This is a genomic window from Streptomyces sp. NPDC048718 (assembly GCF_043198875.1).
In the GTDB taxonomy this organism is placed as follows: Bacteria; Actinomycetota; Actinomycetes; order Streptomycetales; family Streptomycetaceae; genus Streptomyces.
Map to the genome: position 1 here is coordinate 306493 of NZ_JBICVG010000009.1, position 55656 is coordinate 362148.

Here is a 55656-nt window from a genome sequence, read left to right on the forward strand (position 1 = left end):
CTCTCCCATGGTCGCCGCCCTCCCGGCGGTACGCCACATCAGCGCGGGACCGCCGTCGGACCGGCACCGGACCGGCGCCGGGCAATGCGTCCCGCCGACCGCGACGGCCCCGGCGGCCTCTGCGACCTCACCGACCTCTACGACCTCTACGACCTCTACGACCGGGTGAGGATCGCGAAGCGCGCGCCCTGGTCGTCGTCGAGGACAGCGGTACGGCCGTGGGGGGTGTCGCGCGGCGCGAGGACGATGCGGCCGCCGAGGCGGGCGGCCGTATCGCAGGTCTCGTCGCAGTCGCGGGCGGCGAAGTGGACCAGGAGGTGTCCCGGGAACGCGGCGGGTACGGCGGCGGGCATCACCGCCCGGCCGCCGAAGGCGGTGGCCGTGTCGGGGCTGCGGGTGCCGGGCGGGGACCACAGCCGGTAGTCGGCCGCCGCCGGCCCGGGCTCGGTCTGGTGGTGGCCGAGCCAGCCGAAGACGGTGGCGTAGAAGGTGTCGACCGCGTCGGGTGCCCGGGTGTGGACCTCCACCCAGCAGAAGGAGCCGGGTTCGCCGGTGACGGCGAACCCGTTCTCGTCGCCCGCCTGCCGTACGCCGAAGACGGCGCCGCCGGGGTCGGCGGCGAGGGCGCGGACGCCGAACGGGCCGACGGGGTACGGCTCCATCACCATCCGCCCGCCGGCGTCCTTGATGCGGGCGGCCACGGTGCCGGCGTCGCTCGCGGCCAGGTAGAGGGTCCAGGTGGTGGGCATCCGGCCGTCCCGCTTCGGGATGATCCCGGCGACGCGCCGCCCGTCGAGCAGGGCCTCGTGGCGGTCGTCGTCGAAACTCCAGCCGAAGAGCCCGCCGTAGAAGCGTCTGCCGGCCTCCAGGTCGGGCAGCTGTGCCTCCACCCAGCTCGGGGTCCCCTGTGCGTGTACGCCCATGGCCTCAGAATGGATGCCCGCGCACAGGCTCCGCTCGCGCCCCCGGACACCGAAAACCGAACATACGCGCCCATAGTGAGTGCGGAGACCTTGTCCCCCTTGAGTTGTCCACCGAACTTGTCCACAGGCTGTTGATAAGACTATTGGGGTGGTGGGGGTGGTGCGCCGGTGACACGGGCGCGCGGCGACGCGCGAGAGCGCGACGCAACGGCGGCGAACCGGCGGCGAACCGCGGGGTGGCAGCCGCCCGGGAACGGTACCCGGGGCGGCTCGGCACACGGACAGGGGCGTGGCCGGGGGCGTGGCCAGGGGTGCGGGCGCGAGAAGCGGTGGTACGCGGGAGGCGGAGCGGCCCGGACCGGGCTCGGAAGGGGGCGCTGACCGGGCCTGGACAGGCCCTGACGGCGGCCCCGAGGGCAGGGGTGCCCCCATTTGCAGTCGGCCGAATCGCGCGCGGATCACCCGTCGGTAAGCTGACGGCATGACAGGACAAGTACGCACCGTCGACGGCCGCGTGGCCGGACGACGCGGTCAGGCTACGCGGCAGAAACTGCTCGACTGCCTCGGCGAGATGCTCAGCTCCTCGCCCTACCGGGACGTCAAGGTCATCGACGTGGCCCGCAAGGCGGGAACCTCACCCGCGACGTTCTATCAGTACTTCCCCGACGTCGAGGGCGCTGTCCTCGAAATCGCGGAAGAAATGGCCAAGGAAGGCGCAGGATTGACCGAACTGGTCTCCGGCCGCTCCTGGGTCGGCAAGGCCGGCTGGCAGACCGCCGAGGATCTCGTCGACGGGTTCCTGGACTTCTGGCGCAAGAACGACGCGATCCTGCGGGTGGTGGACCTCGGGGCCGCGGAGGGCGACAAGCGGTTCTACAAGATCCGCATGAAGATCCTGAACTCGGTCACCAACTCCCTCACGGACGCGGTGAAGGAGCTCCAGGCCAAGGGCAAGGTCGACAAGGACGTCAGCCCCGCGGCGATGGCGGGCTCGCTGGTGGCGATGCTGGCGGCGGTCGCCGGCCACCAGAAGGGCTTCACGTCCTGGGGCGTGAAGCAGGCCGAACTCAAGCCGAACCTGGCCCTGTTGGTGCACCTGGGAATCACGGGCAAGAAGCCGACGAGGTAACCCGCCCCCGCCCCGGGAGCGCCCCGCTCCCTTCACCCGTCCTGTCGCGCCGGCGGCGGTACGGCCCCCTGCCTTCCGCACGGGGCCGGACCGCCGCCGGCGTTCGTTATGCCCTGACGCCTTCTCCCCCGCGTCACGCCCCCGCCGGCGGGGGTGTCGATGCCTGTGCCGGCGAGGGCGCCTGTGCCGGTGCCGATGCCGATGCCTGCGTCGACGCCTGTGCCGGCGCCGGTGTCCGGGTCAGCCGGAACAGCCGGATCTCCCGCTCGATCCGGGCCTGGTACGTGGCGTACGGCGGCCAGAACACCAGCGCCGCCCGCCATGCCTCGGCCCGCTCCTCCCCCGTCAGCAGCCGCGCCCGTACGGTGACGTTCTCCCCGCGCCAGCTGACTTCGGCGTCCGGGTGCGCGAGGAGATTGCCCGTCCAGGCCGGATGACCCGGCCGGCCGAAGTTGGAGCCCACCAGGAGCCAGGTCCCGCCCGGTTCCGGTACGCAGGCGAGCGGGGTCACCCGCGGCAGCCCGCTCCTCGCGCCCCGGGCGGTCAGCACGACCCCCGGCAGCATCCGCGCGCTCAGCAGCACCTTTCCCCTGGTCAGCCGGTGTACGGCCCGGTCCAGGGCGGGTATGACGTGCGGCGCTGTCCGGGCGAAGACGCGGGTGGAGGAGACCTTCCGCATCACCCGCACACCGAACGGTGTCCCGCTCATCGCGCACCCCCGGCCAGTTGGTCCCGCTCGGCGGCGCGGGCGCGCAGCCGGGAGGCGGGGCCGAAGAGCAGTTCGTCGGCGGTGGCCCGCTTGAAGTAGAGGTGGGCGTCGTGCTCCCAGGTGACGCCGATCCCTCCGTGCAACTGGACCGTCTCGGCCGCCGCCGCGCGCTGCGCGTCCAGGGCCTGCGCGAGAGCGAGTCCGGCGGCCACGGCCCCCTCCGGCCCGCCGCCCCACGGCCCCGACCCGCCCCCGCCCTCACCCTTCCCGTCCGCCACCGCGACGGCGTATCCCGTCAGGGAGCGGGCCGACTCGATGGCGACGAGCGCGTCGGCGAGCCGGTGTTTGACCGCCTGGAAGGAGCCGATGGGGCGGCCGAACTGCTCGCGTGTGGTGACGTGTTCGACGGTACGGTCGAGCGCGCCGCGCGCGGCCCCCACCGCCTCGGCGGCCAAGGCGACGGCGACGGTACGCCCGACCGCGTCCAACACCCCCGGCACCCCGACCCCGTCGTCACGCTCACCCAGCAACTCGGCCGGAACTCCCCGCAATTGGACGGTGGCCTGGGTGCGGGTCAGGTCCAGGGTCGCCTCCCGCCGCCGGACAAGCCCCGGCGCTCCGGACGACGCCTCCTCCCCCTTTGGCCACACCAGGAAGAGAAGGGTGCGGCCGCGCGGGAAGCCGCCGGTGTGCGCGGCGACCAGGAGCAGCCCGGCGCTGTGCCCGTCAAGGACGTGCCCGGCCTCCCCGTACAGCGACCAGTGGGTGCCGTCCGGGCGGGTGGCCTGGATGCCGCCGGAGCGGCCGTCGCCCGACCAGGGCAGGGAGGTGTTGTCGCCGGTGAGCCCGAGGGCGAACGGCAGCGGACCACCGACCCCGAGCCCGCCCCCGGCCCCGGCTCCACCCCCGGGAAGTACGAGCGCGCAGGTCAGAGTTCCCGCGGCTATTCGGGGCAGCAGCTCGGCGCGCTGCCGCTCGCTGCCGAGGGCGGCGATCAGCGGGGCGGCGAGGACGGCCGTGGCGAGGAACGGCGAGGGGGTCAGGGTGCGGCCGATCTCCTCGCAGGCGAGGGCGAGTTCGGCGAGGCCGCAGCCGGCCCCGCCGTACCGCTCGGGCAGGGTGAGGCCGGGCAGTCCGAGGGTGCCGGCGAGGGCGGTCCACAGCCCGGCGTCGTACCCCTCGGCGGTGGCGACGGCCGCGCGGCTCCCGGCCGGCCCGGCGCGCCGGGCGAGCAGATCGCGCAGCGTGCGGCGCATCTCCCGCCGTTCTTCGGTAGCGGTCGCGCCGACCGCGATGGCATCGACCTCGACGGCATGCATGGGTCCGGCCTCCATGGGCTTCCCCTCCGCGGGCTTCCCCGGTATCTGACGGGCCGTCATGCTAGGTGCGTCCTCACGAGAAGCCCAGACCCGATACCTCTGGCGATCCAAGAAAACTGATGTACCGTCAGATTCATGTCTCCCCTCTCCCGCACGCGCGCTCACGGGGACCAGCACCGCCGCCGCGTCGCCGTCGTCGGCGTGGCCCTGGCCGACTGCGGCCGGGTCGACGGGCCCACTCCCTACGCCCTGCACGCCCAGGCCGCCCGCCGCGCCCTCGCGGACAGCGGGCTCGACCGGTCGGTGATCGACGGCCTCGCCTCCGCCGGGCTCGGCACCCTCGCCCCGGTCGAGGTCGCCGAATACCTGGGCCTGCGCCCACGCTGGACCGACTCCACCAGCGTCGGCGGCGCCACCTGGGAGGTCATGGCCGCGCACGCCGCCGACGCCATCGCCGCCGGTCACGCCGGCGCGGTTCTGCTCGTCTACGGTTCGACCGCCCGCGCCGACGTCCGGGCCCGCCGCCGCACCGGCAACCTCTCCTTCGGCGCGCGGGGCCCGCTCCAGTACGAAGTCCCTTACGGACACAGCCTGATCGCCAAGTACGCGATGGCCGCGCGCCGCCATATGCACGAGTACGGCACCACCCTCGCCCAGCTCGCCGAAGTCGCCGTCCAGGCGCGGGCGAACGCCGCCCGCAACCCGGAGGCGATGTACCGCACCCCGCTCACCACCGACGACGTGCTCGGCGGCCCGATGATCGCCGACCCCTTCACCAAGCTGCACTGCTGCGTCCGCGGCGACGGCGGCTGCGCGGTCCTGCTGGCCGCCGAGGAGTACGTGCCGGACACCGTGAAGGCGCCCGTGTGGATCCTCGGCACCGGCGCGTACGTCTCGCACGCCGCCATGTCGCAGTGGGAGGACTTCACCCTCTCCCCGGCCGCCGTCAGCGGCGCGCTCGCCTTCGAACGGGCCGGCGTCACCCCCGCCGACATCGAACTCGCCGAGATCTACGACGCGTTCACCTATATGACCCTGGTGACCCTGGAGGACCTCGGCTTCTGCGCGAAGGGCGAGGGCGGCGCGTACTTCGCCGACAAGGACCGGCTGCCGGTGAACACCGACGGCGGCGGACTGTCCGCCTGCCACCCCGGGATGCGCGGACTGTTCCTGCTCGTCGAGGCGGTCCGGCAGCTGCGCGGCGAGGCCCCCGGGCTCCAGGTACGGCGGCCCGACGGCTCGCTCCCCGAGCTTGCGGTGGCCTCCGGCACCGGGGGCTGGTTCTGTTCCTCGGGCACGGTGGTCCTCGGCCGCGGCTGACACCGTCAGGCACTACCCGTGCCCGGCCGGCCTATCCGCGACAGACGGCCCCCGGCGCGGCAAACCACGCGCACGCATGATGGAGCCCATGGACGCCAAGGACCCCAAGGCCAACGACAACGACACCGCCGAGAACAAGGGCAAGACCGGCAGCGGCAACAGCGACGGCGACGGCGGGAACACTGAGCGCCGCTTCCACGAGGCCCTGCGGACCCTGCGGGTCTGGGACACCCCGCTGCCCGGCTTCGATCCGGCCGAGGCGCCGGACGACCCGGTCGCGCTCTTCCACACCTGGTTCACCGGCGCGGTCGACGCCGGGGCCGTCGAACCGCACACCCTGTCCCTGGCCACCGTCGACCAGGACGGCCGCCCCGACGTCCGTACGGTGATGCTGCACGGCGCCGACGCCCGCGGCTGGCACTTCGCCTCGCACGCCGGCAGCGCCAAGGGCCGCCAGCTCGCCGACCGCCCCGAGGCCGCCCTCGGCTTCTACTGGCCGGCGCAGGGCCGCCAGGTGCGGGTCCGGGGGCCGGTGACGACCGGGACGCGCGAGGAGGCGTACGCCGACCTGCACGCCCGTACCCCCGGCGCCCTCGCCTCCGCCCTCGTCGGCCACCAGAGCGAGATCCTCGGCTCCCTCGACACCCTCGCCCGGGCGAGCGAAGCGGCCTGGGACCGCGCCCTGCGCGAGCCCGAGGCGCACGCGGAGAGCTGGACGCTGTACGTGGTCGAGCCGACCGAGGTGGAGTTCTTCCAGGGCGACGAGCGGCGCCGCCACATCCGTCTCCGCTACCGCCGCGGGGGCGGGGCCGGATCCGGGGGCGGCTGGGTCCGCGAACTCCTCTGGCCCTGAGGTCGTACGCGCGCCCCGACTCCGCACCGCACCCACCTACACGCACCGTGCCCCGGACCGATCGGATCGGTCCGGGGCACGGTGCGTGTCTGTGCGAGAGGCGTGCGCGCGGTGCGCGTCAGGCGGCGACCGCGACCTTCGGCTCGGCCTGCGGCGCGCTCACCGTCTCGTCGATCGGGGAGCCCGACGCCGTCGCGTACGCGGTGTGGTCCAGGATCTTCTCCCGGGCCGCGACGATCACCGGGATCAGCGCCTGACCGGCGACGTTCGTGGCGGTGCGCATCATGTCCAGGATCGGGTCGATCGCCATCAGCAGGCCGACGCCCTCCAGCGGCAGGCCCAGGGCGGACAGGGTCAGCGTCAGCATGACCGTGGCGCCGGTGAGGCCGGCGGTGGCCGCCGAGCCGATGACCGAGACGAACGCGATGAGCAGGTAGTCCCGGATGCCGAGCTGGACGTCGAAGATCTGCGCGATGAAGATCGCGGAGAGCGCCGGGTAGATCGCGGCGCAGCCGTCCATCTTCGTCGTGGCGCCGAACGGCACGGCGAAGGACGCGTACTCCTTCGGGACGCCGAGGCGCTCGGTGACCTTCTGGGTGACCGGCATGGTGCCGACGGAGGAGCGGGAGACGAAGGCCAGCTGGATGGCCGGCCAGGCGCCCTTGAAGAACTGCAGCGGGTTCAGCTTGGCGACGGTCGCGAGCAGCAGCGGGTAGACGCCGAAGAGGACGAGCGCGCAGCCGATGTAGATGTCGGCGGTGAAGGTGGCGTACTTGCCGATCAGGTCCCAGCCGTAGTTCACGATGGCGCGGCCGATGAGGCCGGCGGTGCCGATCGGGGCCAGCCGGATGACCCACCACAGGGCCTTCTGGAGCAGCTCCAGGACCGACTCGGAGAGGGAGAGCAGCGGCTGCGCCTTCGGGCCGATCTTGAGCGCGGCGATACCGGCGACGGCGGCCATGAAGACGATCTGCAGGACGTTCAGCTCGGTGAACGGCGTGATGACGTCCGTCGGGATGATGCCGGTGAGGAAGTCGATCCAGCTGCCCTGGTGCTCGGGCAGCTTGCCGTCCTTCGGCGTGAGGCCGGTACCCGAACCCGGGTTGGTGAGCAGGCCGATCGCGAGACCGATGCCGACGGCGATCAGCGAGGTGATCATGAACCAGATCAGGGTCTGGGCGGCCAGCCGGGCCGCGTTGTTGACCTTGCGCAGGTTGCTGATCGAGACCAGGATCGCGAAGAAGACGAGCGGGGCGACGGCCAGCTTCAGCAGCTGGACGAAGATGCCGCCGACCTGCGCCAGGGCCTCCTTGAGCCAGCCGATGTCCTGGCTGCGGGCGAGCCACCCGAGCAGGACACCGAGCGCGAGACCGGCGACGATCTGGGCCCAGAACGGGATCTTCGGTATGCGGGACTTCGCCACCGGCGCCGAAGAGGGCGCGGACGAGGACGCGGACACGGACACACTCCAGTGGTGCGTATCGGGGAAATACGAGGACGGGGGTGCGGCAGTCACACGCGCTCAGCGCGCGGGCCGCTGCATGATGACGCCGGGATCGAAGGACCGGGGACCGGTTCCGGGTCGGGGACCCGGGGGCCTGGTCGGCGGTCGAAGATCAGAGCACGCGGCAACAGACCGCGGACATACAGCGGCACAGGTCGACGTGCAGGCGCGCGACGAGCGGTTCGCTCGCGGCATCGGGGAGGCGCACTGCTGTCTTCATGCCCAGTACGTTAACACTTGAACTTTGAGATCCTCAAAGCCCTTCTTTGGGTACGGGTACACCCATCCACCCCTCGCGCGGGGCGCGGGGAGGGCTCGGAAGCGCGCACAGGCCACCGTCGACCCGACGAAAAAACCTGATAAAACGCATCAAAGCACCCGCAAGACTTGCGGGTAACGCAGAACACCCCGGACGGGAGCCCTTGAGGCCCCGTCCGGGGTGCAGCTACGAGTGTGAGGAAACTTACGCGCCTCTTACGCCGTATTCAGCAGGCGCGGCGCGCGCCCGGCGAGCGCTTCCTAGGCGGCGTCCTCGGCGGAACGGTTCGACTCCAGGCGGGACTTCGCCCGGTCGACCTTCCGCACGATCTCGGTGCTCATGGCGTCGCGCTGCTTGCGCAGCAGGACGAAGCTGAGCGGCGCGGAGACGACCACCGAGAGCACGAGGACCCACAGCAGGTTGGAATCGCCGAGGCCGCGCGGCAGCACACGGGCGTAGACCAGGCCCCACAGCACGGCGAAGCTGCCGGCGAAGATGCCGAGGCGCATCAGGGTGTAGCGGAGCATGCGAGTTCCTCCCATACCGGACGAGCGTCCTTCCAGTGAAACACGCGCGGGCGCGAAGCCCGGGAGCGGGGCCCTTGAGCGGCCGATCCGTAAGGGATACCTTCCCTCCATGACCCTTACTTTCACGCTCGATCCCGCCGTCGACCCCACGCTGCGCGATGGCATCCTCGCCCTCTGGGCGGACGTCTCCAACGCGGGCGGCGCCGTCGGCTTCGTCCCGCCCGTGACGCCGGAGGAGATCCGCCCGGCGCTGCTGCGGCAGATGCTGACGATGGAGGAGGGCCGCACCCGGCTGCTCGTGGGCCACGACGAGGACGGCCGGGTGGCCGCCACCGCCTTCCTCACCTTCAACACGGACGACCTTCAGGCGCACTGGATCTGGCTGTACACGGTGATGGTGCACCCCGGCCACCAGGGCAAGGGGTACGGGCGCGCGCTGATGGAGGCGGTCGAGCGGGCGGCCCGGACCGCCGAGGGCTTCGAACGCGTCGAGGCGATCCGGCTGAGCTGCCGCGGCGGCCTCGGCCTGGAGGACTTCTACGCGCGGGCCGGATACAAGGAGGTCGGCCGCGTCCCGGGCGCCGTCCGGGTGGCCCCGGGCGACGACCGCGACGACATCATGATGCTGCTGACGCTGGGCTGACCCGTACGGGGAAGACCGTACGGGGAGATCCGCACGGGGAGATCCGTACGGGGAAGTCCGCACAGGGAAGTCCGCACAGGGAAGTCCGCACGGGCGCGGGGCCGGCGCCGTACAGGAACCGGACCCGCACCGGACCCGCACCGGGTCGAGCCGGACCGCGCCGCTCACCGCGCGCCACGCACGCACGAGGGCGCCGCACCCGTGCCCCGTACGGATTCCCCCGTACGGGCACCGGCCCGGCGCCCTCGCGTCGTACCTCTTACCTCGCGCCTCTTACCTGGCGCCCCTCGGCTCGCACCTCTCGGTACGGCGACGGAGTCAGACCCGCATCGGCTGCGGCGACTCGCGGCGGCCCGCGTCCGGGCCCGGGTACTCGCGGATGATCTCGTAGCGCGTGTTCCGCTCCACCGGCCGGAAGCCGGCGTCCTGGATCAGCTCCAGGAGGTCGTCGCGGGTCAGCTTGTTCGGGGTGCCGTAGTTGTCGGCGTCGTGCGTGATCTTGTACTCGACGACCGAGCCGTCCATGTCGTCGGCGCCGTGCTGGAGTGCCAGCTGGGCGGTCTGGACGCCGTGCATCACCCAGAACACCTTGACGTGCGGGACGTTGTCGAACAGCAGCCGCGAGACAGCGAACGTCTTCAGGGCCTCGGCGCCGGTGGCCATGGTGGTGCGGGCCTGGAGCCGGTTGCGGATCTTGCCGTCCTTCATGTCCACGAAGTCGTGCTGGTAGCGCAGCGGGATGAAGACCTGGAAGCCGCCGGTCTCGTCCTGGAGCTCACGCAGCCGCAGCACGTGGTCGACGCGGTGGCGCGGCTCCTCGATGTGCCCGTAGAGCATCGTGGCCGGGGTCTTGAGCCCCTTCTCGTGCGCGAGCCGGTGGATCCGGGACCAGTCCTCCCAGTGGGTGGAGTGGTCCACGATGTGCTGCCGGACCTCCCAGTCGAAGATCTCGGCGCCGCCGCCGGTCAGCGACTCCAGGCCGGCCTCGATCAGCTCGTCGAGGATCTCCGAGGCCGACAGGCCGGAGATGGTCTCGAAGTGGTGGATCTCGGTGGCGGTGAACGCCTTGAGGGAGACGTTCGGGAGCGCCTTCTTCAGCTCGGAGAGCGAGCGCGGGTAGTAGCGCCAGGGCAGGTTGGGGTGCAGCCCGTTGACGATGTGCAGCTCGGTGAGGTTCTCGCCCTCCATCGCCTTCGCGAGGCGCACGGCCTCTTCGATGCGCATGGTGTAGGCGTCCTTCTCGCCGGGCTTGCGCTGGAAGGAGCAGTAGGCGCAGGAGGCGGTGCAGACGTTGGTCATGTTCAGATGCCGGTTGACATTGAAGTGCACCACGTCGCCGTTCTTGCGGGTCCGGACCTCGTGGGCCAGTCCGCCGAGCCAGGCGAGATCGTCCGACTCGTACAGGGCGATGCCGTCCTCACGGCTCAGCCGCTCTCCGGCGAGGACCTTCTGCTCCAGCTCACGCTTGAGCCCCGCGTCCATACGGCCGCCTCCCACTCTCTGCTACGTACTGCACGAACCCGCTCGTGCCACTGCCACTCGTATGACTGTCGACTATGACCGTCGACGACTGCCTACCAGTACCGCCCGCACGAGGGCGCCCGAAGGGCTCCCCCACGGTACTCCCACCCCGCCGGGCTCCCCGGCCCGGACCTCGTCGGTTCGGACGCCTTCGCCCCGGACCTCGTCGGCTCAGACCTCTTCGGGCAGCTCGCCGACGCGGTTCTCCCACTTGGTGGAGAGCACGATGGTCGTACGGGTGCGGGAGACGCCCTTCGTGCCGGACAGCCGGCGGATCGTCTTCTCCAGTCCGTCGACGTCACTGCCGCGAACCTTGAGCATGAAGGAGTCGTCGCCGGCGATGAACCAGCAGTCCTCGATCTCCGCCAGGTCCTTCAGCCGGCGGGCCACGTCCTCGTGGTCGGCGGCGTCGGACAGCGAGATGCCGATGAGCGCGGTGACGCCGAGGCCGAGGGAGGCCGCGTCGACGGTGGCGCGGTAGCCGGTGATGACACCGGCGGCTTCGAGACGGTTGATGCGGTCGGTGACGGAGGGGCCGGAGAGCCCGACGAGACGGCCCAGCTCGGCATACGAGGCCCGGCCGTTCTCACGCAAAGCCTGGATGAGCTGCCTGTCCACGGCGTCCATAGGAAAAAACCTTCCATTGTCCAGCGATACCGCGAGTATAGGTGTAGAATCTAAGGCATACAGGGGGGACGCCCTGTGAATTCATCAGTGGATCAACGACGAACTTTCAGGAATGGTGATCACCGTGTACACGATCGAGATGGCCTACGCCCGCATGCGCGAGCTGCAGGACCTGGCCAACCGCTCGCGTGCCCACCAGCCGTCCCAGCAGAAGCGCGGTCCGAAGACGAAGTCCGCCGCGAAGAAGCGCTGATCAGAGCGCTGCCGACGACGTTTCTTCCCCCGGCGTCGGCTCCCGCGCTCACCCAAGCGTCGACCGCGGTGCTCACCGAAGCACCGCCGGACGCGCTGACCGGCCCGGGGGCCGGCCCCCCACGACGGGCCGGCCACCGGGCCGCGGTGTAGGCCCCTACGGGATCGGCCCCCTCAGGGGCAGCCCCTCCGGATTCGATCCTTGGGGGTTCGATCCTTGGGGGTACGGCCCTTACGGGTTCAGCCCTCAGGGGTTCAGTCCTTACGGGAAGCGGCTCCACCCAGCTCTCCTTCCCACCGGCGGTACAGCGTGTGCGGCACCCCCGCCGCGTCGAGCACCCGCCCCGCGACGAAGTCCACCAGGTCCTGGATGTGCGTCGCCCCCGCGTAGAACGCCGGGGAGGCCGGCAGCACCACGGCGCCCGCCTCGTCCAGCGCCACCATGTGCTTCAGCGTCTGCCCGTTCAACGGGGTCTCCCGTACGGCGACGACCAGCGGCCGCCGCTCCTTGAGCGTCACGCTCGCGACCCGCTGGAGCAGATCCTTCGACAGTCCGAGCGCGACCCCCGCCACCGACGCGGTCGACGCCGGCACGATCAGCATCCCCTTCGCCGGGTACGACCCCGAGGACGGCCCGGCGGCCAGATCCCCGGCCGGCCAGTACCGCACATCGGCCATCGCCGCGCCGTCGGCGTCGATGCCGACATCGAAGGTGTGCGGCTTCCCGTCGGCGCCGCGCGCCAGCCACGCCGCCAGGTCCTCGCGCCAGTGCGCGTCCCGGAAGGCGATGCCCGTCTCGTCGAGCAGCGTCAGCCGCGACGCCCGCGACACCACCAGGTCGACGCTCTCTCCCGCCGCGAGCAGCCCTCGCAGTACGGCGGCGGCGTACGGCGTCCCGGACGCCCCCGACACCCCCACGACCCACGGACGACGCTGCTGTTTGTTCACCGGCTCCACGCCGACGAGCCTATCCGGCCCTGATCGGGGTCGACGCGTCAGGCTTTCGGGTCGACGGGGAGGGGGGCGGTGTCGATGAGGAGCTTGCCGAGCGAGGTCTCGACGCTCACCGTCCCGCCGTACCGGAAGGTGTCACGGCCGAGGTAGCCGTCCGGCCCCGGATGCCAGAAGGTGACGCAGTGCTCCTGGTACGGATCGAAAACCAGGTAGTCACGGATGCCGCGCCGGGCGTACGCCCGGTTCTTGACCTCGTAGTCGTTGCGGACACTGCTCGGCGAGACGACCTCGATCACCAGCTCGATCAGCTCCGGTGAGTAGGCGCTCAGATTCCGGTCCGCCTCCGCGGCCGGGATCACCGCCAGGTCGGGGCAGAACTCGTTGTCGCCGTCGAGGGGGACGGCGACGTCGCTGATGAAGCCCCAGTCCGCCGACAACTGGGCTTCCAGGGCCGCCCACAGCATCCAGACGGTGGTGTTGTCGTGCGGGCGAAGCGGGCACAGCACGAGGGATCCCTCGACCATCTCCGCCCTGTGCCCTGGGAACACGTCCTCGTACCGGGTCAGCCGCGCGTGCGGCTCGCCGGGCTCGACGTCCCTCATGCCGGCCTCCCGCCTCCGTGCTCCGCGGGCGCGAAGACGGACGGAGACGGGCCGACCGTAACTACACGCCCAGACCCCGCGCCACGAGATCGAGCAGCGCGCACACGAAGAGGGCAATGCCGATGAAGCCGTTGACCGTGAAGAACGCCCGGTTCAGCCGGGACAGGTCGTGCGGCCGTACGATCGCGTGCTCGTAGCAGAACGCGGCCGCCACGATCAGCAGACCGCCCCAGAAGAACGCGCCCGCGTCCGTGACCAGCGCGTACCAGACGAGCAGGGCCGTGGTGACGACGGCGGTGACCCGCGCGCCCCACAGCGCCGCCGGGATGCCGAAGCGGGCCGGGACGGACTTCACGCCGTGCGCGCGGTCCGCCTGGACGTCCTGGCAGGCGAAGATCAGGTCGAAGCCGCCGATCCAGACGCCGACCGCGACACCGAGGATCGCCGCGTCCCAGGACCACTCCCCCGTCACCGCGAGCCACGCGCCGACCGGGCCGATGGACTGGGCGAGGCCGAGGATGGCGTGCGGGAAGTTCGTGAACCGCTTGCCGTACGGATAGACCACCATCGGCACGACCGCGAGCGGCGCGAGCGCGAGGCACAGCGGGTTGAGCAGCGCCGCCGAGCCGAGGAACACGGCGAGGGCGACGCCGGCGCCGGTCCACGCCGAGCGCACGGACACCGCGCCGGTCACCAGCTCGCGGTTGGCGGTGCGCGGGTTACGCGCGTCGATCTCGCGGTCGATGATCCGGTTGCAGGCCATGGCGAAGGTCCGCAGGCCCACCATGCAGACGGTGACCAGGAGCAGCGTCCACCAGTGGACCGACTGGTCCAGCTGGTACATGGCGGTGAGCGAGGCGATGTACGCGAAGGGCAGCGCGAAGACCGAGTGCTCGATCATCACGAGGCGCAGGAAGGCCTTGGTACGTCCGGGCCGGGCGCCCGGGACGGCGGCGGTGGTCACAGCCCGTACTCCTTCCAGCGGCGGTCGACCAGGGCCGCCGTCGCCGGGTCGGACTTGACCATGTCGGGCCAGCCGCCATCGCGGGTGTAGCCCTCCTCGGGGAGCTTCTTCGTGGCGTCGATGCCCGCCTTGCCGCCCCAGAACTGCTGGTAGGAGGCGTGGTCGAGATGGTCGACCGGGCCTTCGACGACGGTGAGGTCGCGGGCGTAGTCGGTGTTGCCGAGGGCGCGCCAGGACACCTCGTGGAGGTCGTGGACGTCGCAGTCCTTGTCGACCACGATGATCAGCTTGGTCAGCGACATCATGTGCGCGCCCCAGATGGCGTGCATGACCTTCTGCGCGTGCTTCGGGTACTTCTTGTCGATCGAGACGATCGCGCAGTTGTGGAAGCCGCCCGACTCCGGCAGGTGGTAGTCGACGATGTCCGGCACGATGATCTTGAGGAGGGGCAGGAAGAAACGTTCCGTGGCCCGTCCCAGCGGTCCGTCCTCGGTCGGCGGGCGGCCGACGACGATCGACTGGAGCAGCGGACGCTTCCGCATCGTCACGCAGTCGATCTTCAGTGCGGGGAACGGTTCCTGCGGGGTGTAGAAGCCCGTGTGGTCGCCGAAGGGGCCCTCCGGCAGCATCTCGCCCGGCTCCAGCCAGCCCTCGATCACGACCTCGGCCTGCGCCGGGACCTGGAGCGGAACGGTCTTGCAGTCGACCATCTCGATCCGCTTGCCCTGCACGAAGCCGGCGAACAGGTACTCGTCGATGTCGCCGGGCAGCGGCGCGGTCGAGGCGTACGTGACGGCCGGCGGGCAGCCGAAGGCGATGGCGACCGGCAGCCGCTCGCCGCGCTCCGCCGCGACGGCGTAGTGGTTGCGGCTGTCCTTGTGAATCTGCCAGTGCATGCCGATGGTGCGCTTGTCGTGGCGCTGGAGACGGTAGAGGCCGAGGTTGCGCACGCCCGTCTCGGGGTGCTTGGTGTGGGTGAGGCCCAGGTTGAAGAAGGAGCCGCCGTCCTTGGGCCAGGTGAACAGCGCGGGCAGCTGGTCGAGGTCGACGTCGTCGCCGGTGAGGACGACCTCCTGCACGGGGGCGTTCTCCGCCTTCACCTTCTTCGGCGGCACGTGGACCATCGAGCCCAGCTTGCCGAAGGCCTCGCGGACGCCGACGAAACCGTGCGGCAGCTCCGGCTTCAGCAGGCCGCCGATCTTCTCGCTGATCTCCTCGTACGACTTCAGTCCGAGGGCCTTCAGGAGGCGGCGGTCGGTGCCGAAGACGTTCATCGCCAGGGGCATCGCCGAGCCCTTGACGTTCTCGAAGAGGAGGGCCGGGCCGCCCGCCTTGTTCACGCGGTCGACGATCTCCCCGACCTCCAGGTACGGGTCGACTTCGGCCTTGATGCGCTTGAGGTCGCCTTCGCGCTCGAGCGCTCTGAGCAGCGAGCGGAGATCGTCGTAAGCCATAGGGGCAAGTATCCGCCACCGGCTAGGCTGGGCCCTTCACCGGGGCCGCGAAGCGCGTCCCGCTCACCCTTCCCAGGCGCTTCCAAGGGGCTGTTCCACATGCTCAGGGCACTGATCTTCCTCCTGCCGCTGGCGCTGCTGATCTACGCCTTCATCGACTGCCTGAACACCCCCGAGGACGAGGTCCAGCACCTGCCCAAGGTGGTCTGGATCCTCATCATCCTGCTCTTCGCGATCGTGGGGCCGGTCGGCTGGATCGCCGCCGGCAAGAAGCGCCACGCCCGCGCGGGCGGGCCCCTGGGCGGTGGCGCGTGGAGCAACCGCGACCAGCGCCGGCAGGAGTGGGTCGCCCCCGACGACAACCCCGAGTTCCTGGCCTCGCTGCGCGAGGAGAACAACAAGAAGGACGAGTCGCTCCTGAAGGACTGGGAGGCCGACCTGCGGCGTCGTGAGGAGGAGCTGCGGCGGCGGGAGCAGCGGGATGGGCAGGGGGAGTCGGGCGGCGGCCGGGGCGAGCGGGATGGCCGGGGCGGCGCGGGCGAGTCGGGTGGCCGTGGCGAGCTGGGCGAGCAGCGGCGGCGGGACGAGGACGGCGAGAGGGCCTGAGGCGGGGGCGGGGGCGCTCGGCCTTCTGATCTCCCGCGCAATCAGGCGCAAACACGACGCCCGGCCTCACCCGATCTTGCATGCTGGAGTCCACGACGGCCCGGCACGGGAGGCTCCATGGCGCTCAGCATCTTCGACTCGCCCGACACCGCGGGAGAGATGGTCCCCTTCTCGGAGATCAGCTCCTTCTTCGCCGAGTTCGAGCACACCGCGTGGCGCCTGGAGACCCGCCGGGGCTATGCCACCGACCGCACCAGCCCGAAGTGGGGGCGCTGGAAGGCCGGCGCGGACATCGCCGCCGGTCCCTTCGCCGACTGGCACGAGAACGTCCGCGAGCAAGTTGCCGCAGGAAAGCGCTTCGAACGCGTGCGTCTGGTCGACGAACCGCTTACCGAGGGCCAGGCATTCTTGCTGGCCTCCGGCCTCGGCAACGTCGCGGCGGGCGAGGACATCCGCAACCTTCCCCGAGCTGAAGCCGAAGGGCTCGGGCTGCCCCACGTCGATTTCTGGCTCTTCGACTCGCGTGTCCTCGCCCGCTTCGTCTTCGACGAGGACGACACGACTCTGGGAGTCGTTCTCTCGGAGGATCCAGTCGAGCTCGCCACCGCCTGCCAGGCACGGGACGCCGCCTGGCACCACGCCGTGCCCACCGCCGAGTACGCGCGGCGGGTGAGTTCCGCGCGGTGATCCCGACCAGCCACCGACCCGCTTCCCTCTGCTGCCGACGTCTGGGCTCGTGACCGCCACGAGCAATCCGCCGCAATTCCGTCCCACGCGCAGGCACGCCCTTGCATCCTGTTGGACGACCAGTCGCCACAAGAGGGAGGCTAACGATGGCCCGCAGGCTTCGCATGCTCGGCACTACCAGCGATGAAGGCAAGTGCCCCACCCTGTACGAGGACCTCGACACCGGCGAAGTCCTCGTACAGGGATTCTTGGCGGACCAAGACGACATCGAGCAGATGGTGAATCCACTGTCCGGGGAGTCGATGGTGATCGTCCCGCGCGAGCTGCTGACCCGCTTCGCTCCCAAGGAGTAACGGATGCCGAAGTTCATCGATGACGCGACATTCGGTTCCTACTTCACCGAGTTCGCACACACCGCGTGGCGCTTGGAGACTCGTCGCGGATACGCGTCCGACCGTGAAAGTCCGAGGTACCGTCAGTTCAGGTCCACGGGGACCATCCCGAACGACGGCCACCGCCCGTGGTGCGCGAACGTGCGTACGCAGGTGCGCTTGGGCAAGCGCATCGAGCGTGTCCGGATCGTCGACCAGGCACCTACTCCCGAGCAGTTGTATCTGCTCGCCTCTGCGGCCGTGAACAACGCCGCAGGCGAGGACATCCGCAACCTGTGGCGGGCCGATGCCGACCATCTGATCTTGCCGCGTGAGGATTTCTGGCTCTTCGACTCTCGGCAAGCCTTGCTGCTGCACTTCGACGAGGCCGACAACTACCTCGGCGCCGAACTCGTGGAGGATGCCGAACGCGTGCTGCGTTACTGCCAGATCCGGGACGCCGCCTGGCATCACGCGATTCCTCGCACGGACTTCGCGGCGCAGGTAGCTTCGACTGTGTGAGTACGGATTTCCAGCATTCCAGGGAAGCCCTCGGTGCCAGGCTCCGCGACCTGCGCATCGAGGGCGGCCTGAACGGCAAGCAGTTCGCGGAACTGCTCGGTTGGCCCGCTTCCAAGGTGAGTCGTCTTGAGAACGGCAAGCAGACCGCTACTCCTGACGACCTGGCCGCATGGGCCCTGGCCGCCGGCGCACCTGAGTCCAGGAGTGAACTGCAAGGGCGCCTACGTGGGCTGGAGACCCATAACCGCTCGTGGCGCCGACAACTCGCCGCCGGTCAACGGGCTGTGCAAGAGGCCAATGCGGCGCAAGAGGCCAACGCCGAAGTCCTCCACATCTTCGAATCGAGCATCGTCCCGGGTATCTTCCAAACGCCCGAGTACGCGCGAGGCGTTCTCACTGATGTCGCGAACAGGCACGGAGCTCCAGGGGACATCGAGGCCGGTGTACGGGCCCGCATGAAGCGCCAAGATGCCCTGTATCAGCCGGGGCACCGCTTTCACACCCTCGTCTGGGAAGCCGCCTTGTACACGGTCCGCTGCGACCCCGCTGCCATGGCCGCCCAGCTCGACCGACTCGCCGGTGTCATCGGCCTGGAGACGGTCGCCCTCGGCGTCATCCCGCTCGGCACTCGGACACCGTTCTCGCCCAAGCACGGGTTCTGGATCATCGATGATCGATTGGTCATCGCGGACACGTGGAACGCGGAACTGTGGCTCGATGCGGCCGAAGACGTCGCTCTGTATCGCAAAATGTGGCATTTGATGAGTGAAGCGGCGGTATTCGATCGCCAGATTCACCGTCTTCTCGACCGCGCCCGGCGAGCTCTCGCCCCTTCCTGAACAACAGCCGGCAAAGGCCTCTCCCCTGCGTGCAATCCAGAGCAATCGGCTCGCACAGCTACATATGGGGCGCCTACCGTCCTGCTCATGGTCAGGGAGACGCATGAACTCGCGGCTGTCGAGCTGCCGCGCATCGGGACTTTGACACAACGACAGCAGCGCGGGCAGGACTGCGTCTGGTGCGGCGTGACCCTGTCCGCCGGTGCGGTGGTCGACCTCGGGCCGAGGCGGCTGCGGATCGGTGACTGGACGCCGCAGTGGTTCCCCCGGGCCTGCCTGAGGCACCCGGAGGGGCCGGCACGCGAGGGATGACCTCCCCACCTCTCCTGCCCAAAGGCTCGACCACCGGTCCGCCCAGGGCAGGGCATCGGGCTCCCTTCCGGAGTCCGCGCACGACGGCGGGCGGGTGGGCCGCGCGCCGGTGACGTGTTCAAGGAGATCGCATGACCGCGACCACCACACTCGACGTCCGTCACGGCCGGGATCTGGTCGAACCGCCGCTTTTCCAGCGGCTCGCCGCGTTCTGTGCCGCCGAGTACGGCATGGAACTCCCCCTGGCCGAGGCCGTCATGGACCAGGGACTCGCCTTCCTCTGGACGATGGGCAGCACCGGCAAGGGAGACGTGATGGCGCCCAGCCGTCAGGTGGACCCCGCCTGGCACACGTTCATGCTGCACAGCCAGGAGTACGCGCAGTGGTGCGAGAAGAACTTCGGCCGCTTCCTCCACCACGCCCCCAACAGCAAGATCCGCGGTATCGCCCTGATGCTCGACGTCACCGACCTGATCCGCCGGGCCGGCTTCGCCGTCGACAGGAAGCTGTGGGGCGTCGCCGCCGAGTGCAACGAGCCCGCCTGCTGCGGCGACGGCCCCTGCTGCTGACCTGCCTCAGCCCCCTACTCCGTCCCGGCCCGCGGTGGCCGGGACGGCCCCCTTCGAAGACCGAGACCACGACCGAGACCGAGGCCCCATGCCCGTCGTCGACAGCGAACGCGTCACCGTCTTCCACCTGTTCGGCGAACTGCTTGCCTACACCACCCGTTCCGAAGTACCCGCCGCCTACGGCGAGATCGGCATCGTCGCTGCCCTCGACCCCGAGGCCTCCCCCAGCCTTCCGTGGATCCTGGCCGCCCGCTTCTGCCGCGAACGCGACCAGACCGAACAGCACGCCCAGTGGATCACCAGCCAGGCCGCCCGCGCCCGTGTCTCCGGCGGCGGGCGTCTGGCAGAACTCCACGACACCAAATGGGAGTTCGAGAAGCACAAGGAACACCGCTTCACAGCCCTCTACTTCAACACGAGATCCTGCGCACCGGCACGATGCGCGTCATCGGCCTGGACCTCGTTCCCCTCAAGGCCCAGGCCCGGACGCGCCGGCGCTACTGACCGCCGTGGCAGGGACAGTCGCACACCAGGAAGCGGACTCCCGGCACGACGTCATCCGTGGCATCCACGTCGTCCGGCACCCCGTCCCGGCAGAGCGCGTGGCAACCGACCAGGCAGCGCGGCGACCGGTACTCCGGTTCCGGTCCGCCCGCCGCGCCACCTGCCGCACCGACCGTCTCCAGCCTCACCCACCAGGCGTCCCCCGCCCGGTCGCGGTGCGGGCCACCGTGCCCCGGATCGAGTACGCAGACCCAGCCCCCGAACACCGGACGCACCACCTCGACCACGGCGTTCACGGGCCGCCGCGCCCCGCAGCGGCTCACCAGGCACATCCGGCGTGGATGTTCCGGCGGTCGGCGTCGACACCCACCGTGGCGAGCCACAACGCCCGACGGCGGCTGCGCTGCACCGCCCGCGCGGCGGGGCCGTTGAGGTAGGGGCGTACGAGACACGAGCCGGTGCCATCGAGCATCGTCGACTGCTCCGCCGCATAAGGGGAGCGCCTTGTGCACGACGACCGGCTTCGACTCCGGGAACGGGAGGCGGGGGCCGCTGGGACCACCGGGCGCGGACGATGCCTGCCCGTAGGGGGCAAGGACAACGCCAACAGCCAGACAAGGGCGGGAATCAGGACCCCGCCCAGCACACGCGCGATAGGGTTTCGCACGTCATCAACTCCTAGATCAGTTGGTGGCCATGCCCCGGGGCCGTTCCAGCGGTCGCCGGGGTTTTCGGTGAGCTTCAACGTAGTGCGTGATGCACCGTGCTACATCACTCTCTAGCTAGAGTCATCCGAACGTGTATTAGTGCGACTATCTATCGTGGGCACATGAGCCTTGATCCCCAGTCAGGACGCCCGCTGTACATGCAGCTCGCCAATGTGATCGCCGCGAAGATCGAGAGCGGAGAGTTCGCGCCCGACCGGATGATCCCCACCCCCGGCCGCCTGTCCGAGGAGTACGGAATCGCCGTACTGACCGCACGGCGCGCCATGCGGGAGCTTCGTGAGCGTGGGCTGATCTTCACCGTGCCAGGCAAGGGCTCCTACGTCACCCCCGACCCCGGCGAACCCCTCCCCTGACGGCCCCACGGTTTCCCTACCGCGCCCGCGATTCCCTCGATAAAGCCCCGCCCCTTTCCAACTCGCCGTCTATATCCTGAACTTGCGATGTGACGAGACGCATCTGGTGGGATCCGGGGGATGGTGAATGGACAGGGACCTGTACGGCCGGGAGGCGGTGTTCCACCGCACCGGGCTCGCCGCGCGACTGGTCGGGCTCGACGGGGAACGGCTGTCCGGGGTGCGGTACGAGCACGGGGACGATCCGCCGGTCGTCGTCTTCACCGGCGGGCGCGGGATGGGCAAGACCGCGCTGCTCAAGCAGCTGCGCAACGCGTACAAAGGCGCCACCCCGCTCGCCCTGATCGACTGCGCGCGCATCGAGCCGCCCGCCGACCACGGCCGGGGATGGACGGAACTCACCGGTTCGCTCGCCGAGTTGGCGGTGCAGCTGGCGCCGAAGGTGACGGGGGCGAAGGCGGTGGAGTTCCCCCGGCTCTCGCTCGGGCTCGTCGCCGTCGCGTCGATCAGCTGGACACAGGAGGACGAGGAGCGCGCACAGCGTGATCTCCAGCGCCTTGGACCGGTGTTGTCGACGGTCGACGCGGCCAAGGGTGCCGCCACGAACTGGGTCGCCAAGGTGCTCACCAAGCTCGCCGCGACCTTCGCCGAGAGCGCCGTACCGCTCGCCGGGCTGCTCGCGGAAGCGACCGTGGAGACCGTCCTGGAAGAGGTGTTCGGGCGGGTCCAGAAGAAGTCGGACAGCTGGTACGGGAGTTACCGCAACGCGGGCGGACGCGGGAAGGCCGGTCTCCAGCAGCTCGCCATCGACTTCGACCAGGGCGGCCGGCGCCGCCAGGAGGCCGAGGACTTCCTCGTCGGCGCGCTGATCGAGGACCTGGGCCAGGCCTACCGGGGGTTCACCCGGGCCGGGACCCGGCGCGGCCGTCCCGTCCTGCTGCTCGACAACGCCCACGGCGAGCTCGGGCGCCGGCTGCTCGAACCGATCCTGCGGGCCCGCGACGACGGGCGCCGCGACAAGGTCGTCGTGTTCGCCACCTCCCGGGTCCACGAGCACGAGGGCATGCGGCACGCCCACCGGACACGGCTGCCCGAGACCGCGCACCGGGCGCCCGCCCCGCGCGGCGGCGACATCACCTCCGGCATCCTCGCGGTCGCCCTCACCCCGCTCTCCCCGGCCCAGGCGCAGGCCGCCTTCGACCGGCTCGACCCGTCCGGGCTCACCCCGCCCGACCTGGCCCGGGGCGTGCACCGGCTCACCGGCGGCCGGCCGCTGGGCGTGACCCTGCTCGGGCAGGCCGCCGCCGAGACGCCCCGCGCCGAGCGGGGCACGCTCACCCCGGGCGCCCTGCTGGACCTGAGCGTGGAGCTGCGCGAGGACGCGCCCCCGGTGCCGGTGGCCCCGGCGCTGCTCCGGGCGCTGCTGCCGCAGCCGCGCCTGGAGCCGTTCACCGTACTGGCCGCCGCGCACGACGAGGAGTCCGCGCGACTGCTCGCCCGTACCCGGCTGCACACCGAGTCCCGGGACGGGGACATGGCACTGCGGGTGCGGGACGAACTGCGCGCCGAGGACTGGCCGGAGGGCCCCGAGCACTTCGTCGCCGACCCGCTGCTGCGCGCGCTGCTCCTGCACCGGCTGCGTTTCGGCGACGGCGACCATCCCCGGCACTCCGCCTGGCGGGCCGTCCACGAGACCCTGCACCGGCACTACGACCGCGCCGAGCAGCGCCCGTACCGGCTGTTCCACGAACTGGCCCTCGGCCGGGTCGACGACGCGGTCACCCATCTGCGCGTCACGTTCCCCGAGCCCGATGTGATCGGCTGGCTCGGTCGGCTCCGGTTCATCGCCTCGGCCCCGTACCCGCACACCGCCGCCCGCCCGTCCGGCCCCGACCCGCGCCGGGCCGTCGCCCTCGGCCGCGAAGCGGCGGACGCCGCAGGCGCCGGAAGCTCCCGGGACGGCAGTGGCTCACGGGACGGCGGTGGCTCACGCGACGGACGGGACGGACGAGACGGACCCGACTCCCGGGACCCGCGGGACTCCCGGGACCCCCGGGACCCGGACACCACCCCGGATCCCTCGGCCGGCCCGCGGCTGCCCGCCGGGCTCGACGCCGAGGCGGTCTCCCTGCACCTGTCCCTGCGCCGGCTGCTGCACGCCGTGTGGCTGCTCACCGATCCCCTCGCCCTGCCCGACGGCGAGGTGACCGAGAAGATGGCCCACGAGCTGCGCCAGCTTTCCGGGCGTCATCTGACGGGCAACAGTCCGCTGTGGGACGCGGCCACGCACTGGCCGAGAGACATTCACGCCTGGCGCCGGCCGTCGCTGCCGCCGGGCCGCGAGGACGGAGTCTGAGGCGATGGCCAGCCGACTGCGCAACCGCTATCTCTTCACCACGCGGCAGAAACTCCTCGCCGCGCTGGTCGCCCTGGTCCTGGTCGGCGTACCGCTCGGCTGGGGCATCGACAAATGGACCACCCCGGAGGACCGCTCCTGCGCGCCGGGCGTCGAACGCCCGCAGGGGTCGGACGAATGCGTCGGCGTCAACGGCTCCGGCTTCGCCTTCGGCGTGCCCCAGCTCGCCGAGATCGCCGGGCTCATCGGCCACGAGAACGGCGTGCTCAAGGAGGGCAAGTACGTCACCGTGGCCATCCTGCTGCCGTTCACCTCCACCGACCCCGGCATGCGGGCCAAGGTCCTGCACGAACTCCAGGGCTCCTACGCCCGCCAGTACTGGGAGAACAACAAGGCCAACGGCCGCACCCCGAAGATCCGGCTGGTCCTCGCCAACACCGGCAACGAAAACGTCCACTGGGAGCGCGTCGTCCAGCAGCTGAAGGGCATGACGGGCGCCCCCGACCGGCTGCGCGCGGTCAGCGGTGTCGCCACCTCCTCCCCCGAGATCCGCAGCTCCGTCGCCGCCCTCACCAAGGCGAAGATCGCCGTCGTCGGCACCACCATCACCGCCGACGACATCGCCAACGGCCCGGACCACAACGACTTCCCCGGCCTCGCCCGGGTCTCCCCCACCAACAACGACGAGGCCAGGGCGCTGCCCCTCGGCAAGGTCGACGCCGGCCGGACGCTGATCGTCCAGGACACCCGTACCGACGACCACTACACCAACACCCTCAAGGCGGCCTTCGCCACCGCCCTGAAGGGCCGCACCCCCTACGAACCCGCGGTGTTCACCTCGCCCCCGGACTCCACCGCCGAGGGCACCACCTCCAACATCTTCAACAAGATCGCCTCCCGGGTCTGCGAGACGCAGTCCGAGACCGTCCTGTTCGCCGGCCGCCACACCCAGCTGCGCCAGTTCATCAACGAACTCGGTGAACGCGGCTGCGCCGCGCGTTCCTCCGTCACCGTCCTCACCGGCGACGAGGGCTCCTACCTGGGCTCGGACCCCAAGCTCGACCGCAAGGCCCTCACCGCCCGGCTCACCGTCCGCTACGCCGCGCTCGCGCACCCCGACGCCTGGCGGGCCGCGACCAACCCGACGCTGCCGAAGACGGGGGGCTCGGAGGCCGACTACGACACCTTCCTGGAGGCCGTCTCCCACGCCTCCCAGAAGCCGGTGCCGCTGGGCGACGGGCAGGCGATCATCGCGTACGACGCGGTGGCGACGGCCGTGCACGCCATCCGCGAGGCCGCCCAGGGCAAGCCGTACCCGGAGCCGTCCGACGTCGGCCAGCAGTGGCCGCAGGTCACCGGTGAGCTGCAGCGGGTGAACGGCGCGAGCGGCTGGATCTGTCTGGACAACTACGGCAACCCGTTCAACAAGGCGGTGCCGATCGTGTCGCTGACCCCCAAGGGCACCCAGCGGTTCGAGTCCATCGCCTGGCCGGAGGGCAAGGCGCCGACACCGAACTGTCTGAAGCCGAATCCGCAGTAGCTCGTAGCTACGGCTCTACGGCTGTCCGGCTCTACGGCTCCCATACGGGCCACAGGGCCTCGTCCCGGGCGTACGCCTCGCGCAGCTCGCGCCGGCGTACGCCCGGCTCACGTACCCCTGCTTCCCGTACCCCTGTTTCCCGTACGCCCGCCACACGAGCCCCGGCACCGCCTTCGGCAGCGTCGTCCAGCGCCTCGGCCAGCCGCTCCAGGTGGGCGTGCCAGTCGGCGAGCCGGTCGATCCGGTCCTCGGAGGTGCCGCGCACCTCCGCCGTGAAACGCAGCACGGCCGACCCGGCCGCGTCCGTCCGGCCCGGTTCCAGGTGGAACCGGATCCGGCCGTGCGGCGGATCGGCCGTGTCGGCGATGTCAGCGGCATGGGCGGTGGGACCGGCACGGGCCGCCCTGTCCGGGTGTGGCGGATCGAGCGTGTACTCGGCCACGTACTCCGGGTCCCAGGCGGTCACCCGGCCGTCCACGTACTCGGCCCCGTCCGGCCCGCACAGCGTGACGCGCCCGCCGAGCCGGGGCTCCAGCGCATCCGTCGCGCCGAGCCACCGGGCCAGGCCCTCGGGCGAGGCGACGGCGTGCCAGACGTGCCCCATCGGGTGCGGGAGGTCGACCACGTACCGCAGCAGATGGCGGTCGATGTCGTGGGTCTCGCTCCTGCCCCGGGGTATCTCGGTCATATCTCCAGCGTGGCCCCGGCGGGCGTGGTCCGCCCGCCCGGAGCCGCGCCGCCGGCGGTCGTGCCGGGTCAGACGCCCGCGTACGAGTGCAGGCTGTTGACGAAGATGTTCACACCGTAGAAGTTGAACAGGTAGCAGGCGAAGGCGACGAGCGCGATGTACGCCGCCTTGCGGCCCTTCCAGCCCGCCGTGGCGCGCGCGTGCAGGTACGCGGCGTAGGCGACCCAGGTGATGAAGGACCAGACCTCCTTGGCGTCCCAGCCCCAGTAGCGGCCCCACGCCTCGCCGGCCCAGATCGCGCCCGCGATGATCGTGAAGGTCCACAGCGGGAAGAACGCGGCGATGACCCGGTAGGCGAACTTGTCGAGCGTCGCGGCGGCCGGCAGCCGCTCCAGGACGGAGCGGGCGAAGCCGCTCGGGTCGCCGCCGTTGGCCAGCTTGTTCTCGTACGAGTCGCGGAACAGGTACAGCACGGTGGCGACGGCGCCGAGGTAGAAGACGGAGCCGCAGACGATCGCGGTGGAGACGTGGATCCACAGCCAGTACGAGTGCAGCGCCGGGACCAGCTGGTCGCTGTCGGTGTACAGCACGGTGGTGGCGAGGCCGAGGACCAGCAGGACCGTCGTGACCAGCGGCAGACCGATCCAGCGGACGTTCTTCTTCGCGGCGAGGAAGGCGAGGTACGCGACGACCGCCACCGTGGAGAGGGTGATCGAGAACTCGTACATGTTGCCCCAGGGGGCCCGCTGCACGGAGAGCGCGCGCGTGAGCACGCCGCCGGCCTCCAGGAGGGCGGCGAGGGCGGTCAGCGAGACCGCGATACGGCCGTACAGATCGCCCTTGACGGTGCCGCCGGCCGCGCCGGGGCCGTCCGGGACGTCACGGGAGCCGGCCGCGGAGCGGGTGACGACCTTCGGCCGGTCGAGCACGGCGGTGCCGCCGCCGGCCGTCTTGACCTGGACGGTCACGGCCGGGGCCGCGGCACCCTCGGCACCGGCGCCGGATCCGGCGCCGGTGAGCGCGGCGGCGGTACGGCCGACCTTGCTGCGACTGCCGAACACCCACTCGGCGATATGGGCCATGAAGGCCAGTGTGTAGACGGCCATCGAGGAGTAGACGAGATAGTTACTCGTCTGCGCCAGGCTCTCGTTGGTCGCGGCGGCGAGGATCACTTGTCGGCCTCTCCAGCTTGGGCAGGTTCTGCTGCGGCTTCGGCAGTGGTGGGTGAGGGGTCCGGGACGGCGGTCTCCGGCTCGGCGGAATCCGGAACAGCGGAATCCGGAACAGCGGTCTTCGGGACGGCGGTCTCCGGGACGGCGGTCTCCGAGGAGGTGTCGGAGGGAGCCTTTGGAGCGGCCGGTGCCTGCGCGTGGAGCGTCGCGGCCAGTTCGGCCAGCTCCTCGGGCAGCCGGGCCGACTCGCTGCGGCCGAGGCCGGCCATCTCGACGACGGTGACGCCGTCCGCGCCCCGTACGGCCCTGACCCAGATCCGGCGGCGCTGGATGAACAGCGATCCGGCGAGACCGGCGATCGCGGCGATCGCGCCCGTGAGGGCGAGACCGTTGCCCGGCTGCTCGGAGATCTGGAAGCTCGCCCACTCCCGGATCTCCTTCTCGAAGGTGACCGAGCCGGCGCCGTTCGGGAGCTTCATGGTCTCGCCCGGCAGCAGGCGCTGGGCCTTGCCGGTGCCGCCCGCGACCGAGAACTGCTTCATCTTGGACGTGTCCAGCTGGTACACGTTCTGCGGCAGCCCGGAGTCCACGCGCAGGTCGCCGTGGTAGCCGGTGAGCGCCATGACGGGGAAGTCCGCGGCGGGGAACTGGGACATCATCGTGCCCTTGCCGGCGCCTGCGAAGGTCGGCACGAAGAAGGCCTGGAAGCCCAGCTGCTCCCTCTTGCCGTTCTTGTCGCGGTAGCCGTCCATCACCTTGATCGCACCGGTCGAGGTGATGTTGTTGTCGATCGGCAGCAGCGGCACGGGCTCGCTCATGACGACCTTGCCGCGGCCGTCGCGGACGGTGACCACGGGCGCGTAGCCGTGGGAGATCAGATAGACCTTGGAGCCGGCGACCTTCAGCGGCTGGTTGACCCGGATGACACCCTGCTTGTCGGGGCTGCCGGGCTCGGAGTACGTGACGGCGGCCTCGAAGGTGCGCGGGGTGCCGCGCTGCGGGCCGCTCTTCTCGTACGTACCGGTGAACTTGTCCAGCTTGAAACTGAACGGCTGGAGGTCCTCCAGCCCGAACCCCGAACCCGACTTGAAGTCGTCGTACGAGGTGATCGTGTTGGAGAAGCCGTCGCCCTCGACGATCAGCCGGCCGCCCTCGGACTTGAACAGCTGGCCCCAGGCGAAGGCGACCAGCATGACGATGAGGGAGACGTGGAAGATCAGGTTGCCGGCCTCGCGCAGATAGCCCTTCTCGGCGGCGACGGCGTCGCCGGCGGTGTGGGCGCGGAAGCGGCGGCCCTTGAGGAGCTTCAGAGCGGCCTCGCGGACCTGCTCCGGCTCGGCCTCGCTGCGCCAGGTGGTGTACGCGGGCAGCCGGGTGAGGCGCTTGGGGGCGCCCGGCGGGCGGCCGCGCAGCTGCCCGACGAACTGCCAGGTGCGGGGCACGATGCAGCCGATGAGCGAGACGAACAGCAGGATGTAGATCGCGGAGAACCACACCGAGCTGTAGACGTCGAAGAGCTGGAGCTTCTCGTAGATCGGCGTCAGCGTCTCGTGGGCGTCCTTGAAGGCCTGCACCTTCATCTCGTTCGCGCTGTTCTGCGGGATGAGGGAGCCGGGGATGGCGCCCAGGGAGAGCAGGAACAGCAGGATCAGGGCGACCCGCATGGACGTCAGCTGCCGCCAGAACCAGCGGATCCAGCCGATGACGCCGAGGCGGGGGCCGCCGAGCAGGACCTCGGCGCTCTCCTCGCGGGGGGCGGTGGACAACTGGGCGCCGGCCGCGCCGAGGGCGTCGCCGTCCGGCTCGCCGGCGGGGTCCGTCGCGTTGGCGGGGTCCGTCGCGTTGGCGGGGTCGGCGGCGTCCGGCGTGCCGGTGGGGTCGGTGGTATCCGTCGTGTCGGTCGTACTCATCTCGGCTCTCAGATCCCCACCGTGAAACCAGTGGACCAGCTCTGCATCGTGGAGACCATGCTGTCCCACGCTCCTGTGAGGAGCAGGACACCGGTCACGATCATCATGCCGCCACCGATCCGCATCACCCACGCGTAGTGCTTCTTCACCCAGGTGAACGCGCCGAGCGCCTTGCGGAAGGCGACGGCGGTGAGGATGAAGGGGATGCCGAGACCGAGGCAGTACGCGAAGGTCAGGAGCGCTCCGCGGCCGGCGCTGGCCTGCTGGGCGGAGAGCAGTTGCACGGCGCCGAGCGTCGGGCCGATGCACGGGGTCCAGCCGATGCCGAAGAGCGCGCCCAGCACGGGCGCGCCGACGAGCCCGGTCGAGGGCCGCTTGTGGAAGCGGAACTCGCGCTGGGTGAGCCACGGCATGAGGCCCATGAAGAACACGCCCATGAGGATCATGAGCACGCCGAGGATGTTCGACAGGATCCCGCTGTACTTCTGGAGGGTCCAGCCGAAGAAGCCGAACAGCGCGCCGCCGGAGACGAACACGGCGGAGAAGCCGAGGACGAAGAGGGCGGCGCCCGTGGTCATCCGGCCGCGCCGGGCGTCGCCGAGGTCGGTGCCGGTGACCCCGGTCACGTAGCTCAGATAGCCGGGGACGAGCGGCAGGACGCACGGCGAGAAGAAGGAGATCAGTCCGCCGAGGACGGCGACCGGCAGCGCGAGCAGCAGCGCGCCGTTCAGGACCGTCTGATTGGGATCCACGTCGAATTCCCCGTCACTTCTCGGCGAGGAGCGGGTCGATCATGGAACGGAGCTTGGTCTCGTCGAGACCCATCAGCGAGCGCGCCGCGATCTTCCCCTCCTTGTCGAGGATGATCGTGGTGGGAATGCCCTGGGGATTCAGGGTGCCCTTCGGGAACCCTTCGAGAATGATCTTTCCGTAGGGGTCGAAGAGGCTCGGATACGGAATGCCGAACTCCTCCTCGAAGGCGAGGCCCTTGGAGGTGACACCGTCGCGGGTGTTGATCCCGACGAACTCGACGTCGGCGCCCTTGCTCTTCATCTCCTTCGCCGCCTTGGCGAAGTGCGGTGCCTCGCCCCGGCAGGGCGCGCACCACGAGCCCCAGACGTTGAGGACGACGACCTTGCCCTTGAGGTCGGCGACGTCGAGCCGCTTGCCTTCGAGGGTCTTGCCCGCGAGCGTGCCGGTCGGGGTGCGCTCGCCCTTGGCGACGGTGGAAATACCGCCCGAGCTGGTCACGAAGTTGGTACCACCGCCGCCTCCGGACTTCCCGTTGGAGTCGGAGCTGCACGCGGTCAGCGCCAGTGCGGCGGCCAGGAAAACGGCTGCCTGCAGGGCGCGACGAGGGGCACGGCTAAGGCTCATGTGAAAAGTTTCGCATGGGCGATTCGCGGATCTTGGGCGCCCCCCTACGTGCCCGTAAAGCCCCTTGTCAAGGCGGGCTAAGTCTGCTTCCCGGATTTTCGGGGTTCGCCGGGATTCCGCGGCGGCCGTCGGGGGCCGGCAGGGGGTGGCGGGGTCGCCGCCAGAGGACGTCGGAAGCGCCGGGCCGCGGAACCTCGGGGAGCGACCGGGGCTCCCCCGTGGATCCCCTCAGGGAACCCTCACGGGGTTCACAGGGGATCCACAGGAGTGGGCCAGAAGTCGCCCAGGGATCGGTCAGGGGTCGGTCAGGGGTCGCCCGGGGAAATCTCCAGTCCCCAGGAAGGTTTCTCCGGGAACGCCTCAGGAGGTGGTACCGGCCGCGCCGGCCCCGTCACCCGCACCCGTACCGCTGCCGCCCGTCGCCCCGGTCCCGGTTCCGGCACCGGTCTCGGGCCGGAGGAAGGTGTTCCATCCGCCGGCCGGGGACTGGCCGACGCCCAGGGTCCGCAGCTTGGCGAGGATCTTCGGGTCCTGGACGTCCAGCCAGTCCGTGAACTGCCGGAAGGAGACGAGCCGCACGTCCTTCTTCCCGGCCATGCCCTTCAGGGCCTCCTCGACGGCGTCCATGTAGATGCCGCCATTCCACTGCTCGAAGTGGTTGCCGATGAAGAAGGGGGCACGGTTCGACTCGTACGCGCGATGGAAACCGGCCAGGTACGCCTCGGCGGCCTGCTTGCGCCAGCCGGGGTAGTTCGCGGGCACGCCCTGGGTGGAGTTCTTGGACTGGTTGGCGAGCATGTTGTAGTCCATCGACAGGACCTCGAAGCTGTGGCCGGGGAAGGGCACGGCCTGGAGCGGGAGGTCCCAGACGCCGCCGCGCTTGACCGGCCACATCTGCTGGCCGCCGGGCGAGCTGGCGTCGTAGCGCCAGCCGAGCCGCTTGGCCGTGGGCAGCAGATTGTCCTGGCCGAGCAGGCAGGGGGTGCGGCCGCCGACGAGTTCCTTGGTGTAGTCGAAGGGCAGCGGGTCGAGGTCGTCCCAGCCGCTGTTGGTCTTCCACTTCGTGACGAAGCCGATGGCCTGGTCGATCTCGTTCTGCCACTGGGCCGGGGTCCAGTGGGCGACGGAGCCGGAGCCGCCGCAGAAGTGGCCGTTGAAGTGGGTGCCGATCTCGTGACCGTCGAGCCACGCCTGGCGGACGTACTTCAGCGTCTGCTTGATGTGGTCGTCGGTGAGGTAGCCGATGTCGGAGGCGCCGACGCCGTTGTTCGGCGGACGGTAGAGGTTCTTCTTCGACTCGGGCAGGAGGTAGAGCCCGGAGAGGAAGAAGGTCATCGCCGCGTCGTGCTGCTTGGCGAGTTCCAGGAAGCGGGGGAAGAGGCCGTTGCCGACCTCGCCGGCGCCGTCCCAGGAGAAGACCACGAACTGGGGCGGGGTCTGACCGGGTTCGAGCGGCACCGGGGCCCCCGGCTGATGCGGCTGCTTTCCAGTGTCGGCGGTGGAACCGTCGCCGATGGGACGGGCGTCCCTCTCCGTGGGCGAGGCGGGACCACCGGTCGCGTCGCCGCCCCGGCCCGGACCGGAGTTCCCCGCTCCGCCCTGGCTTCCCGCCCCGCATCCCGCGACACCGAGGGCGGCGGCCGCGCCGACTCCCGCTCCGAGGAGCCTCCGTCGACTGACCCCGTTGACTCCGCTGACCCCGCGCATGGCATCCCCATTCCCGTTGACGCCCGACGAAAATCCGAACGTCATACGAACCGACAATCAGTGAGATGCCGGAGGGAAGCGGGAGGTTCCGGGAATACGAACAGAAATTCCAAGGCGACCGGGAATCGACACATTCCCGGTCGCCTTTGTGATGGTTGAGGAGATCCCGTGAACCCCTCACCGCGTACGGACGAACCCGTACGAACTACGCCAAACGCATCACAGCACGCCTATGTCCGAGGGGCCGCGCGGGTGTCCCCGGACCAGGCCACGACAGCAGACGATGTACGGGCTTCGCCTACGCGCCGAACGCCTTCGCCTTGCCCGGCACCGGCTTGGCCCCGGCCCGCAGATGCTCCGGCACGAGGTCGAGCGCCGGCTCGCTGTAGCCCACCGAGACGATCTTGTCGCCCTGATAGGTGAAAGAGGTCAGCGAGGCGAGCGTGCACTGCCGGCGGCGCGGGTCGTGCCACAGCCGGCGCTTCTCCACGAAGCTGCGCACGATCCAGATCGGCAGCTGGTGGCTCACGCACACCGCCTCGTGCCCGCGCGCCGCGTCCTTCGCCGCGTCGAGCGCACCCATCATGCGCACGACCTGCTCGACGTACGGCTCGCCCCAGGACGGCCGGAACGGGTTGGTCAGGTGCTTCCAGTTGGCGGGCTTGCGCAGCGCGCCGTCGCCGACGCCGAAGGTCTTGCCCTCGAAGACGTTCGCCGCCTCGATCAGCCGCTCGTCGGTGGCCAGGTCCAGGCCGTGCGTCTTGGCGATCGGCGTCGCCGTCTCCTGCGCGCGCTCCAGCGGCGAGGCCACGACATGGGTGATGTCCCGGCCGGCCAGGTGCTCGGCGACCCGGTCGGCCATCTGGCGGCCCAGCTCGGAGAGGTGGTAGCCGGGGCGGCGGCCGTACAGCACGCCCTCCGGGTTGTGGACCTCGCCGTGCCGCATCAGATGGACGACGGTGATGTCGCCGTTCTTCGCGGGCTGAGTGTTCGTGGCGTCGCTCATGCCTGCGCCTCCGCGCCGTCGGTGGCCTCGGCGGCGGCACGGGCGGCGGCCGGCAGGGCGGCGGCGATCCGCTCGATGGCCCGCTCGTCGTGGGCGGTGGACACGAACCAGGACTCGAAGGCCGACGGCGGCAGGTAGACGCCGTCCGCGAGCATCGAGTGGAAGAACGCGTTGAAGCGGAACGCTTCCTGCTTCTTCGCGTCGTCGTAGTTCCGCACCTCGTCCGCGGTGAAGAACACCGAGAACATGTTGGACGCGGTCTGCACCCGGTGCGCCACGCCCTCCTTGGCGAGCGCGCCGGTGACCAGGCCGCGGATCTCCGCCGAGACGGCGTCGACCTTGGCGTACGCGGCGTCGTCGAGCAGCCGCAGCTGCGCGAGACCGGCGGCGGTCGCGATCGGGTTACCGGAGAGGGTGCCCGCCTGGTAGACCGGGCCCGCCGGGGCGAGGTGGCCCATGACGTCGGCACGGCCGCCGAAGGCCGCGGCCGGGAAGCCGCCGCCCATGACCTTGCCGAAGGTCATCAGGTCGGGACGGACGCCGTCGACGCCGTACCAGCCGGCCCGGCTCGTCCGGAAGCCGGTCATGACCTCGTCGGAGATGTACAGCGCGCCGTTCTCCCGGCACAGGTCCGCGAGCCCCTGGTTGAAGCCGGGCAGCGGCGGGACGACACCCATGTTGCCCGGCGACGCCTCGGTGATGACACAGGCGATCTCGCCCTGGTGCGCGGCGAACGCGGCCCGGACCGCCTCCAGGTCGTTGTACGGCAGCACGATCGTGTCGCCCGCCTGCGCGCCTGTCACACCGGGCGTGTCGGGCAGACCGAAGGTGGCCACACCGGAACCGGCGGCGGCGAGCAGCGCGTCCACGTGACCGTGGTAGCAGCCGGCGAACTTGACGACCTTGGCGCGGCCGGTGAACCCGCGGGCCAGCCGGATCGCCGACATGGTGGCCTCGGTGCCGGACGAGACCAGACGTACCTGCTCGACCGGCTCGACGCGGGCCACGATCTCCTCGGCGAGCGCGACCTCGCCCTCGCCCGGCGTACCGAAGGAGGTGCCGCGGGCCACGGCCGCCTGCACGTCCGCGAGCACCTCGGGGTGCGCGTGGCCGAGAATCATCGGGCCCCACGAGCAGACCAGGTCGACGTACTCGCGACCGTCCGCGTCGGTGAGGTACGGGCCGCTGCCGGACACCATGAACCGGGGCGTGCCGCCCACGGCCCGAAAGGCCCGCACCGGAGAGTTCACGCCGCCGGGCGTCACGAGGGAGGCGCGGTCGAAAAGCGTCTGTGAGACTGGGGCTTCGTATGAATACGGCACTAGAGTTCCTGACCTGCGATTCGAAAGGCGGGTACGGCGGGGGTGCGAGCGCCCTGTGAATGACGCCGGGGCGCGCGTCGTCCCCGTCTGCAAAACTGGGGCTTCAAAGGGATGGCTCACACAAACCATGGTGTCAGAGGCCACGGCGATCTTGCGGACAGGTGTTTCACCGCAGGAGCGCGGGGGAGGTCAGTCACTGACACGATGATCGGGCCGCGCCGCGGAAACGTGCGGCCTGGAACAGCAGTCGGGTGGAGATATGCATCGCGGTGGCGGACCGGGCGAGGGGACTGACGACCTGGGTCCCGATCCTGTCCGGCGGGGGAGGCACCGGCGCCGGCGGACGGAAGAACCGAGGGCGAACGAGCCGAGGACGGGTGACTCACGGTCCGGCGACTCGTGGTCCGGCGATCCACGAAACGGTGATTCCCGGGCCGGCGACGCGCGGTCGGGGGACTCACGGACGGGTGATACGCGGCCTGGCGACAGCCGGGCGGGCGACGCCCGGGCGAACGAGCCCCGGTCCACTGGTCCTTGGATGAGCGACCCATGGACCGGTAACTCCGTCACCTCCGGGGAGACCTCGCGGAGCGGCGGCGGCAGCGGCGCCGGTACGTCGTCGCCCGGGTCGACGGGCTCGACGGGATCTGCCGGGGAGAAGGGATCGGATTCGGCCATTCCCGACGACTCCCGGCTCAGCCGCGCCCGCGCCCGCCGCGCCCGAGCGGCCCGTGAGGCACGGGAGGCACGCGAGGCCCGGGACGCGCAGCGGGCACACGACATCCACGAGACCCATGAGGCGCACGAGACGCGCCGGACGTACGAGCTGCCCGAGCCGTACGGCATGCACGAGCCGGGCCCGCTCGGCGGGCCGCTGGCCGGAACCGGCAGAAGCGGGCTGGGCGTGACCTACAAGTACTTCGGCGCGCCCGACGGCGCGACCGCCGCCCGCGTCCCGATCTCGATGCGCCCCGAGGAACTGGGCGGCGACGAGCTCGGCATGGGCGGCATGTTCACCCGGATCAAGCCGGAGACGATAGCGGCGATGGTCCTCACCGGCATCCAGGGCATGCCCCTGCACAAGGTGCCGCCCCTGGAACTCGTCGTGCTGCACCCGGACTACGCGGTGGTGAAGCTCCCGATGACGGCCGTCGACCCGCTGCGCGACATCGGCGAGGAATCGGTCGGCGCCGCCGCCTTCATCTGGTCCACCGTCCCCGACCGCGGCGGCCCGCAGGACGCCTTCAACGTCTACCGGCTCCTGCACGAATGGCAGGACTTCTCCCACCGCCTGCACGAGGCGGGGCACCAGCCGTACTGCCTGGTCTGGCCGTAGGCGTTCGGGTTCGGGCGGGTCCGGCGGCGGGCAGCGGAGTCAGCCCCTCTCCGGCCCTCCCGGCCCTCCTGGTCTCCCCGGCCCCCGCTCGCGTTCCTCCCCCGCCGCCTTCGCCCGCTCCGCGGCCAGTTCGCGCGCCGAGGCGAGGTGGTACGGGACGTCGATGACGACGACGTTCTTCATGAACAGCAGATGGGCCTTGAGCCGGAGCGCGGTCTGGTTGTGCAGCGGCTGTTCCCACCAGTGGCCGACCACGTACTCGGGGATCACGATCGTGACCACCGAGTCCGCGCCGCGCTCCGGCGCGTCGCGGATGTGCCGCAGCACCGGCTGGACGATCGAGCGGTACGGGGTGCTCAGGACCCGTAGCGGTACGTCGACGCCGTGCGCCTCCCAGCCGGCCCGCAGCAGTTCCGCCTCGGCCGGGTCCTCGGCGACGGTGACGGCGGTGAGGGACGCGGGCTTGAGCGTTTTGGCATAGGACAGGGCGCGCAGGCTCGGCGCGTTGACGAACGACACCAGGACCAGGACGTGGTTCTCGGCGAAGGGGCGCGGGTGGGCTCCGGGCTCGACGGCCACCTCGGCGGCGACGGTGTCGTAGTGCCGGCGCACGCTCTTCATGCCGGCGAAGAGCAGCGGCATGGCGATGACGACGATCCACGCGCCGTGCGTGAACTTGCTGATGAGGACGATCACCAGGACGACCGAGGTGAGGCAGGCGCCGAAGCCGTTGATGACGAGCCGGCGCTTGATACGGAGGCGTTCGCGCGGGGTGGGGCGGGCGACCGGGTTCGCGAGGACGCGCCGCCAGTGCGTGACCATGCCGGACTGGGACAGCGTGAAGGAGACGAAGACGCCGATGATGTAGAGCTGGATCAGCCGGGTGAGGTTGGCGTTGAAGGCGACGATGAGCGCGATGGCCGTCAGGGCCAGCAACAGAACGCCGTTGGAGTGGACGAGCCGGTCGCCCCGGTGGACGAGCTGGCGGGGCGCGAAGCCGTCGCGGGCCAGAACGGAGGCGAGCATCGGGAAGCCGTTGAAGGCGGTGTTGGCCGCCAGGACGAGGACGCTCGCGGTGACGGCCTGGAGCGCGTAGAAGAGGATGTGCCAGTCGCCGAAGGTGGCGCGGCCGATCTGGGCGAGGGCGGTCGCGGTCGGCGTGCCGGGCGGGAGCCCCAGCCGGGTGGGGTCCTCGGCGATGTGCACCTCGTAGATCATGGCGAGCGTCGTGATGCCGAAGAACATGGTCGCGGAGAAGAAGCCCATGATCGCGAGGGTCGTGGCGGCGTTGCGGCTCTTGGGTTTTTGGAAGGCGGGCACGCCGTTGCTGATCGCCTCGACACCGGTGAGCGCGGTGCAGCCGGACGCGAAGGCGCGCAGACCGAGCAGGACGAGCGCGAGACCGGAGTACACCGACACCTGCTCGACCGGCAGCCCGGCGGACTCGGCGCGCAGGGTGGCGCCGGTCGCCATCCGGACCGCCGCGACGGCGAACATCAGGTAGATCACGCCGACGAAGGCGTACGTGGGGACCGCGAACCAGCGGCCCGACTCACGCACCCCGCGCAGATTCATCCAGGCCAGCAGGGCGACAGCGGCCACGGACAGGAGAGTCGCGTGATGGCTCAGCGCGGGCGCGGCGGAGGTGAGGGCGGCGACCCCGGAGACGACGGAGACCGACACGGTCATCACATAGTCGATGAGCAGGGCGCTGGCGGCGGTGAGGGCCGCCGTGGTGCCGAGGTTCTCGGACGAGACGATGTAGGCACCGCCGCCGCCCGGGTACGCGTAGCAGGTCTGCCGGTACGAGGCGACGACCACGACCAGCAGCACGACGATGCCGACCGCCGCCCACCAGGCCAGATGCAGCACCGCCAGGCCGCCGAGGGCGAGGATCAGCAGGATCTCCTCGGTGGCGTAGGCGACGGAGGAGAGCGGGTCGCTGCAGAAGATCGGCAGGGCGAGCCGTTTGGGCAGCAGGGTCTCGGCCAGCCGCGCGCTGTCCAACGGACGCCCTACCAGCAGGCGTTTCGCCACGTTTCCAGCTCTCATAAGTGCTGAAGTTAGGACGAATCGGATGTGATGCGTGGCCGCCGCGCCCGCCGGCGCCCCCGCACGAGTCCGCATGAGTCCGCACGAGGAGCACGCGGGGCACGAGGGCCGCGCCCGCGCCGGTCGCACCGGAGCGGCGGCCGGCACCCCGGCCCCGGACGAGGAAGGACGCGATGTGGTGACGACTGCGAGCACGAACAGCACGAGCAGCGGCAGTGGCAAGGGTGGCAGCGGTGGTACGAGTGGCAAGGGTGGCCCCGGCAGCGCCGGTGGCATCGGCGGTGCCGGCGGCGGCTCCGCGCGCCCGGCCGGGCCGGGCGGCACGGGACGGCCGTTGCAGATCGGCGAGGTCGCGACGCTGGCGGAACTGCCCCTGCGGACCATCCGCCAGTACGAGGACTGCGGCCTCGTCGTCCCGTCCACGGCCTCCGAGGGCGGCTTCCCGCTCTACACGGACGCCGATGTCGCCCGGCTGATGGTGATCCGCAGGATGAAACCGCTCGGCTTCACCCTCGACGAGACCCGCGACCTGCTCGGCGCCGTGGACCGGCTGGCCGCCGACGTCCCCGACACCCCGGGCGAACTCGACCCGCCCACGCGCGGGGCGCTCGTCGCCCTGGTCCGCGGCTACGAGCAGGCCGCCACCGAGCGCGTCGCGGAGCTGCACACCCAGCTCGCCCGCGCGGAGGAGTTCGCGGCCTCGCTGCGGGCCCGCCTGCCGTAAGGGCGGGGCCATGGCCGGCCCGGTTCGGGCGCCCCCCGGTTCGGTCGACCCCGGCTTGATCGAACGCGGCTTGATCGAACCCGCCGGCTCGCCAAGCATGGGGCGCATGAACGCCCCCGTTCCACGCCGCGACACCCGGGGCATCGTGGACGCCGCCGCGCTCTTCGCCCGCGTCCGGTTCCGCCGCCACGCCCCGGCGCCCGCGCTCCGCCCGTATCTGGACCACTACTGGCTGATCGACTGGGATCTGACGGAGCCGTACGTGTCCCGGGTCGTCCCGCACCCGTCCGTCAACGTCGTCTTCGAGCGGCAGGGGGACACTGGCGCCTTCGGGGTGGTCTCGGGCGTCGCGGACGCCCTGTACACGCGCGAACTCGCCGGTACGGGGCGGGTCTGCGGCGTGAAGTTCCGGCCGGGCGGCTTCCGCCCGTTCACGCCCGGCCGCCCGGTCTCGCACTGGACGGGGCGCCTCGCGCCGCTCGCCGAGGCGTTTTCCGGCACCCACGCGCGCGAGGCGGCCGGAATCCTGGCGCCGGACGACGACCACGCGCGCGTGGCGGCGCTCGACGCCTTCCTGCTGGCCCGTGGCCCGGCCCCCGACCCGGCGGCCGACCAGGCGAGGGACCTGGTGGAGCTGGTCCGGACTGACCGTACGATCCGGCGGGTGTCCGCCCTCGCCCGGACCGCCGGACTGTCCCCGCGCTCACTCCAGCGGCTGTTCGCGTCCACGGTGGGCGTCGGCCCGAAGTGGGTGATCCTGCGCTACCGCGTCCACGAGGCCCTGGAACACGCCGAGCCCGGCGGCCCCGGCGGCCCGGCCGGCGCTCCCCCGGACTGGGCCCGGCTGGCGGCCGATCTGGGCTACAGCGACCAGTCCCATCTCGTACGGGACTTCACGGCGACGGTCGGGGTGCCGCCGACCGCGTACCCCGGCTGAGCCCCGAGAGAGGCCCGGGTGAGGTCCTGGCGAGGTCGAGCTGAGGCCCACGCGAAGACCCCGGAGGAATGTCGGACCCCTGTTCTAGGGTGCGGCCCATGTCCATGACCCCCACCGCCCTCAGGCTCACCCCCTGGTCGGACGACGACGCCGGCCTGCTCGCGCTGATGAACACACCGGAACTGACCGCTCACTTGGGCGGCCCGGAGAGCGAACAGCGGCTCGCGGCTCGCCAAGAGCGCTATGTGAAGCTGAGCGCCGACGCCACGCGGCCGGGCGCCATGTTCCGGATCACCCTGCTGCCGGAGGAGATCACGGCCGGCGCCATCGGGTTCTGGGAGACCTCGGTGGACGGCGAGCCCGCGTACGAGACGGGCTGGACGGTGCTGGACGGCTTCCAGGGCCGGGGCGTCGCGACGGCGGCCACGCGCGCGTTGGTGGAACAGGCCCGGGCCGAGGGCCGGTTCCGCCGTCTGCACGCCTTCCCCTCCACCGGAAACGCGCCGTCGAACGCGGTCTGCCGCAAGGCCGGCTTCACCCTGCGTGGCGAGACGGACTTCGAGTACCCGCCGGGCCGTCACATGCGCTGCAACGACTGGGGCCTCGACCTCTGACCCGTCCGCCGACCGGTCCGCCGACCTGCTCGCCGGCCACTCACCCGACGTGTCACCGGCTCCGGATCCGGCCCCGGCCCTCGCGCCGCCGCGCCGCCGCGCCGTCGCGCCGCCGGCGGAGTTACTGCCCCAGCGGCTTGAGCGCGCGGCTGAAGTGGAACGCGACGATGTCGAGCCGCTCGCGGAGGTAGAAGCGGTGGGCGCCGGTGCGGTGCGTACCGGAGTCCAGGTCGAGTTCGTGGCAGCCGGCCTCGCGGGCACGGGTCTCCAGGTACGCGATCAACGCGTGGCCGACACCGGTGGAGCGGGAGGTCTCCCGGGTCACCAGGTCGTCGACGTACAGCTTCTTCAGCGAGGCGGTGTTGGCGATGATCCGCCAGCCGGCGACGCCCGCGCACGTCCCGTCCTCGCCGTACACGGCGGTGAAGCGCAGCCCCTGGGGGTGCCCCTCGGCGTAGACGTCGTACAGCAGCCCGGCCGTGAGATGCGGCCGCAGCTCGCACAGCACCGGCAGGACTTCGCTCTCCAGACGCGGGTCGCCGGGCTCGATGTCGATGATCTTCATGCGGGGACCGTACCGCTCGGGGACGGGACGGCGGCAGGGGTACGGGGACGGAAGTACGGGGGTACTGGGGGGGACGGGGCAGGCACAGGGGCGGGGCGAGCCCGGGGCCCGTACGCCCCAGCCAGGGCCGCCACCAGGCCCCCACCAGGTCCGATGCCCGGTCCGCCGCCCGAATTCCCTGGCCGCGCGGGGGTGCGCGGTGCCATCCTGTCCCCGTGAACGGACCGGAGATCCAGATCGACTTCGCCCCCGCCCTGCGCCTGTTCCTCCCGGCGGACCGCCGCGTGGGACGCACCGCCGTGGCCACCGACGGCGTCTCGTCGCTCGGGCACGTGGTGGAGTCCCTCGGTGTGCCCCTCACCGAGGCCGGACGGCTGCTCGTGGACGGCAGGCCGGTGGACCGTTCTCACGTCCCGGCGGCCGGCGAGACGGTCGACGTGGAGGGTGTCGAGCGCCCGCAGCGGGTGCCCGGCGCCCCGCTGCGCTTCCTGCTGGACGTCCACCTCGGCACGCTCGCCCGGCGGCTGCGGCTGCTCGGCGTCGACGCCGCGTACGAGAGCGAGGACATCGGCGACCCGGCCCTCGCCGCGCTCTCCGCGAAGGAGCGGCGCGTGATGCTGTCCCGGGACCGCGGGCTGCTGCGCCGCCGTGAGCTGTGGGCCGGCGCGTACATCTACAGCGACCAGCCGGACGACCAGCTGCGCGACGTCCTCGAACGCTTCGCGCCGCCGCTCGCACCCTGGACCCGCTGCACGGCGTGCAACGGGCCGCTGACCGAAGCCGACAAGGACACGGTGCGCGACCGGCTGGAGCACGGCACGGAGAAGACGTACGACGTGTTCGCGCGGTGCGTCGAGTGCGGCCGGGTGTACTGGCGCGGGGCGCACCACGCCCGGCTGGAGGCGATCGTCACGGACGCGGTCCGTGAGTTCGGCGGCGCGGGAGCGACGGGCGCGCGCTGAGCGGGTACGCCCCGCGGGGCCGTCTTTTCACCACCCCGAGCCTGTCACCACCCGGACCCCCTTCCGCCGGCCGAGGCCCCTCGCCGGACCGGGTTCCTCCATGCCCGCCTCGTGGGGCCCGCCTCGCAGGCCCCGCGGCACCCCGTAGGCCCTACGGCGCCTCGGCGGTCAGATAGCGCTGGATCGTCGGCCCCAGCCAGGCGACCAACTCCGCGCGGGACATCTCGGCGGCGGGCGCGAAGCCCAGCACGTAGCGGGCGAGCGCCATCCCGAGGATCTGCGAGGCGACGAGGGCGGCCCGGCGCGGCGCCTCGGCCGGGTCGGGGCAGGTCTCACGGGCTATCGCGACGAGCTGCTCGGCGAAGATCTCGCGCATGCGCTCATTGCCGGCGGCGTTGGTGACGCCGGCCCGCAGCAGCCCGGTGAGCACCTCGTCGCGTTCCCAGCGGTCCAGGAAGTGCTCGACGAGCGCGGTGCCGACGTTGCTCGCGGGCAGTCCGACGAGCTTGGCGACCTCCAGCTCGATCGTGGTGGCCGCCGCGAAGAGCCCCGCCTTGTTGCCGTAATAGCGCATGACCATCGACGGGTCGATCCCCGCGTCGCGGGCGATGGCCCGGATGGTCGCGCGCTCGTAGCCGTCGGCGGCGAAGCGCTCACGGGCGGCCTCGACGATCGCGGAACGGGTGGCGTCGGAACGGCGTACGGAGGTCATGCCCACGACTGTAGGCCAACAAGCGTTGACAATCCAGCGAGGCCGGGCGTAGCGTTGCCAACAAGCGTTGACCCACAGCCGTTGGCCAACGAGCGTAGGCACCTTTGGAGGCAGTGATGAGCAGCACGAGCCCCACCGTCACCACCCAGACCGCCCAGGCCACCCACGCGACCGCCGCCGACGGCAGCGGATTCGACACCGATGTCCTCGTCGTCGGCGCGGGACCCACCGGACTGCTCCTCGCGGGCGACCTCGCCACCTCCGGCCTGCGAGTCACCCTCGTCGAGCGCCGCACCACGGGCATCAGCAACATGACCCGCGCCTTCGCCGTCCACGCCCGCTCCCTCGAACAGCTCGACGCCCGCGGCCTCGCCGACCGGCTCATCGCCACCGGCAGCCGGCTCGATCGCATGGAGATGTTCGGCAAGGTCTCCCTCGACCTCTCCCAGCTGCGCAGCCGCTTCCCGTTCGTGCTCGTCACTCCCCAGTACGAGGTCGAGCGCGCCCTCGAAGAGCGCGCCCGGTCCGCCGGCGTGGACATCCGGACCGGGACGGAACTGCGCGGCCTGCGCCAGGACGCCGACTCCGTCACCGCCGAACTCGCCGCCCACATCTCCACCGGCAGCGACACCGGCAGCACCGGCGGCACCGGCACCACCGCCCCGGCCGCCGAGCAGACCGGCACCGAACCCCCCACCGCCTCCCGGACCCACACCCTGCGCGCCCGCTACCTGGTCGGCACCGACGGCGTCCACAGCGCCGTACGACGGGCGATAGACATGCCCTTCCCGGGCACCTCGGTGCTCCGCTCCCTCGCCCTCGCGGACGTCCGCCTCGCCGACACACCCCCGCAGACGCTGCGCCTCGCCACCGACGGCGACGCCTTCGCCGTGGTCATGCCGTTCGGCGACGGCTGGTACCGGGTGATGGGCTGGGACCGCGCCCACCAGGTCCCCGACAGCGAACCGGTGGAACTCGACGAGCTCCGCTCGCTCGCCCGCCGCGCCTTCGGCACCGACTACGGCATGCACGACGCCCGCTGGCTCTCCCGCTTCCACAGCGACGAGCGCCAGGCCCCCTCCTACCGCGTCGGCCGCGTCTTCCTCGCCGGAGACGCCGCCCATGTCCACACCCCGGCCGGCGGCCAGGGCATGAACACCGGCCTCCAGGACGCCGCCAACCTCTCCTGGAAACTCGCCGCGGTCCTGCACGGCGAGGCACCCGACCCCGACGCCCTGCTCGACACCTACCAGGCCGAACGGCACCCGGTCGGCACCCAGGTCCTGCGCAGCAGCGGCGCCCTCATCCGGCTCGCCATCGCCCACACCCCGCTCCAGCGCGCCACCCGCGCCCTCACCACCCACGCGCTCGGCAGCCTCCGGCCCGTCGCCACCCGCACCATCGGCCAGGTCAGCGGCATCGGCATCGGCTACGACCGCGACACCCGCCGGGTCCCCGACCTGAAGCTCCGCGAAGGCCGGCTGTACGAGCTGCTGCGCGACGGCCGCTTCGTCCTGGTCGCCCCCGAGGGCACCACTCCCACCCCGCCGCCCTCGCTCCCCGCCGCCCCCGGCCGGCTCATACGGGCCACCTGGTCCAACCCGGCCCGCCGCGACACCCTCCTGGTCCGCCCCGACGGCTACACCGCCCCGCTCCACTAGGACCAGCCCCGGTGGGTGAGGCGAGGGACGGAACGGGCCCACCCCGTCCCTCACCCACCGGGCAACACCCCACCGTCGCCGTCGCCCGCCCCCTCCCTTCCGATTACCGCCCCGCCCCGTGCCCCATGGCACCCTTCACCCCATGCTGATCGCCCGCTCCGCCCTGCTCTTCGTCCTCGCCGCCCTCTTCGAAATCGGCGGCGCCTGGCTCGTCTGGCAGGGCGTACGGGAACACCGCGGCTGGATCTGGATCGGCGCCGGCGTCCTTGCCCTCGGCGTCTACGGCTTCGTCGCCACCCTCCAGCCCGACGCCGAGTTCGGCCGCATCCTCGCCGCCTACGGCGGCGTCTTCGTCGCCGGCTCGATCGCCTGGGGGATGGTCGCCGACGGCTACCGCCCCGACCGCTGGGACATCGCCGGCGCGCTCATCTGCCTCGCCGGCATGGCGGTCATCATGTACGCCCCCCGCGGCAACTGACCCACCCCGCCCTATCCTGGCCCGGCCGCCAACCGAGGCCACCGACCACCCGCGCCAGGAGCACGCCATGACCGCCGCCGCCAAGCCCATCGCCGTCGTCACCGGAGCCAGCAGCGGCATCGGGGCGGCCACCGCCCGACAGCTCGCCGCCGCCGGTTACCGCGTCGTCCTCACCGCCCGCCGCAAGGACCGCATCGAAGCCCTCGCGGCCGAGATCAACGACGCCGGCCACCAGGCCACCGCCTACCCCCTCGACGTCACGGACCGCGCCGCCGTCGACGAGTTCGCCACGGCCTTCCGCACCCTCGCCGTCCTCGTCAACAACGCCGGCGGCGCCCTCGGCGCCGACCCCGTCGCCACCGGCGACCCCGCCGACTGGCGCCGCATGTACGAGGTCAACGTCCTCGGCACCCTCCACATGACGCAGGCACTGCTCCCCGCCCTCACCGCGAGCGGCGACGGCACGATCGTGGTCGTCTCCTCCACCGCCGGCCACGGCACCTACGAGGGCGGCGGCGGCTACGTCGCCGCCAAGCACGGCTCCCACGTCCTCGCCGAGACCCTCCGTCTGGAGATCGTCGGCACCCCGGTCCGCGTCATAGAGATCGCCCCCGGCATGGTCAAGACCGAGGAGTTCGCCACCACCCGCTTCCGCGGCGACACCGACAAGGCCGCCAAGGTCTACGCGGGCGTGGCCGAGCCGCTCACCGCGGACGACGTCGCCGACACCGTCACCTGGGCCTGCACCCGCCCCCCGCACGTCAACATCGACCTGCTCGTCGTCCGCCCCCGCGCCCAGGCCTCCAACACCAAGGTCCACCGCGAGCTCTGACCCAACCGGGTGAACGACTCCCGAACACCCCGACGCTCGCCGATGCCCCATCCAGCGCCTCGTACAGCGCCCTACATGCCTTCGGCGAGACCTCGGGGACTGTAGATTCCGCGCCCTTGAGTACCGGCTCCTTCCGCTGGCCCTCGGGCGGGGCATCCTTCAGTCGCTGTGTCTGCGGGGCCGCACACGCAGCGCCGAAAAGCGCTATGAGCAGCCCCGCAGCAATCATCCGGGACTTCACGCAGTCCCCAGGTACTCCGCGAGATCCGGGTTCTCCCGGGCCGCGAATTCCCGCAACTCGGAAAATTCCACGCCCCCCGACGTCCCTGTCAGAACCCGCTCCAGGGACACTCCCAAGGGGAGCATCTCCGGAGACAGACTGGACAGAACGTTCTCCGGATCGCGCTCCGCGGCGATCAGCCGACAGGCGACGGCTGCGATGGCCAGATCTCTGCAAGTGCTGGAGGTCAGCCCTTCACGTTGACGACCTGCTTGAGCTTCGCGACCACCTCGACCAGGTCCCGCTGCTGCTCCATCACCTGCTCGATCGGCTTGTAGGCGCCGGGGATCTCGTCCAGGACGCCGGCGTCCTTGCGGCACTCCACGCCCCGGGTCTGCTCCTCCAGGTCCCGGGTGGTGAACCGACGCTTCGCCTCACTCCGGCTCATCCGGCGGCCCGCCCCGTGCGAGGCCGAGTTGAAGGCCGCCCCATTTCCGAGCCCCTTCACGATGTACGAGCCGGTACCCATGGAGCCCGGGATGATGCCGAACTCACCGGATCCCGCGCGGATCGCTCCCTTGCGGGTGACCAGCAGGTCCATGCCCTCGTACCGCTCCTCCGCCACGTAGTTGTGGTGGCAGGAGATCACCGGGTCGAAAGCGACCTTGGCCTTGCGGAATTCCCGGCGGACGACCTCCTGGAACAGCGCCATCATGACCGTGCGGTTGTGCTTCGCGTACTCCTGAGCCCAGAAAAGGTCATGCCGATAGGCCGCCATCTGCGGGGTGTCCGAAACGAACACCGCCAGGTCACGATCGACCAACCCCTGGTTGTGCGGCAGCTTCTGAGCCTCGCCGATGTGGTACTCGGCCAGTTCTTTGCCGATGTTCCGAGATCCAGAGTGAAGCAAGAGCCATACCGAATCGGACGTATCTATACAAACTTCCAGATAGTGATTTCCCCCACCTAGGGTCCCCATCTGCTTTTCCGCCCGCTCACGACGGTATTTGACCGAGTCGGCCACCCCGTCGAAGCGCGACCACAAGTCGTCCCACCCCGCCGTCGGGAACGCGTACAGCCGGGACGGGTCGATCATCTCGCGGCGCAGGCCGCGGCCGACCGGGATGGCCTGTTCGATCTTGGAGCGGAGGCGGGAGAGATCGCCGGGGAGGTCGTTCGCGGTCAGCGAGGTCCTGACGGCGGACATGCCGCAGCCGATGTCGACACCGACCGCCGCCGGGCAGACCGCGCCATGCATGGCGATCACCGAGCCGACCGTGGCGCCCTTGCCGTAGTGCACGTCCGGCATCACGGCCAGGCCCTTGATCCACGGCAGCGTCGCCGTGTTCTGGAGCTGGCGCATCGCGCCTTCCTCGACGGAGGCGGGATCGGTCCACATCCGTATGGGCACCTTCGCGCCCGGCACCTCGATATACGACATACTTCCCCACTTCCCCCGATAAGCCTCATTACGCAAAAACCGGCGCCAAAGCCCGTAACGGCGACCGCGGACCGGCATCAACGGCCATGCGTGCGATACACATTGTGTTCATCGCGCCCCACAGGGCGGCAAACAGTTTTCGGGGGATTCCTCCGGCAGAAGGGAGCCTGGGATCGTGCAGCGCAAGGCGTACGTACCCGGCCGGTCCGGGTCCGCGGCAGTCTCCGCGGCCACCCTCCTCGCCCTCGGCCTCGGGATCGCCCTGACCGGGTGTTCCTCCGGTTCCGCGGGGGGCGCCGACGCCGTCGACTCCAAGGCGGGCCCCGCCGCCTCCACCTCCGTCGCCCCGCCCGGCCGCTACCGCACACTCTTCGCCCCGTGCGGCGCGGTCCCGCCGGCCACCCTCAAGGATCTGCTGCCCGGCGCCGCCGCGCTGCCCGACGCCGAGCGCGACCGGGCCTACCGCGGCACGGCCGCCGCCACCTTCGACACCGACCGCCGTGTGGGGTGCAGCTGGAAGTCGACCGGCCCCGACGCCACGCACCGGCTGAGCCTGGACATCGAGCGGGTCGTCTCCTACGACACGACGGTCAGCGACGACGACCGGGCCCAGCAGGTGTACGAGCGCAAGCAGACCGCCGCCGGGATCGCCCCGCCGGCGAGCACCACCCCCACCGCACCGGTGTCCCCGTCGCCCGGCAAGCCCACGGACAAGCCCACCGGAAGGTCCACGGACAAGTCCGGTGACAAGTCCACCGGCAAGGCCTCCGAGACGGCCTCCCCCACCGCCGGCCATACCGCCACCCACACCGCCGCCGACGCGAAGGACGCCACGGCCGGCGGACAGAACCCGGTCCTGGCGCTCGCCGGCGGGCAGCCGGGCCTCGCGCCCTACGGACCCGAGGCCCCGACCCCGACCGCTGCCGCCTCCTCCGGGGGCGACAACGACGGCACGTCCGGGACGACGGAAGCCCCCGGTCTCGAACCCCGCACCCTCGACGGCCTCGGCGACGTGGCGTACCTCGACGACGCCCGGCTGACCGCCGGCCCGTCGGGCGAGCGGCGGCTGGTGAGCGTGGTCTTCCGCACATCGAACGTCATCGTGACCGTCGCGTACGAGGAGGAGACCGCCGCCTCCGGCAAGGCTCTGGACCGCAAGGAACTGCAGGACAAGGCCCGGAATCTGGCCGGACTCCTGGCCGAGCGCCTGGAGGAGTGACCGTCCGCGCCCGGTCCGCACCAGGCCCGTGACCGCCCGGGGGACCACGTAACGTGTCGGCGTACCGCGGCCGCCCGGCCGCCGGCCGCCCAAGCGACTGCCCAAGCGACTGAAGGAACCATGCACCGATCAGCTCCGCGCCTGTCCCGTGTCCTCGCCTGCGCCGCCGTCCCGGTGATGCTCGTCGCCGCCGGATGCTCCTCCGGCTCCGACTCCGACAAGGACAAGGCTCCCGGTTCGCCGGACAAGGCCGCGTCCTCGGCTCCCGCCGAGGCTCCGCCGGCGACGCCGACGAAGAAGGCGGTCGAGCCCGCGAAGTTCGCGAAGCTGCCGGAGGTCTGCAAGGCGGTCTCGTCGAAGACGATCGACGAGCTGGTCCCGAAGGCGAAGTCCAAGAAGGGCACGGCGGCGGCCTCCAGCGATCTGGACAGCCGCGGCGGCTGTTCCTGGAACGGTCTGGAGGACAAGGGCACCAAGGGGTCGAACTACCGCTGGCTCGATGTCTCCTTCTACCGCTACGAGTCGGACGCGACGCTCGGCAGCGGTCAGGAGCGCGCCGCGGCGAACTACACGAAGGAACTCGGCAAGGCCCAGCAGACGGAGGGCGCGAAGGGCGCGAAGACCTCCGAGGCGTCCGGTGTCGGCGAGAAGGCCGAGACGGTGACGTACCAGCTGCACAAGACGGACGAGGACTTCCAGTACGCGTCGGTCGTGGCGCGGACGGGCAATGTCGTGGTCCTGGTGACGTACAACGGCGCCGGGTACGCGGGGTCGAAGACGCCGTCGGAGAAGTGGATCGCGGAGGGCGCGGTGAAGACCGCGAAGGAAGCCGTGGCGGCGATCGAGGCGGCCAACAAGTAGGCCTTTATGCCTTTTCGTGCGGGGCCTGTCCCTCCCCCGAGGGCCGGGCCTCGTACATGTGTGCCAGTCTGTGGCGGCGAGTTGTCGATCGACGGGAGGGGATCGCGGGTGGCCGCGATGCAGCTGACACGCACACACCGGGTACTCATCGGCTTGGTGGTCGCGGGCGCGTTGATCATCGCCGGCATCGGTTTCGCCGGGTCGTACGCGGCGGTGCGCGAGCTCGCCATCGCCAAGGGGTTCGGCACCTTTTCGTACTTCTTCCCGATCGGCATCGACGCGGGCATCTGTGTGCTGCTCGCCCTGGATCTGCTGCTGACGTGGCTGCGGATCCCGTTCCCGCTGCTGCGGCAGACCGCCTGGGTGCTGACGGCGGCGACCATCGCGTTCAACGGCGCGGCTGCCTGGCCCGACCCGCTGGGCGTGGGCATGCACGCGGTCATCCCGGTGCTGTTCGTCGTCGCCGTCGAGGCGGCGCGGCACGCGGTGGGCCGGATCGCGGACATCACCGCCGACAAGCACATGGACGGCGTACGGCTGACGCGGTGGCTGCTGTCCCCGGTGCCGACGTTCCGGCTGTGGCGGCGGATGAAGCTGTGGGAGCTGCGTTCGTACGACGAGGTCATCAAGCTGGAGCAGGACCGGCTGGTCTACCAGGCGCGGTTGCAGGCCCGGTTCGGCCGGGCGTGGCGGCGGAAGGCGCCGGTGGAGGCGCTGATGCCGCTGCGGCTCGCGAAATACGGCGTTCCGCTGGCGGAGACGGCGGCGGCGGGTCTGGCGGCGGCCGGGATGGAGCCGGTGCTGATGCCGGCGGTTCCGATGGCGCAGGTGGCGCCGGAGGCGTCCGGGGCTCGTGAGCTGACCGCCGCCACGGCCCCGGCCCCGGCCCCGATGCCGGTCGCGGCCCCCGCACCGGCCGTTACTCCCGAGGCGCCGGTGGCCCCCGAGGCCGCCGGTCCTCCCGCGCATCCGGCGGCTCCCGTGACTGCCGCGGCGCCCACGGCTCCGGCGGCTCCCGCCCAGCCGGCACCCACGCCCCAGCCCACGCCCGTGCCGACGGCGGCGCAGGCTGCGGCAGCGGCCCCGGTGCGGCAGCAGGCCGACGCCGCCCCCGCGCCGGTTCAGATGCCGGTTCCGGTGGGGGTTCCCGTGGAGGCGGGCCCGGTGCCCGAGTCCTTCCAGGTCCAGGAGCAGATCCGGTTCCCGGAGCCGGTCCAGGGGCAGGTCCAGGCCCAGGGCCCGGGACCGGAGGGCAGCCCGTGGTTCCCGCACGGCATGATGCGGAAGCCGTACCAGGGCGGGTACGACCCCACGGCGGACGCCACTCAGGCGCAGGCCCAGGCTCAGGCCCCCGTCGCGCAGCAGGCACAGCAGCCGCAGCCGGGCTTCCCGGCGGACCAGCCGAACGAGGCCCCGCACGGCCCGCAGACTCCTCAGGCCCCGCAGGCCGCCGCCCCCGGCGCGCACGAGCTGGAGCCCGGGCCGGAGCAGCGGGCGGCCGAGCAGTTCAGTGAGGCGGTCTACAAGACCATGCGGCTGTACGCCGAGGAGAACAACGCGTTCCCGGGCGACGAGACGCTCGTCGAGCTCCTCACGGAGCGGTACGGCCCGCAGGACCCGCGCCGGCTCGCGCTGCTCGGCCGGATGACGCCTCGGCTGCGTGAGCGCATCGAGCGGGAGCTCGACGAGATGCACATCCCGTAGCCCCGTAACCGCCCGCCCCGTTCCCGACCCCACCCCGCTCGGGCCGCCGGGCGACCGAACACCGAGCACCGGCCGGCCCCGGCCGGCATATGCGTGAGGGCCGCCACCCCGGACGACGGGATGGCGGCCCTCAGGCGTTCACGGTCAAGCGTGCACGGTCAGGCGCCGAGCAGTGTGCGCACCCGGTCCGCGCCCACCGCGAGGAGCAGGGTGGGCAGACGGGGGCCGGTCTCGCGGCTGACGAGGAGCTTGTAGAGCAGCGCGAAGAACGAGCGCTGGGCGACCTTCAGCTCCGGGGTCGGCTTGGCCTCGGGGTCGAGGCCGGCCATCACCTTCGGAACGCCGTAGACCAGGGTGGTCAGGCCGTCGAGGGACCAGTGGGTGTCCAGGCCCTCAAGGAGCAGCCGCAGCGACTCGCGGCCCTCGTCGTCGAGGGAGCCGAGCAGCTCGGTGTCGGGCTCGTCGCGGACGATGGTGCGCTGGTCGGCCGGGACCTGGGTGGTGATCCAGTTCTCGGCGCGGTCGAGACGCGGGCGGACCTCGTCGAGGGAGACGACGGGGTTGGCCGGGTCGAGCTCGCCGAGGATCCGCAGGGTCTGCTCGTCGTGGCCGGCGGTGATGTCGGCGACCGAGGCGAGGGTGCGGTACGGCAGCGGACGCGGTGTGCGCGGCAGCTCGCGCTCGGCGGTGCGGGCCGCGCGCGCGTACGCGGCGGCGTCGGCCGGGAGCACGGTGCCGTCCTCGACCTTGGCGACGAGCTTGTCCCACTCGTCGTAGAGACGCTGGATCTCCTGATCGAAGGCGATCTTGAAGGACTGGTTGGGGCGGCGGCGGGCGTACAGCCAGCGCAGGAGCTGCGGCTCCATGATCTTCAGGGCGTCCTCGGGGGTGGGGACGCCGCCGCGCGAGGAGGACATCTTGGCCATGCCGCTGATGCCGACGAACGCGTACATGGGGCCGATCGGCTGGGTGCCGTCGAAGATGCGGACGATCTGGCCGCCGACCTGGAAGGAGGAGCCGGGCGAGGAGTGGTCGACGCCGGAGGGCTCGAAGATGACGCCCTCGTAGGCCCAGCGCATGGGCCAGTCGACCTTCCAGACCAGCTTGCCCCGGTTGAACTCGCTCAGCTTGACGGTCTCGGAGAAGCCGCAGGCGGAGCAGGTGTAGGCGAGCTCGGTGGTGTCGTCGTCGTAGGAAGTGACGGTGGTGAGGTCCTTCTCGCACTGGCCGCAGTAGGGCTTGTACGGGAAGTAGCCGGTGCCGGCGCCGGAACCGTCGTCCTCGCCGGCGGCGCCGGAGCCCTCGGCGGCCTCCAGCTCGGCCTCGTCGAGGGGCTTCTGCGACTGCTTCTTCGGGGCCTTCTTCGTCCGGTACTGGTCGAGGATGGCGTCGATGTCGCCGCGGTGCCGCATGGCGTGCAGGATCTGCTCGCGGTAGGTGCCGGCGGTGTACTGCTCGGTCTGGCTGATCGCGTCGTACTCGACGCCGAGCTCGGCGAGCGACTCGACCATGGCGGCCTTGAAGTGCTCGGCCCAGTTGGGGTGGGCCGACCCGGCGGGGGCCGGGACGGAGGTCAGCGGCTTGCCGATGTGCTCGGCCCAGGACGCGTCGACGCCCGCGACGCCGTTCGGCACCTTGCGGTAGCGGTCGTAGTCGTCCCAGGAGATGAGGTGGCGGACCTCGTACCCGCGGCGGCGGACCTCGTCGGCGACCAGGTGCGGGGTCATGACCTCGCGGAGGTTGCCGAGGTGGATCGGGCCGGACGGGGAGAGGCCGGAGGCGACGACGACGGGTTTGCCAGGCGCACGTCGCTCCGATTCGGCGATGACCTCGTCGGCGAAACGGGAGACCCAGTCGGTCTCGGTGCTGCTCTGAGCCACGGTCGGTTCGTCCTTCTTCCTTGGTTTCCCTCAGTGCCTCGCGGGCCCCTCGGGCCTCGCGGGCCTACCTGAGCCATTCTCCCAGACGGATCGGCGCGCCCGGAGGTTGTCCACAGGCCGGAAATGGCGAGGGGTCCTTTGCCCGTGGTTGTCCACAGGCGGGGAAAACACCTTGCCCACCCGTGGGACACTTGACAAGCGATATCGCCCCTCACCTCCGACACAGGAACGGAAGCTCATGGCCTCGGTCCCTTCCCTCGCTTCGACCGTGCAGCAGCGCCTCGCGGAAGGCCTTTCGGCAGCCCTGCCGGAGGCCGGGTCCGCCGACCCGCTGCTCCGACGAAGCGACCGGGCCGACTACCAGGCCAACGGCATCCTGGCGCTCGCCAAGCGGCTCAAGGGCAACCCGCGTGAGCTGGCGACCCAGGTCGTCGCCGCGATCCCGGAGAACGACGTCCTGAAGGAGATCGAGGTCTCCGGCCCCGGCTTCCTCAACATCACCGTCTCGGACTCCGCGATCATCGAGACGCTGGCGGCGCGTGCCGCGGACGACCGGCTCGGCGTGCCGTTCAACCCGTCGGCCGGTACGACGGTGATCGACTACGCGCAGCCGAACGTGGCCAAGGAGATGCACGTCGGCCACCTCCGCTCCGCCGTGATCGGCGCCGCGATGGTCGAGATCCTGGAGTTCACCGGCGAGAAGGTGGTCCGCCGCCACCACATCGGCGACTGGGGCACCCAGTTCGGCATGCTCATCCAGTACCTGATCGAGCACCCGCACGAGCTGGACCACAAGGCCGAGGGCGCGGACGCGGAGGTCTCCGGCGAGGAGGCCATGTCCAACCTCAACCGGCTGTACAAGGCGTCGCGCGCGCTGTTCGACTCCGACGAGGAGTTCAAGACGCGGGCCCGCGCCCGGGTCGTGGACCTCCAGGCGGGCGATGAGCAGACGCTGGCGCTCTGGCAGCGGTTCGTCGACGAGTCGAAGATCTACTTCTACTCGGTCTTCGAGAAGCTGGACATGGACATCCGCGACCCCGACATCGTCGGCGAGTCGGGCTACAACGACATGCTCCAGGAGACCTGCCGGATCCTGGAGGAGTCGGGTGTGGCGGTCCGTTCGGAGGGCGCGCTGTGCGTGTTCTTCGACGACGTCAAGGGCCCGGACGGCAACCCGGTCCCGCTGATCGTGCAGAAGTCCGACGGCGGCTTCGGCTACGCGGCGACGGACCTGTCCGCGATCCGCGACCGGGTGCAGGGCCTGAAGGCGTCGACGCTGCTCTACGTGGTGGACGCGCGTCAGTCGCTGCACTTCAAGATGGTCTTCGAGACCGCGCGCCGGGCGGGCTGGCTGAACGACGAGGTCAAGGCCTTCCAGCTGGCGTTCGGCACGGTCCTCGGCAAGGACGGCAAGCCGTTCAAGACCCGTGAGGGCGAGACGGTGCGTCTGGTGGACCTCCTCGACGAGGCGATCGACCGGGCGACGGCGGTCGTCGAGGAGAAGAAGGAGAAGGCCGGCCTGTCCGACGCGGAGGTCGCGGAGAACGGCCGTTACGTCGGTATCGGCGCGGTCAAGTACGCGGACCTGTCGACGTCGGCGGTGCGCGACTACAAGTTCGACCTCGACCAGATGGTGTCGCTGAACGGCGACACCTCGGTCTACCTCCAGTACGCGTACGCCCGGATCCGCTCCATCCTGCGCAAGGCGGGCGACGCCAAGCCGGTGGCGCACCCGGAGCTGGAGCTGGCTCCGGCCGAGCGGGCGATGGGTCTGCACCTGGACCAGTTCGGCGCGACGCTCGCCGAGACCGCCGAGGAGTACGCGCCGCACAAGCTGGCCGCGTACCTCTTCCAGCTGGCCACGCAGCTCACCTCCTTCTACGACCAGTGCCCGGTGCTGAAGGCCGACACGGAGGAGCGGAAGGAGAACCGCCTCTTCCTGATCGAGCTGACCGCCCGGACGCTCCACCAGGGCATGGCCCTGCTGGGCATCCGGACCCCCGAGCGCCTCTGACTCCCGGTCGCGGTAGCCGCGTGTGAGTGATGGCCATGCCCGCCCGGGCATGGCCATCGGCCGTTCTCGGCTGCTCTCGGGTCAGTTCTGTTTGAACCAGGTCCCGTTGTCGGCCCGGTAGCCGTAGGTCGGGCGGCCCTTCATGGCGCTGGTGCGAAACGGTTTCCCGCCGTCGTCGACGCGCATGGTCCCCTGCCGGGCGCCGTCGCTCCATGTGAGTTCCAGGTACCAGGTCACGTCGTGCCCCTCGGTGTGCACGTCCAGATTGAGGACCTGCGGGTCCCCGGTGGCGACCTGGTACGGGAAGTTCTTGGCGGGCACGACACGGTCCCCGTCGCGTCCGGCGACCGGTTTCGCATACGGGCGGGGCGCGTCGAGGTCGATATCGAAGGTCTGCGGGGTGAGGGCGCCGCCGCAGCCGTCGCCCATCGAGTACGCGGTCCGGTCCAGTGGCTCGCCGCGTTCCATGACCCGTACGTGCAGGGCGCTGAGGACGACGGCTTCCTGGGTGCCGCCGGTGACGGTGATCTGGAGCTGCATATGCCCGCCGTCGACCCCGTCGAGCGCCCGGGCCCAGCCGCGGGTGTCCTGCGGGGCGGGCGGCGGCGGGACGTGTTCGGGGTCCTGGTCGAGCAGGTAGTACTGGCCACAGGGCTCGGCCCAGTTGTACGAGCTGATGCCGGCGCTCAGCGGGGCGGGCGGCCCGGCGGGCGCGTCGTCGCCCGCGGCACCCAGGTCGGGGTCGGGGCTCGCCGGCGTCCGGACGAGGGGTACGGCCAGGGCGACGGCGATCACGGCCGCCGTGGCCCCGAGGACGGCCCGCCATCGCAGCCGCCGCCCGCCGGCCTCGCAGGACGCGGGAGCGGCCTCGGGGACCGGTGGCACGGCCACCTCGGGCGCGGCCGGCTCCGGCGCGACCGGCACCCCCGCCGGCTCCGCGACCACGACCACCTCGGCCCCGGCCACCGCCCCGGCGGCCTCTCCCCGCGCCTCCCGCTCGTCCCGGTCCCGCCGCGGCGCCCGATCCCCGTCCCGCTCCCGCTCCCGCTCCGGCACGGTGGCGGCGGCAACGGGCTGATTCGTCCGTCGCGCCTCGTCCGCGACGATCCAGGCGCGATGCAGCTCGACCAGTTCGTCACGGGAGGCGCCGCACAGCCGCCCGAGCCGTTCGACCGGAGCGAACCCGGTCGGCACGGCGTCCCCGTTGCAGTAGCGGTGCAGGGTCGACGTACTGACGTGCAGGCGCTTGGCCAGAACCCCGTAACTGAGCCCCGACCGTTCCTTCAGCTCCCGCATTCGCCCCGCGAATCCGTCC

Annotated in this window: 52 protein-coding genes and 2 pseudogenes (1 of these 54 only partly in view); 27 read left to right on the forward strand and 27 right to left on the reverse strand. The window is 71.2% G+C overall.

Annotated features, from left to right (window positions below):
• Positions 1-155: 155 nt before the first annotated feature.
• Complete coding sequence (locus tag ACGFRB_RS19635; RefSeq protein WP_393244518.1) at positions 156-923, reverse strand: VOC family protein; 768 nt, start codon at positions 921-923, stop codon at positions 156-158.
• A gap of 481 nt (positions 924-1404) precedes the next feature.
• Here ACGFRB_RS19635 and ACGFRB_RS19640 point away from each other — a divergent pair, with 481 nt between their 5' ends.
• Entirely contained in the window at positions 1405-2052 is a 648-nt protein-coding gene (locus tag ACGFRB_RS19640; RefSeq protein WP_361231124.1) for a TetR family transcriptional regulator, read from the forward strand.
• A 235-nt stretch (positions 2053-2287) separates the two neighbouring features.
• Here ACGFRB_RS19640 and ACGFRB_RS19645 read toward each other — a convergent pair.
• Both ACGFRB_RS19645 and ACGFRB_RS19650 read right to left on the reverse strand, forming a co-directional pair.
• Positions 2288-2761 (reverse strand): annotated as a pseudogene (locus ACGFRB_RS19645) (nitroreductase family deazaflavin-dependent oxidoreductase); the annotation flags it as partial.
• Positions 2758-4080: an acyl-CoA dehydrogenase family protein gene (locus tag ACGFRB_RS19650; protein ID WP_393244520.1), complete on the reverse strand. Its 1323-nt coding sequence runs from the start codon at positions 4078-4080 to the stop codon at positions 2758-2760. The pseudogene ACGFRB_RS19645 and the gene ACGFRB_RS19650, both read right to left, overlap by 4 nt.
• 135 nt (positions 4081-4215) lie before the next feature.
• On the opposite strand from ACGFRB_RS19650, the gene ACGFRB_RS19655 reads away from it, so the two are divergent.
• Together ACGFRB_RS19655 and ACGFRB_RS19660 are read left to right on the forward strand one after the other, a co-directional pair.
• Positions 4216-5400: an acetyl-CoA acetyltransferase gene (locus tag ACGFRB_RS19655; protein ID WP_393244522.1), complete on the forward strand. Its 1185-nt coding sequence runs from the start codon at positions 4216-4218 to the stop codon at positions 5398-5400.
• 88 nt (positions 5401-5488) lie between these two features.
• Positions 5489-6253 (forward strand): pyridoxal 5'-phosphate synthase, encoded by a 765-nt coding sequence (locus tag ACGFRB_RS19660; protein ID WP_393244523.1) that lies wholly within the window; start codon positions 5489-5491, stop codon positions 6251-6253.
• 118 nt (positions 6254-6371) lie between these two features.
• On the opposite strand, the gene ACGFRB_RS19665 is transcribed toward ACGFRB_RS19660, so the two are convergent.
• Both ACGFRB_RS19665 and ACGFRB_RS19670 read right to left on the reverse strand, forming a co-directional pair.
• Positions 6372-7712 carry a dicarboxylate/amino acid:cation symporter gene (locus ACGFRB_RS19665; protein WP_393244525.1) on the reverse strand — a complete coding sequence of 447 codons (1341 nt, stop codon included), beginning with the start codon at positions 7710-7712 and terminating at the stop codon, positions 6372-6374.
• A gap of 564 nt (positions 7713-8276) precedes the next feature.
• Positions 8277-8543 carry a DUF4229 domain-containing protein gene (locus ACGFRB_RS19670; protein WP_363002728.1) on the reverse strand — a complete coding sequence of 89 codons (267 nt, stop codon included), beginning with the start codon at positions 8541-8543 and terminating at the stop codon, positions 8277-8279.
• A gap of 109 nt (positions 8544-8652) precedes the next feature.
• On the opposite strand from ACGFRB_RS19670, the gene ACGFRB_RS19675 reads away from it, so the two are divergent.
• A complete protein-coding gene (locus tag ACGFRB_RS19675; RefSeq protein ID WP_393244527.1) occupies positions 8653-9186 on the forward strand; it encodes a GNAT family N-acetyltransferase in 534 nt (177 codons plus the stop codon).
• Between the two features lie 318 nt (positions 9187-9504).
• On the opposite strand, the gene mqnE is transcribed toward ACGFRB_RS19675, so the two are convergent.
• Both mqnE and ACGFRB_RS19685 read right to left on the reverse strand, forming a co-directional pair.
• Positions 9505-10668: an aminofutalosine synthase MqnE gene (mqnE, locus tag ACGFRB_RS19680; RefSeq protein WP_361231108.1), complete on the reverse strand. Its 1164-nt coding sequence runs from the start codon at positions 10666-10668 to the stop codon at positions 9505-9507.
• A gap of 210 nt (positions 10669-10878) precedes the next feature.
• Positions 10879-11334: an Lrp/AsnC family transcriptional regulator gene (locus ACGFRB_RS19685; protein WP_363002724.1), complete on the reverse strand. Its 456-nt coding sequence runs from the start codon at positions 11332-11334 to the stop codon at positions 10879-10881.
• A 112-nt stretch (positions 11335-11446) separates the two neighbouring features.
• Between ACGFRB_RS19685 and ACGFRB_RS19690 the strand changes: the two genes are divergently transcribed.
• On the forward strand, positions 11447-11587 hold the full coding sequence (locus ACGFRB_RS19690) for a hypothetical protein (protein ID WP_393244530.1): 141 nt from the start codon (positions 11447-11449) through the stop codon (positions 11585-11587).
• A 254-nt stretch (positions 11588-11841) separates the two neighbouring features.
• Here the strand turns inward: ACGFRB_RS19690 and ACGFRB_RS19695 are convergent, their stop codons facing one another.
• The 4 genes from ACGFRB_RS19695 to ACGFRB_RS19710 all read right to left on the reverse strand — a co-directional run bounded on the left by ACGFRB_RS19695 (position 11842) and on the right by ACGFRB_RS19710 (position 15560).
• On the reverse strand, positions 11842-12534 hold the full coding sequence (locus ACGFRB_RS19695; protein ID WP_363003244.1) for a UbiX family flavin prenyltransferase: 693 nt from the start codon (positions 12532-12534) through the stop codon (positions 11842-11844).
• A gap of 47 nt (positions 12535-12581) precedes the next feature.
• Positions 12582-13142, reverse strand: a complete 561-nt coding sequence (locus ACGFRB_RS19700) for a Uma2 family endonuclease (protein WP_393244531.1) — start codon at positions 13140-13142, stop codon at positions 12582-12584.
• A 61-nt stretch (positions 13143-13203) separates the two neighbouring features.
• A complete protein-coding gene (gene mqnP, locus ACGFRB_RS19705; protein ID WP_363002718.1) occupies positions 13204-14106 on the reverse strand; it encodes a menaquinone biosynthesis prenyltransferase MqnP in 903 nt (300 codons plus the stop codon).
• The gene (locus tag ACGFRB_RS19710; protein ID WP_393244534.1) at positions 14103-15560 is read right to left on the reverse strand and encodes a menaquinone biosynthesis decarboxylase; all 1458 of its coding nucleotides are present in this window, start codon (positions 15558-15560) and stop codon (positions 14103-14105) included. The genes mqnP and ACGFRB_RS19710 overlap by 4 nt, the downstream gene beginning before the upstream one ends.
• Positions 15561-15659: 99 nt before the next feature.
• Between ACGFRB_RS19710 and ACGFRB_RS19715 the strand changes: the two are divergent.
• From ACGFRB_RS19715 to ACGFRB_RS19745, 7 genes and pseudogenes are all read left to right on the forward strand, one after another.
• Positions 15660-16055, forward strand: a pseudogene (locus ACGFRB_RS19715) (PLD nuclease N-terminal domain-containing protein); the annotation flags it as partial.
• Positions 16056-16283: 228 nt separating this feature from the next.
• On the forward strand, positions 16284-16853 hold the full coding sequence (locus tag ACGFRB_RS19720; protein WP_393244536.1) for a DUF6879 family protein: 570 nt from the start codon (positions 16284-16286) through the stop codon (positions 16851-16853).
• A gap of 146 nt (positions 16854-16999) precedes the next feature.
• On the forward strand, positions 17000-17206 hold the full coding sequence (locus ACGFRB_RS19725; RefSeq protein WP_363002713.1) for a hypothetical protein: 207 nt from the start codon (positions 17000-17002) through the stop codon (positions 17204-17206).
• 3 nt (positions 17207-17209) lie between these two features.
• Complete coding sequence (locus ACGFRB_RS19730) at positions 17210-17746, forward strand: DUF6879 family protein (protein WP_393244538.1); 537 nt, start codon at positions 17210-17212, stop codon at positions 17744-17746.
• Positions 17743-18585, forward strand: a complete 843-nt coding sequence (locus tag ACGFRB_RS19735; RefSeq protein WP_393244540.1) for a helix-turn-helix domain-containing protein — start codon at positions 17743-17745, stop codon at positions 18583-18585. The genes ACGFRB_RS19730 and ACGFRB_RS19735 overlap by 4 nt, the downstream gene beginning before the upstream one ends.
• A gap of 87 nt (positions 18586-18672) precedes the next feature.
• Positions 18673-18897 (forward strand): hypothetical protein, encoded by a 225-nt coding sequence (locus ACGFRB_RS19740; protein WP_363002707.1) that lies wholly within the window; start codon positions 18673-18675, stop codon positions 18895-18897.
• A gap of 131 nt (positions 18898-19028) precedes the next feature.
• Entirely contained in the window at positions 19029-19466 is a 438-nt protein-coding gene (locus ACGFRB_RS19745) for a glycine-rich domain-containing protein (RefSeq protein ID WP_393244542.1), read from the forward strand.
• A gap of 497 nt (positions 19467-19963) precedes the next feature.
• On the opposite strand, the gene ACGFRB_RS19750 is transcribed toward ACGFRB_RS19745, so the two are convergent.
• Both ACGFRB_RS19750 and ACGFRB_RS19755 read right to left on the reverse strand, forming a co-directional pair.
• Positions 19964-20266 carry a hypothetical protein gene (locus tag ACGFRB_RS19750; RefSeq protein ID WP_393244544.1) on the reverse strand — a complete coding sequence of 101 codons (303 nt, stop codon included), beginning with the start codon at positions 20264-20266 and terminating at the stop codon, positions 19964-19966.
• A gap of 23 nt (positions 20267-20289) precedes the next feature.
• Positions 20290-20442, reverse strand: a complete 153-nt coding sequence (locus ACGFRB_RS19755) for a hypothetical protein (RefSeq protein ID WP_393244546.1) — start codon at positions 20440-20442, stop codon at positions 20290-20292.
• A gap of 357 nt (positions 20443-20799) precedes the next feature.
• Here ACGFRB_RS19755 and ACGFRB_RS19760 point away from each other — a divergent pair, with 357 nt between their 5' ends.
• From ACGFRB_RS19760 to ACGFRB_RS19770, 3 genes are all read left to right on the forward strand, one after another.
• Positions 20800-21051: a GntR family transcriptional regulator gene (locus ACGFRB_RS19760; protein ID WP_393244548.1), complete on the forward strand. Its 252-nt coding sequence runs from the start codon at positions 20800-20802 to the stop codon at positions 21049-21051.
• A 127-nt stretch (positions 21052-21178) separates the two neighbouring features.
• Positions 21179-23407, forward strand: a complete 2229-nt coding sequence (locus ACGFRB_RS19765; protein ID WP_393244550.1) for a hypothetical protein — start codon at positions 21179-21181, stop codon at positions 23405-23407.
• Positions 23408-23411: 4 nt separating this feature from the next.
• Positions 23412-24947: a hypothetical protein gene (locus tag ACGFRB_RS19770; protein WP_363002693.1), complete on the forward strand. Its 1536-nt coding sequence runs from the start codon at positions 23412-23414 to the stop codon at positions 24945-24947.
• A gap of 31 nt (positions 24948-24978) precedes the next feature.
• Here ACGFRB_RS19770 and ACGFRB_RS19775 read toward each other — a convergent pair whose 3' ends face one another.
• The 8 genes from ACGFRB_RS19775 to hemL all read right to left on the reverse strand — a co-directional run bounded on the left by ACGFRB_RS19775 (position 24979) and on the right by hemL (position 34129).
• Complete coding sequence (locus ACGFRB_RS19775; RefSeq protein ID WP_393244552.1) at positions 24979-25635, reverse strand: SRPBCC domain-containing protein; 657 nt, start codon at positions 25633-25635, stop codon at positions 24979-24981.
• Positions 25636-25703: 68 nt separating this feature from the next.
• Complete coding sequence (gene ccsB, locus ACGFRB_RS19780) at positions 25704-26807, reverse strand: c-type cytochrome biogenesis protein CcsB (protein ID WP_393244554.1); 1104 nt, start codon at positions 26805-26807, stop codon at positions 25704-25706.
• Positions 26804-28717, reverse strand: coding sequence for a cytochrome c biogenesis protein ResB (locus ACGFRB_RS19785; protein ID WP_393244556.1), 1914 nt, complete (start codon positions 28715-28717; stop codon positions 26804-26806). The genes ccsB and ACGFRB_RS19785 overlap by 4 nt, the downstream gene beginning before the upstream one ends.
• Before the next feature lie 8 nt (positions 28718-28725).
• Entirely contained in the window at positions 28726-29469 is a 744-nt protein-coding gene (locus tag ACGFRB_RS19790; protein WP_361231088.1) for a cytochrome c biogenesis protein CcdA, read from the reverse strand.
• 13 nt (positions 29470-29482) lie between these two features.
• Entirely contained in the window at positions 29483-30094 is a 612-nt protein-coding gene (locus ACGFRB_RS19795; protein WP_393244558.1) for a TlpA family protein disulfide reductase, read from the reverse strand.
• A 360-nt stretch (positions 30095-30454) separates the two neighbouring features.
• Positions 30455-31801, reverse strand: a complete 1347-nt coding sequence (locus ACGFRB_RS19800) for a hypothetical protein (RefSeq protein ID WP_393244560.1) — start codon at positions 31799-31801, stop codon at positions 30455-30457.
• A 298-nt stretch (positions 31802-32099) separates the two neighbouring features.
• A complete protein-coding gene (locus ACGFRB_RS19805) occupies positions 32100-32807 on the reverse strand; it encodes a histidine phosphatase family protein (protein WP_393244562.1) in 708 nt (235 codons plus the stop codon).
• Positions 32804-34129 carry a glutamate-1-semialdehyde 2,1-aminomutase gene (gene hemL / locus ACGFRB_RS19810; protein ID WP_363002679.1) on the reverse strand — a complete coding sequence of 442 codons (1326 nt, stop codon included), beginning with the start codon at positions 34127-34129 and terminating at the stop codon, positions 32804-32806. The genes ACGFRB_RS19805 and hemL overlap by 4 nt, the downstream gene beginning before the upstream one ends.
• Before the next feature lie 844 nt (positions 34130-34973).
• On the opposite strand from hemL, the gene ACGFRB_RS19815 reads away from it, so the two are divergent.
• Positions 34974-35465 carry a hypothetical protein gene (locus tag ACGFRB_RS19815; protein ID WP_393244639.1) on the forward strand — a complete coding sequence of 164 codons (492 nt, stop codon included), beginning with the start codon at positions 34974-34976 and terminating at the stop codon, positions 35463-35465.
• Between the two features lie 39 nt (positions 35466-35504).
• Here ACGFRB_RS19815 and ACGFRB_RS19820 read toward each other — a convergent pair whose 3' ends face one another.
• A complete protein-coding gene (locus ACGFRB_RS19820; RefSeq protein WP_393244564.1) occupies positions 35505-37517 on the reverse strand; it encodes an APC family permease in 2013 nt (670 codons plus the stop codon).
• A 274-nt stretch (positions 37518-37791) separates the two neighbouring features.
• On the opposite strand from ACGFRB_RS19820, the gene ACGFRB_RS19825 reads away from it, so the two are divergent.
• From ACGFRB_RS19825 to ACGFRB_RS19835, 3 genes are all read left to right on the forward strand, one after another.
• Entirely contained in the window at positions 37792-38241 is a 450-nt protein-coding gene (locus ACGFRB_RS19825; protein WP_393244641.1) for a MerR family transcriptional regulator, read from the forward strand.
• Between the two features lie 106 nt (positions 38242-38347).
• Positions 38348-39178 (forward strand): DUF6597 domain-containing transcriptional factor, encoded by an 831-nt coding sequence (locus ACGFRB_RS19830; RefSeq protein ID WP_393244566.1) that lies wholly within the window; start codon positions 38348-38350, stop codon positions 39176-39178.
• Positions 39179-39276: 98 nt separating this feature from the next.
• The gene (locus ACGFRB_RS19835; RefSeq protein ID WP_393244568.1) at positions 39277-39792 is read left to right on the forward strand and encodes a GNAT family N-acetyltransferase; all 516 of its coding nucleotides are present in this window, start codon (positions 39277-39279) and stop codon (positions 39790-39792) included.
• A gap of 121 nt (positions 39793-39913) precedes the next feature.
• Here ACGFRB_RS19835 and ACGFRB_RS19840 read toward each other — a convergent pair whose 3' ends face one another.
• Positions 39914-40357 (reverse strand): GNAT family N-acetyltransferase, encoded by a 444-nt coding sequence (locus ACGFRB_RS19840; RefSeq protein WP_393244570.1) that lies wholly within the window; start codon positions 40355-40357, stop codon positions 39914-39916.
• 215 nt (positions 40358-40572) lie between these two features.
• Here ACGFRB_RS19840 and ACGFRB_RS19845 point away from each other — a divergent pair, with 215 nt between their 5' ends.
• Entirely contained in the window at positions 40573-41319 is a 747-nt protein-coding gene (locus ACGFRB_RS19845) for a Mut7-C RNAse domain-containing protein (protein ID WP_393244572.1), read from the forward strand.
• 151 nt (positions 41320-41470) lie between these two features.
• On the opposite strand, the gene ACGFRB_RS19850 is transcribed toward ACGFRB_RS19845, so the two are convergent.
• A complete protein-coding gene (locus ACGFRB_RS19850) occupies positions 41471-42031 on the reverse strand; it encodes a TetR family transcriptional regulator (RefSeq protein ID WP_393244574.1) in 561 nt (186 codons plus the stop codon).
• Between the two features lie 116 nt (positions 42032-42147).
• Here ACGFRB_RS19850 and ACGFRB_RS19855 point away from each other — a divergent pair, with 116 nt between their 5' ends.
• From ACGFRB_RS19855 to ACGFRB_RS19865, 3 genes are all read left to right on the forward strand, one after another.
• The gene (locus ACGFRB_RS19855) at positions 42148-43692 is read left to right on the forward strand and encodes an FAD-dependent monooxygenase (protein WP_393244576.1); all 1545 of its coding nucleotides are present in this window, start codon (positions 42148-42150) and stop codon (positions 43690-43692) included.
• 142 nt (positions 43693-43834) lie between these two features.
• The gene (locus ACGFRB_RS19860; RefSeq protein ID WP_361231064.1) at positions 43835-44170 is read left to right on the forward strand and encodes a YnfA family protein; all 336 of its coding nucleotides are present in this window, start codon (positions 43835-43837) and stop codon (positions 44168-44170) included.
• A 67-nt stretch (positions 44171-44237) separates the two neighbouring features.
• Entirely contained in the window at positions 44238-45002 is a 765-nt protein-coding gene (locus ACGFRB_RS19865) for an SDR family NAD(P)-dependent oxidoreductase (RefSeq protein WP_393244578.1), read from the forward strand.
• Positions 45003-45469: 467 nt separating this feature from the next.
• Here the strand turns inward: ACGFRB_RS19865 and ACGFRB_RS19870 are convergent, their stop codons facing one another.
• Positions 45470-46663 carry an RtcB family protein gene (locus tag ACGFRB_RS19870; RefSeq protein ID WP_393244580.1) on the reverse strand — a complete coding sequence of 398 codons (1194 nt, stop codon included), beginning with the start codon at positions 46661-46663 and terminating at the stop codon, positions 45470-45472.
• 175 nt (positions 46664-46838) lie between these two features.
• Between ACGFRB_RS19870 and ACGFRB_RS19875 the strand changes: the two genes are divergently transcribed.
• From ACGFRB_RS19875 to ACGFRB_RS19885, 3 genes are all read left to right on the forward strand, one after another.
• Positions 46839-47882 carry a DUF3558 domain-containing protein gene (locus ACGFRB_RS19875; RefSeq protein WP_393244582.1) on the forward strand — a complete coding sequence of 348 codons (1044 nt, stop codon included), beginning with the start codon at positions 46839-46841 and terminating at the stop codon, positions 47880-47882.
• A gap of 120 nt (positions 47883-48002) precedes the next feature.
• Positions 48003-48743: a DUF3558 domain-containing protein gene (locus tag ACGFRB_RS19880; protein ID WP_393244584.1), complete on the forward strand. Its 741-nt coding sequence runs from the start codon at positions 48003-48005 to the stop codon at positions 48741-48743.
• A gap of 117 nt (positions 48744-48860) precedes the next feature.
• Positions 48861-50447, forward strand: coding sequence for a DUF2637 domain-containing protein (locus ACGFRB_RS19885; protein ID WP_393244586.1), 1587 nt, complete (start codon positions 48861-48863; stop codon positions 50445-50447).
• 158 nt (positions 50448-50605) lie between these two features.
• Here ACGFRB_RS19885 and lysS read toward each other — a convergent pair whose 3' ends face one another.
• Positions 50606-52327: a lysine--tRNA ligase gene (gene lysS / locus ACGFRB_RS19890; protein WP_393244587.1), complete on the reverse strand. Its 1722-nt coding sequence runs from the start codon at positions 52325-52327 to the stop codon at positions 50606-50608.
• A 238-nt stretch (positions 52328-52565) separates the two neighbouring features.
• Between lysS and argS the strand changes: the two genes are divergently transcribed.
• On the forward strand, positions 52566-54341 hold the full coding sequence (gene argS / locus ACGFRB_RS19895) for an arginine--tRNA ligase (RefSeq protein WP_393244589.1): 1776 nt from the start codon (positions 52566-52568) through the stop codon (positions 54339-54341).
• Between the two features lie 81 nt (positions 54342-54422).
• Here the strand turns inward: argS and ACGFRB_RS19900 are convergent, their stop codons facing one another.
• Positions 54423-55656 carry the 3' portion of a helix-turn-helix domain-containing protein gene (locus ACGFRB_RS19900; RefSeq protein WP_393244591.1) on the reverse strand. It continues 11 nt past the right edge of the window, so the window shows 1234 of its 1245 coding nt (coding positions 12-1245); the start codon falls outside the window, past its right edge; its stop codon occupies positions 54423-54425.

Excerpts from the sequence above, each read along its gene's own strand:
- ACGFRB_RS19670 (WP_363002728.1), bottom strand. The coding sequence starts at position 8,543 with ATGCTCCGCTACACCCTGATGCGCCTCGGCATCTTCGCCGGCAGCTTC.
- ACGFRB_RS19760 (WP_393244548.1), top strand. The coding sequence starts at position 20,800 with ATGAGCCTTGATCCCCAGTCAGGACGCCCGCTGTACATGCAGCTCGCC.
- ACGFRB_RS19855 (WP_393244576.1), top strand. The coding sequence starts at position 42,148 with ATGAGCAGCACGAGCCCCACCGTCACCACCCAGACCGCCCAGGCCACC.
- ACGFRB_RS19720 (WP_393244536.1), top strand. The coding sequence starts at position 16,284 with ATGGCGCTCAGCATCTTCGACTCGCCCGACACCGCGGGAGAGATGGTC.
- ACGFRB_RS19740 (WP_363002707.1), top strand. The coding sequence starts at position 18,673 with ATGGTCAGGGAGACGCATGAACTCGCGGCTGTCGAGCTGCCGCGCATC.
- ACGFRB_RS19885 (WP_393244586.1), top strand. The coding sequence starts at position 48,861 with ATGCAGCTGACACGCACACACCGGGTACTCATCGGCTTGGTGGTCGCG.
- ACGFRB_RS19755 (WP_393244546.1), bottom strand. The coding sequence starts at position 20,442 with ATGCTCGATGGCACCGGCTCGTGTCTCGTACGCCCCTACCTCAACGGC.
- ACGFRB_RS19860 (WP_361231064.1), top strand. The coding sequence starts at position 43,835 with ATGCTGATCGCCCGCTCCGCCCTGCTCTTCGTCCTCGCCGCCCTCTTC.
- ACGFRB_RS19640 (WP_361231124.1), top strand. The coding sequence starts at position 1,405 with ATGACAGGACAAGTACGCACCGTCGACGGCCGCGTGGCCGGACGACGC.
- ACGFRB_RS19795 (WP_393244558.1), bottom strand. The coding sequence starts at position 30,094 with ATGAGCCTTAGCCGTGCCCCTCGTCGCGCCCTGCAGGCAGCCGTTTTC.
- ACGFRB_RS19700 (WP_393244531.1), bottom strand. The coding sequence starts at position 13,142 with ATGAGGGACGTCGAGCCCGGCGAGCCGCACGCGCGGCTGACCCGGTAC.
- ACGFRB_RS19835 (WP_393244568.1), top strand. The coding sequence starts at position 39,277 with ATGTCCATGACCCCCACCGCCCTCAGGCTCACCCCCTGGTCGGACGAC.
- ACGFRB_RS19660 (WP_393244523.1), top strand. The coding sequence starts at position 5,489 with ATGGACGCCAAGGACCCCAAGGCCAACGACAACGACACCGCCGAGAAC.
- ACGFRB_RS19745 (WP_393244542.1), top strand. The coding sequence starts at position 19,029 with ATGACCGCGACCACCACACTCGACGTCCGTCACGGCCGGGATCTGGTC.
- ACGFRB_RS19650 (WP_393244520.1), bottom strand. The coding sequence starts at position 4,080 with ATGCATGCCGTCGAGGTCGATGCCATCGCGGTCGGCGCGACCGCTACC.
- ACGFRB_RS19830 (WP_393244566.1), top strand. The coding sequence starts at position 38,348 with ATGAACGCCCCCGTTCCACGCCGCGACACCCGGGGCATCGTGGACGCC.
- ACGFRB_RS19815 (WP_393244639.1), top strand. The coding sequence starts at position 34,974 with ATGCACGAGCCGGGCCCGCTCGGCGGGCCGCTGGCCGGAACCGGCAGA.
- ACGFRB_RS19635 (WP_393244518.1), bottom strand. The coding sequence starts at position 923 with ATGGGCGTACACGCACAGGGGACCCCGAGCTGGGTGGAGGCACAGCTG.
- ACGFRB_RS19730 (WP_393244538.1), top strand. The coding sequence starts at position 17,210 with ATGCCGAAGTTCATCGATGACGCGACATTCGGTTCCTACTTCACCGAG.
- ACGFRB_RS19775 (WP_393244552.1), bottom strand. The coding sequence starts at position 25,635 with ATGACCGAGATACCCCGGGGCAGGAGCGAGACCCACGACATCGACCGC.
- ACGFRB_RS19710 (WP_393244534.1), bottom strand. The coding sequence starts at position 15,560 with ATGGCTTACGACGATCTCCGCTCGCTGCTCAGAGCGCTCGAGCGCGAA.
- ACGFRB_RS19880 (WP_393244584.1), top strand. The coding sequence starts at position 48,003 with ATGCACCGATCAGCTCCGCGCCTGTCCCGTGTCCTCGCCTGCGCCGCC.
- ACGFRB_RS19725 (WP_363002713.1), top strand. The coding sequence starts at position 17,000 with ATGGCCCGCAGGCTTCGCATGCTCGGCACTACCAGCGATGAAGGCAAG.
- ACGFRB_RS19685 (WP_363002724.1), bottom strand. The coding sequence starts at position 11,334 with ATGGACGCCGTGGACAGGCAGCTCATCCAGGCTTTGCGTGAGAACGGC.
- ACGFRB_RS19865 (WP_393244578.1), top strand. The coding sequence starts at position 44,238 with ATGACCGCCGCCGCCAAGCCCATCGCCGTCGTCACCGGAGCCAGCAGC.
- argS (WP_393244589.1), top strand. The coding sequence starts at position 52,566 with ATGGCCTCGGTCCCTTCCCTCGCTTCGACCGTGCAGCAGCGCCTCGCG.
- ACGFRB_RS19675 (WP_393244527.1), top strand. The coding sequence starts at position 8,653 with ATGACCCTTACTTTCACGCTCGATCCCGCCGTCGACCCCACGCTGCGC.
- ACGFRB_RS19840 (WP_393244570.1), bottom strand. The coding sequence starts at position 40,357 with ATGAAGATCATCGACATCGAGCCCGGCGACCCGCGTCTGGAGAGCGAA.
- ACGFRB_RS19805 (WP_393244562.1), bottom strand. The coding sequence starts at position 32,807 with ATGAGCGACGCCACGAACACTCAGCCCGCGAAGAACGGCGACATCACC.
- ACGFRB_RS19850 (WP_393244574.1), bottom strand. The coding sequence starts at position 42,031 with ATGACCTCCGTACGCCGTTCCGACGCCACCCGTTCCGCGATCGTCGAG.
- mqnE (WP_361231108.1), bottom strand. The coding sequence starts at position 10,668 with ATGGACGCGGGGCTCAAGCGTGAGCTGGAGCAGAAGGTCCTCGCCGGA.
- ACGFRB_RS19800 (WP_393244560.1), bottom strand. The coding sequence starts at position 31,801 with ATGCGCGGGGTCAGCGGAGTCAACGGGGTCAGTCGACGGAGGCTCCTC.
- ACGFRB_RS19785 (WP_393244556.1), bottom strand. The coding sequence starts at position 28,717 with ATGAGTACGACCGACACGACGGATACCACCGACCCCACCGGCACGCCG.
- ACGFRB_RS19655 (WP_393244522.1), top strand. The coding sequence starts at position 4,216 with ATGTCTCCCCTCTCCCGCACGCGCGCTCACGGGGACCAGCACCGCCGC.
- ACGFRB_RS19765 (WP_393244550.1), top strand. The coding sequence starts at position 21,179 with ATGGACAGGGACCTGTACGGCCGGGAGGCGGTGTTCCACCGCACCGGG.
- ACGFRB_RS19820 (WP_393244564.1), bottom strand. The coding sequence starts at position 37,517 with ATGAGAGCTGGAAACGTGGCGAAACGCCTGCTGGTAGGGCGTCCGTTG.
- ACGFRB_RS19690 (WP_393244530.1), top strand. The coding sequence starts at position 11,447 with ATGGTGATCACCGTGTACACGATCGAGATGGCCTACGCCCGCATGCGC.
- ACGFRB_RS19770 (WP_363002693.1), top strand. The coding sequence starts at position 23,412 with ATGGCCAGCCGACTGCGCAACCGCTATCTCTTCACCACGCGGCAGAAA.
- ACGFRB_RS19870 (WP_393244580.1), bottom strand. The coding sequence starts at position 46,663 with ATGTCGTATATCGAGGTGCCGGGCGCGAAGGTGCCCATACGGATGTGG.